The sequence below is a fragment of the Oceanospirillum beijerinckii DSM 7166 genome, assembly GCF_000422425.1.
GTDB classification, from domain to species: domain Bacteria; phylum Pseudomonadota; class Gammaproteobacteria; order Pseudomonadales; family Halomonadaceae; genus Oceanospirillum; species Oceanospirillum beijerinckii.
On the sequence record NZ_AULT01000049.1, the window covers coordinates 1 to 47,356 of the forward strand.

47 protein-coding genes and 2 tRNA genes are annotated in these 47,356 nt (G+C 48.0%); 26 read left to right on the forward strand and 23 right to left on the reverse strand.

The features are described from left to right. From tnpA to H579_RS25790, 5 genes are all read left to right on the forward strand, one after another. On the forward strand, window positions 1–213 hold a 213-nt coding region (gene tnpA, locus H579_RS28645), incomplete at its 5' end, for an IS200/IS605 family transposase (RefSeq protein WP_157834626.1). A 190-nt stretch (window positions 214–403) separates the two neighbouring features. Continuing rightward, entirely contained in the window at window positions 404–1,747 is a 1,344-nt protein-coding gene (locus tag H579_RS25785) for a hypothetical protein (protein WP_051227664.1), read from the forward strand. A 166-nt stretch (window positions 1,748–1,913) separates the two neighbouring features. Beyond that, a complete protein-coding gene (locus H579_RS0114585) occupies window positions 1,914–3,059 on the forward strand; it encodes a hypothetical protein (RefSeq protein ID WP_028301303.1) in 1,146 nt (381 codons plus the stop codon). Beyond that, window positions 3,043–4,125 carry a metal ABC transporter substrate-binding protein gene (locus H579_RS0114590; protein WP_211224725.1) on the forward strand — a complete coding sequence of 361 codons (1,083 nt, stop codon included), beginning with the start codon at window positions 3,043–3,045 and terminating at the stop codon, window positions 4,123–4,125. The genes H579_RS0114585 and H579_RS0114590 overlap by 17 nt, the downstream gene beginning before the upstream one ends. Continuing rightward, complete coding sequence (locus tag H579_RS25790; protein ID WP_051227665.1) at window positions 4,122–4,970, forward strand: metal ABC transporter permease; 849 nt, start codon at window positions 4,122–4,124, stop codon at window positions 4,968–4,970. The genes H579_RS0114590 and H579_RS25790 overlap by 4 nt, the downstream gene beginning before the upstream one ends. A 129-nt stretch (window positions 4,971–5,099) precedes the next feature. Here H579_RS25790 and H579_RS25795 read toward each other — a convergent pair whose 3' ends face one another. Next, a complete protein-coding gene (locus H579_RS25795) occupies window positions 5,100–6,206 on the reverse strand; it encodes an alkene reductase (RefSeq protein ID WP_051227666.1) in 1,107 nt (368 codons plus the stop codon). A 342-nt stretch (window positions 6,207–6,548) separates the two neighbouring features. On the opposite strand from H579_RS25795, the gene H579_RS0114605 reads away from it, so the two are divergent. Continuing rightward, entirely contained in the window at window positions 6,549–7,454 is a 906-nt protein-coding gene (locus H579_RS0114605) for a LysR family transcriptional regulator (RefSeq protein ID WP_028301305.1), read from the forward strand. A 303-nt stretch (window positions 7,455–7,757) separates the two neighbouring features. Here H579_RS0114605 and H579_RS0114610 read toward each other — a convergent pair whose 3' ends face one another. The 3 genes from H579_RS0114610 to H579_RS0114620 form a co-directional block, all read right to left on the reverse strand. Beyond that, window positions 7,758–8,282 carry a cytochrome b/b6 domain-containing protein gene (locus H579_RS0114610; protein ID WP_028301306.1) on the reverse strand — a complete coding sequence of 175 codons (525 nt, stop codon included), beginning with the start codon at window positions 8,280–8,282 and terminating at the stop codon, window positions 7,758–7,760. Between the two features lie 2 nt (window positions 8,283–8,284). After that, window positions 8,285–8,590: a PepSY domain-containing protein gene (locus H579_RS0114615; RefSeq protein ID WP_084624153.1), complete on the reverse strand. Its 306-nt coding sequence runs from the start codon at window positions 8,588–8,590 to the stop codon at window positions 8,285–8,287. Window positions 8,591–8,959: 369 nt separating this feature from the next. Next, complete coding sequence (locus H579_RS0114620) at window positions 8,960–10,894, reverse strand: FAD-dependent monooxygenase (protein WP_028301308.1); 1,935 nt, start codon at window positions 10,892–10,894, stop codon at window positions 8,960–8,962. Between the two features lie 463 nt (window positions 10,895–11,357). Between H579_RS0114620 and H579_RS0114625 the strand changes: the two genes are divergently transcribed. Both H579_RS0114625 and H579_RS0114630 read left to right on the forward strand, forming a co-directional pair. After that, window positions 11,358–12,332: a DUF1852 domain-containing protein gene (locus H579_RS0114625; RefSeq protein ID WP_028301309.1), complete on the forward strand. Its 975-nt coding sequence runs from the start codon at window positions 11,358–11,360 to the stop codon at window positions 12,330–12,332. A gap of 79 nt (window positions 12,333–12,411) precedes the next feature. Then, on the forward strand, window positions 12,412–13,449 hold the full coding sequence (locus H579_RS0114630; protein WP_028301310.1) for a methionine synthase: 1,038 nt from the start codon (window positions 12,412–12,414) through the stop codon (window positions 13,447–13,449). A gap of 296 nt (window positions 13,450–13,745) precedes the next feature. Here H579_RS0114630 and H579_RS0114635 read toward each other — a convergent pair whose 3' ends face one another. Then, window positions 13,746–14,459 (reverse strand): DUF4214 domain-containing protein, encoded by a 714-nt coding sequence (locus H579_RS0114635; RefSeq protein WP_028301311.1) that lies wholly within the window; start codon window positions 14,457–14,459, stop codon window positions 13,746–13,748. Window positions 14,460–15,518: 1,059 nt separating this feature from the next. On the opposite strand from H579_RS0114635, the gene H579_RS25800 reads away from it, so the two are divergent. Together H579_RS25800 and H579_RS0114645 are read left to right on the forward strand one after the other, a co-directional pair. Further along, complete coding sequence (locus tag H579_RS25800; protein WP_084624154.1) at window positions 15,519–17,771, forward strand: FAD-dependent oxidoreductase; 2,253 nt, start codon at window positions 15,519–15,521, stop codon at window positions 17,769–17,771. A 344-nt stretch (window positions 17,772–18,115) separates the two neighbouring features. Then, on the forward strand, window positions 18,116–18,958 hold the full coding sequence (locus tag H579_RS0114645; RefSeq protein ID WP_084624155.1) for a DUF547 domain-containing protein: 843 nt from the start codon (window positions 18,116–18,118) through the stop codon (window positions 18,956–18,958). A gap of 113 nt (window positions 18,959–19,071) precedes the next feature. Here the strand turns inward: H579_RS0114645 and H579_RS0114650 are convergent, their stop codons facing one another. Then, window positions 19,072–19,968 carry an AraC family transcriptional regulator gene (locus tag H579_RS0114650; RefSeq protein ID WP_028301313.1) on the reverse strand — a complete coding sequence of 299 codons (897 nt, stop codon included), beginning with the start codon at window positions 19,966–19,968 and terminating at the stop codon, window positions 19,072–19,074. A gap of 192 nt (window positions 19,969–20,160) precedes the next feature. Between H579_RS0114650 and H579_RS0114660 the strand changes: the two genes are divergently transcribed. Continuing rightward, on the forward strand, window positions 20,161–21,072 hold the full coding sequence (locus H579_RS0114660) for a DMT family transporter (RefSeq protein ID WP_211224726.1): 912 nt from the start codon (window positions 20,161–20,163) through the stop codon (window positions 21,070–21,072). 80 nt (window positions 21,073–21,152) lie between these two features. On the opposite strand, the gene H579_RS0114665 is transcribed toward H579_RS0114660, so the two are convergent. Together H579_RS0114665 and H579_RS25805 are read right to left on the reverse strand one after the other, a co-directional pair. Beyond that, on the reverse strand, window positions 21,153–21,695 hold the full coding sequence (locus H579_RS0114665; RefSeq protein WP_028301315.1) for a class I SAM-dependent methyltransferase: 543 nt from the start codon (window positions 21,693–21,695) through the stop codon (window positions 21,153–21,155). A 171-nt stretch (window positions 21,696–21,866) separates the two neighbouring features. Next, entirely contained in the window at window positions 21,867–22,496 is a 630-nt protein-coding gene (locus tag H579_RS25805) for a MarC family protein (protein WP_051227667.1), read from the reverse strand. 318 nt (window positions 22,497–22,814) lie between these two features. Between H579_RS25805 and H579_RS28650 the strand changes: the two genes are divergently transcribed. Together H579_RS28650 and H579_RS0114675 are read left to right on the forward strand one after the other, a co-directional pair. Further along, window positions 22,815–23,093 (forward strand): type II toxin-antitoxin system RelE/ParE family toxin, encoded by a 279-nt coding sequence (locus tag H579_RS28650; RefSeq protein ID WP_084624156.1) that lies wholly within the window; start codon window positions 22,815–22,817, stop codon window positions 23,091–23,093. Window positions 23,094–23,104: 11 nt separating this feature from the next. Next, window positions 23,105–23,410 (forward strand): HigA family addiction module antitoxin, encoded by a 306-nt coding sequence (locus tag H579_RS0114675; RefSeq protein ID WP_028301316.1) that lies wholly within the window; start codon window positions 23,105–23,107, stop codon window positions 23,408–23,410. Window positions 23,411–23,416: 6 nt separating this feature from the next. On the opposite strand, the gene mnmC1 is transcribed toward H579_RS0114675, so the two are convergent. From mnmC1 to H579_RS0114690, 3 genes are all read right to left on the reverse strand, one after another. After that, on the reverse strand, window positions 23,417–25,567 hold the full coding sequence (mnmC1, locus tag H579_RS0114680; protein WP_051227668.1) for an FAD-dependent 5-carboxymethylaminomethyl-2-thiouridine(34) oxidoreductase MnmC1: 2,151 nt from the start codon (window positions 25,565–25,567) through the stop codon (window positions 23,417–23,419). A gap of 302 nt (window positions 25,568–25,869) precedes the next feature. Then, complete coding sequence (locus H579_RS0114685; RefSeq protein WP_028301318.1) at window positions 25,870–26,169, reverse strand: YciI family protein; 300 nt, start codon at window positions 26,167–26,169, stop codon at window positions 25,870–25,872. A gap of 182 nt (window positions 26,170–26,351) precedes the next feature. Further along, complete coding sequence (locus H579_RS0114690) at window positions 26,352–26,900, reverse strand: septation protein A (RefSeq protein WP_028301319.1); 549 nt, start codon at window positions 26,898–26,900, stop codon at window positions 26,352–26,354. Window positions 26,901–27,118: 218 nt separating this feature from the next. Between H579_RS0114690 and H579_RS0114695 the strand changes: the two genes are divergently transcribed. The 8 genes from H579_RS0114695 (at window position 27,119) to nadA (ending at window position 33,703) form a co-directional block, all read left to right on the forward strand. Beyond that, window positions 27,119–27,988 carry a PHP domain-containing protein gene (locus H579_RS0114695; protein ID WP_036566355.1) on the forward strand — a complete coding sequence of 290 codons (870 nt, stop codon included), beginning with the start codon at window positions 27,119–27,121 and terminating at the stop codon, window positions 27,986–27,988. A 24-nt stretch (window positions 27,989–28,012) separates the two neighbouring features. Beyond that, on the forward strand, window positions 28,013–28,633 hold the full coding sequence (locus H579_RS0114700) for an L-threonylcarbamoyladenylate synthase (protein WP_028301321.1): 621 nt from the start codon (window positions 28,013–28,015) through the stop codon (window positions 28,631–28,633). Between the two features lie 524 nt (window positions 28,634–29,157). After that, window positions 29,158–30,045, forward strand: coding sequence for a segregation and condensation protein A (locus tag H579_RS0114705; protein WP_028301322.1), 888 nt, complete (start codon window positions 29,158–29,160; stop codon window positions 30,043–30,045). Beyond that, on the forward strand, window positions 30,035–30,997 hold the full coding sequence (scpB, locus tag H579_RS28655; RefSeq protein ID WP_036566356.1) for an SMC-Scp complex subunit ScpB: 963 nt from the start codon (window positions 30,035–30,037) through the stop codon (window positions 30,995–30,997). Before H579_RS0114705 ends, scpB begins: the two co-directional genes overlap by 11 nt. Before the next feature lie 63 nt (window positions 30,998–31,060). Then, complete coding sequence (gene rluB, locus H579_RS0114715; protein ID WP_245583282.1) at window positions 31,061–31,861, forward strand: 23S rRNA pseudouridine(2605) synthase RluB; 801 nt, start codon at window positions 31,061–31,063, stop codon at window positions 31,859–31,861. Between the two features lie 162 nt (window positions 31,862–32,023). Further along, window positions 32,024–32,099 (forward strand) — tRNA-Lys (locus H579_RS0114720). A 70-nt stretch (window positions 32,100–32,169) separates the two neighbouring features. Further along, window positions 32,170–32,245: transfer RNA gene (locus H579_RS0114725), tRNA-Lys, on the forward strand. Window positions 32,246–32,662: 417 nt separating this feature from the next. Continuing rightward, a complete protein-coding gene (nadA, locus tag H579_RS0114730; RefSeq protein WP_028301324.1) occupies window positions 32,663–33,703 on the forward strand; it encodes a quinolinate synthase NadA in 1,041 nt (346 codons plus the stop codon). 213 nt (window positions 33,704–33,916) lie between these two features. Here nadA and H579_RS0114735 read toward each other — a convergent pair whose 3' ends face one another. After that, window positions 33,917–35,470 (reverse strand): M48 family metalloprotease, encoded by a 1,554-nt coding sequence (locus tag H579_RS0114735; RefSeq protein ID WP_028301325.1) that lies wholly within the window; start codon window positions 35,468–35,470, stop codon window positions 33,917–33,919. Window positions 35,471–35,672: 202 nt separating this feature from the next. Here H579_RS0114735 and H579_RS0114740 point away from each other — a divergent pair, with 202 nt between their 5' ends. The 3 genes from H579_RS0114740 (at window position 35,673) to H579_RS0114750 (ending at window position 37,661) form a co-directional block, all read left to right on the forward strand. After that, window positions 35,673–35,909, forward strand: a complete 237-nt coding sequence (locus H579_RS0114740; protein WP_028301326.1) for a sulfurtransferase TusA family protein — start codon at window positions 35,673–35,675, stop codon at window positions 35,907–35,909. Between the two features lie 11 nt (window positions 35,910–35,920). Beyond that, window positions 35,921–37,006, forward strand: a complete 1,086-nt coding sequence (locus H579_RS0114745) for an AI-2E family transporter (protein ID WP_211224727.1) — start codon at window positions 35,921–35,923, stop codon at window positions 37,004–37,006. A gap of 292 nt (window positions 37,007–37,298) precedes the next feature. Further along, window positions 37,299–37,661, forward strand: a complete 363-nt coding sequence (locus H579_RS0114750; protein WP_028301328.1) for a RidA family protein — start codon at window positions 37,299–37,301, stop codon at window positions 37,659–37,661. An 80-nt stretch (window positions 37,662–37,741) separates the two neighbouring features. On the opposite strand, the gene H579_RS25815 is transcribed toward H579_RS0114750, so the two are convergent. The 4 genes from H579_RS25815 to H579_RS0114770 form a co-directional block, all read right to left on the reverse strand. Further along, window positions 37,742–38,641, reverse strand: coding sequence for a hypothetical protein (locus H579_RS25815; protein ID WP_051227669.1), 900 nt, complete (start codon window positions 38,639–38,641; stop codon window positions 37,742–37,744). Between the two features lie 241 nt (window positions 38,642–38,882). Then, window positions 38,883–39,521 carry a hypothetical protein gene (locus H579_RS0114760; protein ID WP_028301329.1) on the reverse strand — a complete coding sequence of 213 codons (639 nt, stop codon included), beginning with the start codon at window positions 39,519–39,521 and terminating at the stop codon, window positions 38,883–38,885. Between the two features lie 34 nt (window positions 39,522–39,555). Continuing rightward, window positions 39,556–40,611 carry a hypothetical protein gene (locus H579_RS25820; protein ID WP_051227670.1) on the reverse strand — a complete coding sequence of 352 codons (1,056 nt, stop codon included), beginning with the start codon at window positions 40,609–40,611 and terminating at the stop codon, window positions 39,556–39,558. Window positions 40,612–41,206: 595 nt separating this feature from the next. After that, a complete protein-coding gene (locus tag H579_RS0114770; RefSeq protein WP_036566358.1) occupies window positions 41,207–41,791 on the reverse strand; it encodes a hypothetical protein in 585 nt (194 codons plus the stop codon). Between the two features lie 231 nt (window positions 41,792–42,022). Here H579_RS0114770 and H579_RS27960 point away from each other — a divergent pair, with 231 nt between their 5' ends. Further along, on the forward strand, window positions 42,023–43,879 hold the full coding sequence (locus tag H579_RS27960) for a hypothetical protein (protein ID WP_051227671.1): 1,857 nt from the start codon (window positions 42,023–42,025) through the stop codon (window positions 43,877–43,879). Window positions 43,880–43,941: 62 nt separating this feature from the next. On the opposite strand, the gene H579_RS0114780 is transcribed toward H579_RS27960, so the two are convergent. The 4 genes from H579_RS0114780 to H579_RS0114795 form a co-directional block, all read right to left on the reverse strand. After that, on the reverse strand, window positions 43,942–44,262 hold the full coding sequence (locus tag H579_RS0114780) for a type II toxin-antitoxin system PemK/MazF family toxin (RefSeq protein WP_036566359.1): 321 nt from the start codon (window positions 44,260–44,262) through the stop codon (window positions 43,942–43,944). Further along, window positions 44,262–44,498, reverse strand: a complete 237-nt coding sequence (locus H579_RS0114785) for an AbrB/MazE/SpoVT family DNA-binding domain-containing protein (RefSeq protein ID WP_028301332.1) — start codon at window positions 44,496–44,498, stop codon at window positions 44,262–44,264. Before H579_RS0114785 ends, H579_RS0114780 begins: the two co-directional genes overlap by 1 nt. Window positions 44,499–44,689: 191 nt before the next feature. Further along, on the reverse strand, window positions 44,690–44,950 hold the full coding sequence (locus H579_RS0114790; protein ID WP_028301333.1) for a Txe/YoeB family addiction module toxin: 261 nt from the start codon (window positions 44,948–44,950) through the stop codon (window positions 44,690–44,692). Next, complete coding sequence (locus H579_RS0114795; RefSeq protein WP_028301334.1) at window positions 44,947–45,198, reverse strand: type II toxin-antitoxin system Phd/YefM family antitoxin; 252 nt, start codon at window positions 45,196–45,198, stop codon at window positions 44,947–44,949. The genes H579_RS0114790 and H579_RS0114795 overlap by 4 nt, the downstream gene beginning before the upstream one ends. A 193-nt stretch (window positions 45,199–45,391) precedes the next feature. Between H579_RS0114795 and nadS the strand changes: the two genes are divergently transcribed. Beyond that, a complete protein-coding gene (nadS, locus tag H579_RS0114800; RefSeq protein WP_028301335.1) occupies window positions 45,392–45,676 on the forward strand; it encodes a NadS family protein in 285 nt (94 codons plus the stop codon). A gap of 285 nt (window positions 45,677–45,961) precedes the next feature. On the opposite strand, the gene H579_RS0114805 is transcribed toward nadS, so the two are convergent. The 3 genes from H579_RS0114805 to H579_RS0114815 all read right to left on the reverse strand — a co-directional run. After that, complete coding sequence (locus tag H579_RS0114805) at window positions 45,962–46,450, reverse strand: hypothetical protein (RefSeq protein WP_028301336.1); 489 nt, start codon at window positions 46,448–46,450, stop codon at window positions 45,962–45,964. Window positions 46,451–46,518: 68 nt separating this feature from the next. Next, entirely contained in the window at window positions 46,519–46,860 is a 342-nt protein-coding gene (locus tag H579_RS0114810) for a hypothetical protein (protein WP_028301337.1), read from the reverse strand. A 260-nt stretch (window positions 46,861–47,120) separates the two neighbouring features. Then, window positions 47,121–47,356: transposase (locus H579_RS0114815; protein ID WP_028300998.1), on the reverse strand; the 236-nt coding region annotated here is incomplete at its 5' end.

Here is a 47,356-nt window from a genome sequence, read left to right on the forward strand (position 1 = left end):
GTCAATTTTCCTCCAAAAGTATCTGTATCAAAGCTAGTAAACAGCTTGAAAGGCGTGTCGAGCAGGCGATTAAAACAGATTCACCCTGAGTTGATTAAACCGGCGTATCTGAAAAACGCCTTGTGGAGTCCAAGTTACTATGCTGGAAGTGTAGGTGGCGCTCCGATCTCCGTTGTCCGTCAATATATCGAGCAACAAGCCAGACCTCATTAGAGAGGCTTGCGCCTCTACGCTCTGCATCCCTGCACTAAAAGTATGGGGTTTTCCGCGAAAGGTGATAATCGCTGTATGGGCTTTAATTTCTAGCAATACCGAAATCAAGTTACTGACTTGTTAATTATGAATGTTATGTTGTAACATAAATTTAAGGTTTATAACTCAATCCTACTCAATCGGTAAACCCATGCATTTAAATACTCCCAACAGCAGCGCTAGCGCTCTGTCTTTTAGCAAGCTGGCATTAGCTCTGGCCTTATCCTCTATTCTGGTCGGTTGCAATGGCCACAGTTCAGATAACGATAATGCGTCGGATGACGACCATACCGGTCACGATAATGACGATACTCATATCGAAAGTGCCGGTCGTCTTGCGATACTGAACAGTGCCGATAACAGCGTGAACTTTATCAGCCTGGATGATCAACAGAATCTGGGCAGTTTTACTCTGGGTTCTGCTGGTGCCCGTCTGCATGCCAGCCCGGAATACCGTTATGTATTGGCGGCAGAGCGTGATGCCAATCGGGTGTCTATTTTTGATAGCGGTCTGTATACAGAAGATCATGGTGACCATCTGCACGACTATGAAGTGGCACCCAGTGACACCGGCCTGCAACTGAATGGCGCAGGCCCTACTCACTTCTCTGTGCATGAAGAGTATGGTGTGGTGTTTAACGATGCCGGTGACGGTGTGATATCTTCTATCTCTGTGCTGAGCGATGAGCTGATCACTGCAAAAAGCACTTTCCCATCTCTGGAGCTGAGCAACAGCATGCACGGCGTGGCTAAGCTGATCGAAGATAAGCTGTTTGTTACCTACCGCGATACCTCGATTACTGACACCACTCTGCCTGCAGAAGTTGAGCGCTATAGCTTTGATGGCACCCACTTCACCCTAGATACCCGTTATAACACTCAGTGTCCATTGCTACACGGTGCGGCGTCTAACGAAGAGCACCTGATCTACGGTTGTGGTGATGGCATCCTGAGTATTGATCTGCACGATGCTGACTACACCGCGACCCATTACAGCAACCCAAGCTCCTTTGCCGAAGGCGACCGTATCGGCTCCGTTTATGCACACCACGAAGTAGGCGAGATGATTGGCACCGTGGGGTATCCACACCGCTCTCTGTTCCGTCTGTCCCCAGAAGCAGAACAGCCAATTCAAGCGCTGGAACTGCCGGACGGTGATCTGTCTGTAACGCAGGGCTTTAACCAGGATGGCGATAAGTTCTACTCCCTGTCTCCAGATGGTCAGCTTCACTTCTACAACACGGCAGATTGGACGCTGTCCAGCTCACTGCAGGTGATTGATGCGCTTACCGATGACAGCACTACACCTGTGATTGTTACGTCTCAGGCAGATGGTCATCTCTACCTGCTGGAACCAGACCGTCAGCGTGTACTGATTATCGACTCGGAAGCGGAAAGTCTGAAAGGTGCTATCGCTCTGGACTTCGCGGCCAGCACCCTGGTGTGGCTGGGTCTGAGTGCGGAACACGGCCATGACGAGCATGAGCATGAATAATCTCTGTCTGTTGGTCTGACGTTACGCTTTAGAGCGTTTTAACCAGACAGCACCTGATCTAGAGCCAAGCTAAGCCAGAGGCTGTCTCAAACCAATGGCTTAGTTTTTTCTTCATATCTCAGCACTGATCTCTCCGGTAAGTGCAAATAGTATTTAAGAACCCCTAATGAAAAAACAATCCCTCTCTCAAGTTATCGCTCTGGCCGGCACAATCGCCCTGGCAGGTCAGGCGTCTATCACCAACGCCGATGAGTTTAACCCGAATATCGGTTTGGTTTTGGATGGTATCTACAAAGCTGGTGATACCGCGTTGCAAGGTTCAGAAAAAGGTTTTGGCCTGGGTCATACCGAGATCACCATGGATGCCCCGGTTGATGATCTATTTTATGGTCGCCTGACAGCCGTATTAGAAGATCACGATGGCAGCACCGAGGTTTCACTGGAAGAAGCCTTTGTAGAAACCACCTCTCTGCCTTACGGTTTGCAGGCCAAAGCCGGTCGCTTCCTATCCAATGTGGGTTATTTGAATGGCCGTCATACCCATGAGGATAACTTTGCTGAGCGCCCAGCGGTGTATCGCGCTCTGTTAGGCAGTCACTACTACGATGATGGCTTGCAGCTGACGATGCTGATGCCGACAGATTTCTACTGGCAACTGAGCGCTGAAGGCTTTAATGGTCGCCAGTTAAGTGGTGAGAGCCATGATAAAACGTTAGGTGTTTACACGCTGGGTACCAAGTTTGGTGGCGATCTGGGTGATTCCAACAGCTGGCAAATCGGTGCGTCTTATCTGCACAACCGTCTGACTAACGTAGGTGCAGAAGAGGACGATGCTTATGACGACCACGACCATTCGGGTGACGATCACTCCGGTCACAGCCATAGTGCCCAATACGTCGGCAAACACCTTTATATCGCTGATGCAGTGTGGAAATGGGCGCCATCCGGTAATGCCAAATCCCAACAGCTGATGCTGTCCGGTGAGTGGCTGTATGCGGAAGAACCGAATCAACACGCGACTTCAGAAGACTTCCAGCGTGGTTGGTATCTGGCGGCCAGCTACCGCTTTACACCTCAGTGGACTGTTTCTGCCCGTACCGGTCAAGTAGAGCTGAGTGAAGCTCATGGTGATCACTTTCATGGTCAGGAGATGAAGGAAAGCAATCTGGCCCTGTCCTGGCGCCACTCTCACTTCTCGCTGATCCGTGCCATGTACACCCATCAGGACAGCGATCACTTTGATGAAGCGGACGACACTTTGACCCTGCAATATCAGATGATTTTAGGAGCGCACGGTGCCCATCAATTCTAATGGTTCCATATTGAGGAGCGGTCGCACTAAAGCTCTTGTTCTGCCTGTTAAATCTTTAGCGCGGCCATTTAAATCCCTGGTACTGCCGCTATTAACCACTGGAAGCCTGCTATTGCAGGCACTTCCAGCGCAGGCTCAGTTAGCTGCCCTGAGCCAAATCAGCCCTAAACCAGGCTCAGAACCGCTGCAGGTGTTTGCCTGTGAACCGGAATGGAAAGCCCTGGCACAGGATCTGGGCGGTGAGCAGGTCAAAGTGTTCACAGCGACCAATGCTTTTCAGGACCCACACTTTATTGAGGCCCGTCCATCGCTGATCGTAAAAATGCGCCGAGCGGATCTTGTAGCATGTACCGGTGCGGATCTTGAGATTGGTTGGTTGCCATTGCTACTGATGCGTTCAACTAACGCTCAGGTACAAACAGGTAAGCCGGGCCACTTTATGGCCGCAGACTTTGTACCCAAGCTGGAAATTCCTCATCAGCACGACCGCAGCATGGGCGATATTCATGCCGATGGTAACCCTCATATCCATCTGGATCCCAGACGTCTGATGATGATTGCTGAGCAACTGAGTCAGCGTTTGGTTCAGCTAGACCCGGATAATGCCGCTTATTATCAGCACCAGCATCAGGTGTTTTTTAAGCAGTGGCGTCAGCAGCTGAGTCAGTGGAAGCAGCAGACTCGTGCGCTAAAAGGTCAGGCTTATTTTGTCCAGCATCGTAACTGGAGCTATCTGTTTGACTGGCTCAAGTTGGAGGAGGTTGCTGATCTGGAACCCAAGCCGGGTATTCCACCCTCCAGCAGCCATCTGGCCAGCTTATTGGACAAAGTGGAAGGCAGTCAGGCTCAGGGCATTATGATCGCCAACTACCAGAACCCTCAGGGGGCTCGCTGGCTATCCCGACAAAGTGAGTCTCGTAAAAGTGAGTCCAGCGACCACCATGATCATGATAAAGCGCTACCTGTGATTGAGCTGCCATTTACTGTCGGTGGGTCCGACCAGGCCACTTCTCTGATCAGCCTGTATCAAGACATTATTGATCGTCTGCTGGCGGTGCGTTTATGAACGAGCTGAGCGTACTGGGCGAAGGTACGCTTGAGGGGGTGTTGGAGCAACTGATCGAGCAGCAGGATATCCTGCTGCCCGCCTTTTTGGCCGGTCTGATTATTCTGCTCAGCCATATTCCACTGGGCCAGCGAGTGCTGAACAAGGGCATTATCTTTTTTGATCTGGCCATTGCTCAGTTATCGGCCTTTGGTGTGGTGCTGTTCTCAGTGCTGTTTTCTTCGTTAACCCATCCCTTGCTGGTGCAACTGATGGCAGCAGGAACCGCGGTAGGCGGTGCCCTATTGCTCTACCGTATGCGCCACTTGGCAGTGAAACTGCAGGAAGCCCTGATCGGTATCCTGTTTATGCTCTCCGCTACCGGGATTATGTTGCTGCTGGCACAGGATCCTCATGCAGGAGAGAAATTTAATACCCTGCTGTTGGGGCAGATTCTGTGGATCAGCTATGAGGACCTGGATGATCTGCTGCTATTAACTCTGGGCATTGGTGGACTTTGGTGGGGGCTGAGTCGGGCGAATCGGGAACTGGCGTTTTATCCCTGCTTTGCTTTGGCGATTACCCTATCAACCCAATGGATTGGGGTTTATCTGGTTTTTGCCAGCCTGATCCTACCGGCATTAGTCAGTCAGAATAGTCGATCACCTAAAACCACCGCCTTTGTGCTGGGGTCCAGCAGTTATTTGCTCGGTCTGGTGATCTCTGCCTTGCTGGATCTGCCATCGGGTGCTGTTATCAGTTGGACGCTGGCGTTAACGGCACTGGGGTTTATTGTGTTGAAACACTCTCTGACAGATAAGCATCAGATTAAAAGCGGACAGAGCCCCGAGCCTGCTGCAAAGTGAGGCCTATCGCATTCCTTCCTCAGTAAATCACTACCTAAAAAAAGCGCCCGAAGTAATCAATCACTTCGGGCGCTCTTCTATCTGTATCAGATCACCAGAGCTATCTGATGATCTTACCCGCTTTGGAAGTTAAGCTGGTTCAGACGTTTGCTCTTGCTTAGCTTGTTGTTCGGCAAGCGTCGGATAATCCGTATAACCCTCAGCCGCCTGAGAGTAAAAAGTCGTTGGGTCCGCTTGATTCAGCTCCGCTTTCTGTTTCAGACGCTCCGGCAGATCCGGGTTAGCAATAAAGGGCACACCAAAGGCCACGGCATCGGCCTGACCATCCGTAATCACCTGCTCGGCTTCGTCACCGCTGTAACCCATATTCACAATCAGCTTACCTTTGAAGTGCTCACGGGCTGGAGTTACTACATCGCCTGTTTGCTCGCCCAGGAAGTCACTGCGCATCAGGTGTAGGTAGGCCAGATCAAAATCATTCAGGCGTTTTGCCAGCCAGGTGATCAGGCCGACAGGGTCGCTGTCCTGCATGCTGTTGAAGCTGTTCAGTGGTGACAGGCGTACACCAACACGGTCACTGCCCCAAACATTCACTACCGCTTCGATCACTTCCAGCAGCAGGCGGGCACGGTTCTCAATAGGACCACCATAAGCACCGGTACGTTTATTAGCACCGTCACGTAGGAACTGGTCCAGCAGATAACCGTTAGCGCCGTGTATTTCGACACCGTCAAAACCGGCGTGTTTGGCGTTTTCTGCCGCTTTAGCAAAGCCTTCGATAATCGCAGGAATCTCATCGTCTGCCAGTTCGCGTGGTACGGTATAATTCTGTTTGCCTTCCGGGGTATGCACCTGATCATTGGTAATTGCCAGAGCACTGGGAGCCACAGGCACACGACCGTCATTTAACGCCGGGTGACAGGCGCGACCACCGTGCCAGATCTGCAGTACAATACGGCCGCCTTTAGCGTGTACCGCATCAGTCACCTTTTTCCAGGCTTCAACCTGAGCATCAGAGTAGATGCCCGGCTCACGCCAGAATGCAGAATTGCCTTCCATCACCATGGTGGCTTCAGCGATCAGCAGACCGGCACTGGCTCGCTGAGCATAGTGCTCAGCAATCAGGTCAGTGGGCACATGGTTTTCGTCGGCACGACAACGGGTCAGTGGGGCCATCAGTACACGGTTATCAAGCTCTAAAGCACCCATTTGAATCGGTGAAAAAATATCTGTCATGGTCCAATACTCTCTTAATCTGGTTGCCCAAGCAGGCTAAAACCACGGGGGGCTAAAACCACAGCGGGCTAAAAACGGTTATTCCATCGCGGCTAATCCGTTACCCTATCAGGCTATTGGGATTGTGTGAGCCGGGACGGTTTGAATAGGTTTATTGGAACAGAAAACAGGTAGGCAGTTGTAGCGGGCAAATGCTTATCACAGTTTTAACTTTTGGTTTCAACCAAAAGCATTTCTTTACGCGTGTTGTTTAACAAGATGCCATAATCGCAGCTTTAACAGCGCTTTTTAAAAAGTATTTAACAGCCGTAGGGTAACAGGTAGGCCAGCGCAGGCGATTGTATGCTAAAAGATCTGAATCTAAAACATCTGTACTATTTCTGGGTGATTGCCGAAGCAGGCTCTATCGCACGGGCCAGCGATCAGCTGGACCTGTCGCCACAAACCTTAAGCGGTCAGCTATCTGCTTTTGAAGCTAAAACCGGCGCACTGTTCTTTCGTAAAGGCAGAGGATTAAAACTGACGCCTCTGGGTGAGCAGGCACGTCGCTATGCCAGTCAGATTTTTGCTTTAGCGGGTGAACTGGATCAGGTGTTAAAGCAGCCGGAAGTGGATTTACCACTGGATTTCTCCATCGGTTTTGCCGCTTCTGTACATAAGCTGATCGCCTATCATCTGATAACCCCTGCGATGGCGGGTAAGCGCCCTCTGCACCTGAAAGCCAACAGCGGGCATCTTAAAGATCTATTAAGAAGCTTGCAGCGCCAGCAGCTGGACCTGGTCATCAGTGATGAACCTCCATCAGAAGTGGATAAGGAGTTTTACTTCACCCCTTTATTCAGCTCATCTTTATCCTTGTTTGCCGCGCCTGATTTAGCTAAAAAACTCAGACCGAATTTCCCGCACTCACTGCATCAACAACCTCTGCTATCCAATGGCACCGACACCGTTTGGTTTACGGAGCTGACACACTGGTTGAAGAAGAACAAAGTGGAAATGCAGGTCTGCGCAGAGATTAGCGACAGTGCTTTAATCAAGGTCTTTGCCCGTGCAAGCATGGGGGTATTTGCAGCACCCACCAATATTAAAGATGAGGTCTGTCGCCAGTATCTGGTGGAAGAGATTGGTGAGATCAGAGAGGTCTTTGCCCAGCATTACGCCATCACACGCACCCCAGATCCAATCCACCCCGCCATTCATGCAATTTTGGTTGCAGCGCGGCAAGGTAAATTCATCGATAAAAATTGACAATTAAAACGAAAAAATCTGTTTTTCTGGACTATCGTTTCGTTCATCCTGTGCGGGAAGTCTGAAACAAGCGCGAATAACTGTGGCAGCGTGCAGCACTACTCACAGTTTGAAGCTCTATGACATAAGACTTCGTTCCGGTTTGTAAGGTACAGCTCTCCTCTCGCCTATAGGGGGCTGTACCTTACCTTAAGCTTTTTCTGCTTCTTGCTGATACCTTGGTTTTCCCCGTTTATTACTGATTCTCTATCAGTTGACCGCTACACTACAAGATATCTCGATTTTCAATACTGATATGGCTTACTAATCTTTCTTACGATAACCGTGAAACATAGCGGCAATTAAGTTATCTTTTTTAAGAATACTATCTTTGACTGCTCCTAATATATGTAGAGGAACCAGTATAAGAATCATATTGGCCATTATTTCATGCACCTCTTCTAACCAGCCCTCACCCCAGAAGTAGTCAATTTCCTCCATCATATACCCTGTAATGCCTAACCCTAATATCAATAGCATTAGTATTATCATCATCACTGCCCCTACCGGGTTATGTGTGATAATAGAAGGCGTATATGTGCCCTTCCAGTATGAGATCAGTCGACCAGGACTAGGCCAGAAGCTTGACCAGCGAGCAGGTAAGGGACCTATAAAGCCCCAAACCAGTCGACCTGATAATAGAACCACTGCCGCATAGCCTAACCACTGATGCCAATCATCGCCCTCTTCATTTAAAGCAAAGTTGGCAAAAAAGATAACAACCAGTGACCAATGGAAAATGCGTACAAACAGATCCCACACGCGTATACGCTGATGCGGCTCAACCATGATTAATCCTCTACTTCCTGCTTCATGATCTTACCTGTAACCGGGTGGAAATAGACCTCTACCTTCTGACCGGCCTGATTCCAGCCATAAATTTCATAACAATGGCCGCGAGATTCTTTGAATTTCTTAATCTTATAGCCCATATCAACAATGCGCTGTTGCATCTCATCAGCATTGATCCAATCAGCCGTGCGTCCTTCAGTACACTTTGGGCCAGCCAACGCTGTGCCACTGATGGCCAAAGTCAGAGTAAACGCGGTGCCTAATGCTACTTTTTTGATTTTGGATACTTGTGTTATTGGGTTCATAGTTTTGCCTTATCTTGGTTATTAACTTACTGCGATAGGGCTAGTATCTGCGCCAAAGCTTAAGGAAAACTTAAATTATCATACGTATTTTCTATCCGATTACTTGGCATTGTAGTGGCCGGATAATCCGGGGTGCCATTTTATGAGAATAAAAGGCATCGCATCTTCAGCTATAAACAACAGCATTAAAATTAAAAGTCCTGAAAACACGGTTGTTACCAAACTGTTCTCTTACCATATAAAAAGCCAGCGACTCTTCTAAAGAGTGCTGGCTTTTATCGTTTCGCTTTTTTCTTAGGGCTCAGAGGATTCGATACATACAGATACTCTGCCTCACCTGTGGGAAAGCGTCTATGTTTACCTGATAGGCTAATTTTGCTTAATCATAAAATGATCAAAGAACCTCGCCAGCTCTGCATGGGCATCTAAAGGTAGGATAGTAGCAATATGCTGATCAGGGCGAACGACAACAACACAGCCTTTAGTACGATCTACGCCACGTAGCTCATAGATATCGTTGCCAAGCTGAGACTGGAACACCTTTTCATAATCGTGCAGGCCGTATTTGCCTTTGGCAGGCCACAGATACTTATGTAGATCATGCATGGACAGATCTTGCTGCTGAAAGATTGCATAAGTATCAATCACAGAATCGATATCTGCGCCTTTTGGTGTGTATTTCACCACGGGAGAGCTGTCATCATTAGCCAGGAAGTCGATCAGCTTATAGGCATCTGACGAGGTATCGGTTGGAGTTTGCTCGCCACCAAAGATAAATAAGCGCCAGCGGCCATCCGCTTTAACCAGATGCCCCAGGTGTTGAATACGTCCATCTGCGGTGCGCTGAGCTTCGGCTGAATGGAAACGTTGGCCAATTTTAAAGCCTGAAGCCAATTCCTGGTTTTCCTGACCGGTACAGATATAGGACGGGAAGTACTCAATAGAGGTACCGGATACAAAACCGCTCTGACGCTTCATAAAGGCTTCGATTTTAGCCGTATCAACCTGAGCCTGATCAGACTCATCGCCTGCTGCCGGGCGTGTTGCAACCAGTTTAGACAGCTCACGGTCCGCATCGATCAGCTGTTGCGCCACTTTGCGGCGTTCAGTTTCGTAGGTGTGCAGCAGCTTTGGATCACATTTGCCTTGCAGTACCGACGCCAGCTTCCAACCCAGGTTAAAAGTATCCGGCAGCGATGTGTTCAGGCCCCAACCACCTTTTGGACTATGAGTATGGCAGGCATCACCGGCTACAAAAGCACGGGGAACAAGGTTCTCAGGGCTACCCGCAGGGCGATTATCAAAACGCTCTGCGATACGTTGGCCCACTTCATAGATCGACCACCAAGCCACTTCTTTCACATCCAGTGTATACGGGTGGAAAATCTTCTGTGCCTTGGCGATCAGATCTTTTTCGGTCAGTTTTACGTCACTGGCGCGTTTATCCTTACCCAGCAGATCAAGTTCAACGTAGAAACGACACAGATAACCGCCTTCACGGGGAATAGTCATCACCGCACCGTGATCTTTCGATTGGATAAAACTTTTCACTCGGATATCAGGGAAGTCGGTATTCAGAAGAATATCCATCACACCCCAGGCTTTGTTGGCCGAATCACCCTGCAGTTCAATACCCATGCTTTTACGTACACGACTACGGCCACCGTCACAGCCTACGACATAGCGTGCTTTAACGGTTTCGATCTTGCCATTGCCCTCTTCATCCGTCCGTTTAAACGTTGCTGTAATCGGGTAAGCATCCAGATCCTGTGTCAGGCTATCGTCAATTTCCATTTCTACCAGCTCGCGGCTGTAGTGTGGTTCCAGGTGAGTGATTGAGTTACGCATACCGTCAATCAGTAATTCATGCAGACGGGCCTGGTTGACAATACCGTGGGTGAACTCAGATAGCCCTGCCCGGGCGTCAGCAATTTTCTCGGTGCGCTTGATGTTTTGCGGATTGTTTGCGTCCGGTTCCCAGAAGGTGTTTTGTTTCAGCTGATAGGTCTCTTTTACGACCATTTCGCTGCTATTAAATGCTTCCATGATCTCCATAGTGCGGCACGAAATACCATCGGCACGCCCAAACAGCAGTGGGCCAGGAGCCATATCAACGATACAGGTTGAGATCTCTTCAAACTCGGACATTTGTCGTGCCATGGTCAACCCTGCAGGGCCAGTACCGACAACCAGGACATCAACCTGGGTTGGCAAATCCACAACAGGAGGGTTGGGATAAGGCTTACGAGCGGCGTCAGGAACCTGATAGTTACCAGGCTTAAAACCGTTTAGGTGATATTGCACGACATGCTCCTTGGTAGGCAGTGAATCAATATTGTTTCGTCTATTTATAGTTAATATGTTAATGGATTAATAGTTAACATCTTAATAGATTTTGAGTCAATACAAACCGAAGTGGTCCTTAGGATATTCAGGATAGATTACTCACAATCGCTACAGGCCAGATAACACGAGTAACGCTCAGTTAGAGCGAATATATCCAGATCAAATCATAAGAAATATTCATGTACAGATAAAATAAAAGCATTTTTATTCATAAATAGATCCCGGTATAAATTACACATTGCTCGCCTTAAGAGATGATTTGGGGTGGTTTCAGTCTGAATCAGTAAGCATACGGCCAAAAAGCTGTGGCAGCGGCTGCCAGAAAATAAGGGCCAGACTGTTCAGCAGACAAGCTGACATTCCATAAAAGAGTACCCGACGAATTTAGGTTTTATCTCAGAATATTGGACACCGGATCGCCATGAAAAAAGGTTTCACATACCGCATCAAGCGCATCAGTTTCGATGAAAACTATCGGCCATCAGACAGCACACGTCTGACCACTAACTTTGCCAATCTGGCTCGCGGCGAAAAACGCCAGCAGAACCTGAGTCGGGCGATCAAGATGATCAATAACCGCTTCAATACCTTGGCGTACTGGGATAATCCTGACAGTGATCGTTATAGGGTTGAGCTGGAAATTATCCATGTGGGTATTGATGTGGAAGGCAAGGGAGAACATTTCCCAACCATCGAAATGTTAAAAACCTATATCCTGGATCATAAAACAGGTCAGCGTATTGAAGGCATTGTTGGCAACAATTTCTCTTCCTATGTGCGCGATTATGATTTTAGTGTTCTGCTGCTGAATCATAACAAAGGCAAAGATCAGTTCAGTGTGCCGGATAACTATGGCGAGCTGCATGGCAATATGTTCAAAGACTTTGTTCATTCTGAGGCTTACCAGCAAAATTTCAACAAGCTGCCGGTTATCTGCCTCAGTGTCTCGGATAACAAAACCTACTACCGTACGGCGAATCAGCATCCGGTTTTAGGTATGGAGTATCAGCCGAATGAGCCGTCATTAACGGAACAGTATTTCAAAAAGATGGGCCTGGAGGTGCGTTACTTTATGCCGCCCAATAGCGTGGCACCCTATGCGTTCTATTTCTATGGCGACCTGTTGAACGATTACACCAGCCTGGAGCTGATCAGCACCATCAGCACCATGGAGACGTTCCAAAAGATCTATCGTCCTGAGATCTATAACGCCAATGCGTTTGCAGGGGATATCTTTAAACCCAGCCTGAAACATCAGGATTATTCATTGACACAGGTGGAGTACGACCGGGTAGAGCGCAATCGTTTAGCAGTTGAACAGGGCAAATGGACGGAAGAGCATTTTATCAAGCCCTATGAAGCCATTCTGCAACAGTGGTCTGCAAACTTCGCCTGATTTTTAGCCCCGACAGCATTGCCTTTACTGCATTGCCTTTACTGCACTCTCTACACTGCACTTACAGAAGAATAGAACGATGAAAAAGCTACTCCCTACCTCCACTGCTGGAAGTTTACCTAAACCGTCATGGTTGGCAGAGCCCGAAAAGCTTTGGTCGCCCTGGAAACTGCAGGATGAAGCACTGATTGACGGTAAACAGGATGCGTTACGCCTGTCACTGCAGGAGCAACAACACGCAGGCGTTGATATAGTCAGTGATGGTGAACAAACCCGCCAGCACTTTGTCACCACCTTTATTGAGCATCTGGACGGCGTTGATTTTGAGAACCGCAAGACCGTCAAAATTCGTGACCGTTATGATGCCAGCGTACCCACGGTTGTTGGTCCTGTCAGTCGTCAAAAGCCGGTGTTTGTTGAGGATGCCAGGTTCCTGCGTCAGCAAACACAGCAGCCGATTAAATGGGCGCTGCCCGGCCCGATGACAATGGTCGATACCCTATACGATGATCATTATAAAAGCCGTGAAAAACTGGCCTGGGAATTTGCCAAAATTCTGAATCAGGAAGCGAAAGAATTAGAGGCAGCCGGTGTGGATATCATCCAGTTTGATGAGCCCGCTTTTAATGTCTTTTTTGATGAGGTCAATGCCTGGGGTATCGCCTGTTTAGAGCGCGCGATTGAGGGGCTGAAGTGCGAAACGGCTGTTCATATCTGCTATGGCTATGGCATCAAAGCCAATACGGATTGGAAAAAGACCTTGGGTTCCGAGTGGCGACAATACGAAGAGGTGTTCCCCAAACTGCAGCAATCCAATATCAATATTATCTCGCTGGAATGTCATAACTCCCGTGTACCCATTGAGCTATTGGAACTGGTACGAGGCAAGAAGGTGATGGTCGGTGCCATTGATGTGGCCACCGATAACATAGAAACACCGGAAGAAGTGGCCGACACCTTACGCAAAGCACTGCAGTATGTGGATGCCGATAAGCTCTACCCGTGCACCAACTGCGGTATGGCACCGCTATCCCGTGAAGTCGCCAGAGGTAAACTTAATGCCTTGAGTTCTGGTGCAGAGATTGTGCGTAAAGAGCTGGCACGCTGCCAAGATTGATCCCCGTTTTTTGGGATATCTATTAAAAGGTGGGTGTATCTATTTATTGGCAATAGGTTTGATAAACAAAGCAAAAAGCCAGCATCTCGGTTAATTAAAGCGGTTAATTAAAGCCGGTTAATTAAAGAGTGCTGGCCTTTATTATCTCCAGCAAAATTACATCGTGTCTGTGTTTTGCCTTGATCGAAATCTGAACCTACGTCTAGGTCAGACCCGTGCATGGCTTAGCCGGAATCAGCAGACACGCATAAAGTCTGTAGGAGCTATTCTACTTCGCATGCTGAGACAAATAAGATTTAAGCAATCAGAAAGTCCCAGGCTTCAGGAGCCAGAGTCTGCTCTGCTAACTCTTCTGAATCAACAAAGGCTTGTGCAATTTCCTGCATGGTCAGGCCATGCTGTTCAGTTTGCTCGATCCAGTAATCTTTACCTGCCTGATCTGAATCACGGCCCAGAATAGTTTGATACAGGCTTTCAATTTGATCGCCTGTGCTCTGAGCCCAGAATTCCAGGTTGTTATTGGCAACAAACTCTTCAGACTCAAGCAGACTAATCGCAATACCTCCTAATGAGATATCACCGGCAACTTCTTTGCCTGACCACCACTGGAAGCCTTCCGCATCAGCCTGGCGATCCAGGACATTAGCGTATAACGTAGCAATAACGCCCTGATCCTGAGTATAAGCCTCAACTTCGGGGTGGCTGGTGACTTCTGGCTGGCTAGTAACCTCTATTGCAACATGGTCCTCAATCTCATAACCCTGATCAATCACAGTAGTTGTGATCGCAGGCAGGGTCACAGCAACCGCTTCATCAAGAGTTACAGCAACCGCTTCATCAATGGCTGGCAGAAACATAATCGGATCAACAGTGATCGCATCTTCGACTCCCGGCTTCAGCTCCAGAGTTACAGGCTCTACTGTCAGACTGAGAGTAACGGGAGCTGCTTTCAGGTCAAGAGTAGCGGGCTCAATAGACTGCGTCTGAACGTCATTGGTGTGAATAAACATTATTATCCTGATTCTTCAGTTATTATCTGTTGTTAGCCAACCGTTTAATGACGGGTTGGCAAATAATCCACGCAGCTTGCTGCGATATTTGACTAAACACTTGTTTGCAAGTGCAGGATTATTGTTACAAAAATGATTGAATCAGATGTTTTTGCTTTGTTTATGGAATGTAGCCGGTTGACTCAGCCACATGACTTTCATTTACCTGTTGATACAAAATGATCTGCCAATGTTGATTTCTTGGAGTATCTTTCCTTAGCTGCATCGCTTGCTTCCCATTTCTGTGGCAGCGTCACCCGCTTGTATCAGCAGGGTCTATTGAGCATATTTCTCATACGCTTCCCGACACTTTTCAGCATCCACATCGCATGTTCGGGGTGATGCATAAGGTGGTTAAGGAAGGCTGTTTTAGGTAGGGACATGACTCTCAGATTCGATCGGGCAATTCATAACCGTCGCATCATCAGGCAAAAAAAGCCCGAAATACTCTCCGGTAAAGGAAAGTATTTCGGGCTACATTGCCTCGAGCGGTACTTCGAGCAATTAAGGTAAGGACCATAACCGCGTGGAACTCAATAATCCCGTCTTTGGGGTTATTTTTTTCTACGCTATGGATAAAGCATAAGGGATGCCAGGATTGTTAATTTTTATTTAATCTTTTGATTTAAAAGAAATTTTATTTTTTTGAGGCCGGGTTTGTAGATTCGGAGCAGCTGATAGTGCACTGTATTGGGGCGGATTTTATAGGTGTGCTTTAAATTGGTTGGGAGAGATAGCTTCAACATCCATGTCATTAACTTACACAAGCCATTAACTTACACAAGCTTCACTTTGAATAGGGTGTGAAGTTTGCTATCTGTTTCATTGAGGGTCTGTACCTGCCTGAAAAATAATCCTCAATAATGGAACAGAGCTGAATCCTGATCTCTTTTATGCGCGTATATCGATACATGCTAGTGTTAAATGATCAGGTAGTGGCTGAGCATGCCGCACGAAAACTGAAAAAAGTTTGGAATCAGCCTGATAGACACGGACTTATCGGCTTTTAGTGAGACCGCTATGAAAAAGATTATTTTACTCAGTGTATTAGTGGCGGTGGTGGCTGCTTTTTTCGCTCTTGATCTGAATCAGTACTTCACGCTGGAAGGCCTGAAAGCCAGCCAGCAGCAGCTGGAAAGCTGGCAAACCGAATCCCCTTTGATGACCACGCTGGTCTTTTTCCTGGTCTATGTTGCGGTCACGGCTCTGTCTCTGCCCGGTGCTACCATTATGACCTTGGCCATAGGTGCCGTGTTTGGCCTGTTCTGGGGTCTGGTTCTGGTCTCTTTTGCCTCCACTGTTGGGGCAACGTTAGCCTTCCTGGTGGCGCGCTTTGTGCTGAAAGACAGCGTACAGGCGAAGTTTGGTGATCGACTGGCAGCTATTAACCAAGGTGTTGAGCGGGAAGGGGCATTCTACCTGCTTACCCTGCGTCTGGTGCCTGTAGTACCGTTTTTCCTGATCAACTTACTGATGGGTCTGACTCCTATTAAAACCCGTACCTTCTACTGGGTGAGTCAGCTGGGCATGTTGCCAGGTACACTGGTCTATGTGAATGCGGGTACGCAATTGGGTCAGCTGGATAGTCTGGCCGGTATTCTGTCGCCGGGTATTATCTTCTCCTTTGTCCTGCTAGGTATCTTCCCAATTCTGGCGAAAAAGCTGCTGGATCAGATCAAAAAGCGTCGTGTTTATCAGGGGTATGAAAAACCAACTCACTTTGACCGTAACTTAGTCGTGATTGGCGGTGGTGCGGCAGGTCTGGTGAGTGCCTATATCGCTGCGGCTGTTAAAGCTAAGGTCACACTGATTGAAGCCCATAAAATGGGTGGTGATTGCTTGAACTACGGCTGTGTGCCCAGTAAAGCGCTGATTAAAAGTGCCAAGGTCGCACAGCAGATGAAAGACGCTGAGCATTATGGTCTGGAGTCTGTGCAGCCTAAATTCAGCTTTCGAAAAGTGATGCAGCGTATTCATGATGTGATTGCCAAAGTAGAACCACATGATAGCGTCGAGCGTTATACCAGCCTGGGCGTGGAAGTACTGCAGGGTTACGGCAAGGTGATTGATCCCTGGACTGTTGAGATTCAACTCAATGATGGCGGGGTGCAGCGTTTAACCACGCGCTCGATTATTATCGCAGCGGGTGCGCAACCTTTTGTGCCGCCTATTCCGGGTATTGAAGACACCGGTTATCTAACCAGCGACACCCTGTGGGCAGAGCTGGCGAAGGAAGAAGATATTCCTGAGCGTATGGTGTTGCTGGGCGGTGGTCCTATCGGTTGTGAGCTGGCGCAGAGCTTTGGTCGCCTGGGTGCGAATGTGATTCAGGTGGAGCGTAACCCTCGGGTGATGATGAAGGAAGATCCTGAAGTCTCCGAGCTGGCACAGCAAGCGCTGGAAAAAAGCGGTGTCACAGTGCTGACCAATCATGATGCCGTGCGCTGTGAACTGCGTGGTGACGATAAGGTGCTGATCCTGAGTTATGACGACAATGGTGTACAAAAAGAGAAAGAGGTGATCTTTGACCGTCTGATCTGTGCGGTGGGTCGTACCGCCCGTCTGACCGGTTATGGTCTGGAAGATCTGGGCATTGAAACCGAGCGCACCGTAGTGACCAATGATTATCTGGAAACCCTGTTCCCGAATATCTATGCGGCAGGTGATGTTGCTGGTCCGTATCAGTTTACTCATACCGCCGCCCATCAGGCGTGGTATGCCTCGGTGAATGCCCTGTTTGGTGAGTGGAAGAAGTTTAAAGCAGACTACTCTGTGATTCCGTGGACCACCTTTATCGATCCAGAAGTAGCCCGTGTTGGTCTGTCGGAATCGGAAGCGAAAGAGAAGGGGATCGCTTATGAGGTGACGCGCTACGGTATTGATGATCTGGATCGTGCCATTGCCGATAGCAGTGCCGAAGGTTTTGTGAAGGTACTGACGGTACCGGGTAAAGATAAGATTCTGGGTGTGACTATTGTGGGTACTCATGCCGGTGATCTGTTGGCTGAGTTTGTCTTAGCCATGAAGCAGGGCTTAGGTCTGAATAAGATTCTGGGTACGATTCACACCTATCCAACTCTGGCTGAAGCCAATAAGTATGCCGCAGGTGAATGGAAAAAAGCCCATGCCCCGGAAAAACTGCTGACCTGGGTGGAGAAATACCACAGCTGGAAACGGGGACAAAAGCCTGAAACCGGTGCTGTGGCAGCTGAAAGACAAGCGGCAGAACAGACAGAAAAACAGACAGAAAATCAGGCCGAAAAGCAGGTTTAGAGGCTCTCAAATAGTGACCTGATAAGACTGGCTGGCGCGCTCGGATAATTATATCAATCCAGATAAGTTGTTGTAGGTCGGAAAAGCCGCAAGGCGCCTTCCGACGATAATCGGATACCGGAGTCAATGTCGGATGGCGCTTCGCTTATCCAACCTACTTTGATATCAAGAAACTTATCGGGAGCAGTATTACTTTATCGAGAGCCTCAGCCAGATAGAGAGCTTCAGCTAGGTAGACAGCATCAGCCGGTCTTTTTACTGCCAGCCTTTCTACTGTCAGCCCAGACCCTGCCCATTTTTTTCACCGTTATTGATCCTTGACCTATTGGATAGGGAGAAACCCTATGTCGCACCTGATCCGTTCTTTGTCTCTGCTGTGTCTTTTACTTATCGCACCATTTTCCTGGGCCAATGAAGCTGTGGTTAATGGAACGGGAGCCAGTCGATCTTCATTTGATCATCAGATATGGCAGCAACTGCTACAAAACCATGTTTATGAACTCAGAGGTGGGCAAGCCACTGAAGTCGATTATGCGGGTTTTAAGCAGGCGCAACAGTCGCCACAAGCCTACCTGAAAAAACTGGAGCAGGTTGCTCAAAGTGAGTTTGATCGCTGGTCAAAAGCTGAACAGTTGGCGTTTCTGATCAATGCCTATAACGCCTGGACAGTGGAATTGATTCTGACGAAGTATCCAAAGCTGACTTCGATTAAGGATCTGGGGTCTTTGTTTAGCTCACCGTGGAAAAAAGCGTTTATTCCCTTTCTGGGTAAAACCCGCTCTCTGGATGATATCGAACACGGTCTGATTCGTGGTTCGGGACGTTATAACGAGCCCAGAATTCACTTTGCGGTGAACTGTGCCAGCATTGGCTGTCCGGCGCTGGCTCGTGAGGCTTATACCGGTGATAAGTTGGAGCAACAGTTAGAGCAGGCTACCGTGTTGTTTCTACAGGATCGAAGCCGTAATCGTTTAAAAAATGATGAACTGGAGGTGTCCAGTATTTTTAAATGGTATCGGGACGACTTTAAACAGGGCTGGCGTGGGGCTCACTCACTGGAAGCTTTTTTGGCCGGTTATGCACAAGCGCTCTATCTAACACCTGAGCAGAAAGCAGATCTGTTAGCAGAAAAGATCGATATCGACTTTCTCTCGTATGATTGGGATCTTAATGATCGTCAACGCTAAGATGATGTTCCAGGTGAGATATCAAGCAAGCTATTCGTAAAGCAAGATCCAAAGCGGCTGGCTTACCGCTGTTTTAGAACCGTTGCAGCGTTTTAGGGCTATCTCAGAGGCAATCAATGAGCCTTGCGATACCCCGCCGGTGTCACACCATAAAACGCCTTAAAACGGTTACTGAAATGGCTTTGACTGGAGAAACCACAGCGTAAGGCGATCTCTGCCAGAGTCAGTTCAGGGTTGAGCAACAGACGAGACGCCAGATTCAGACGGCGCTGAGTGACATATTGATGGGGTGCCATACCCACCGAGCGTTTGAACATGCGGGCAAAGTGGTATTCACTCAGGTGAGCTACCTCGGCTAATTGCAGTAAGGTCAGCGCCTGATCCAGATGATGCTCGATATAATCCAGTACCTGTCTTTGTGTATAGGGTGATAGGCCACCCGGTACATCCGGCAGGGTGTGGTAGTCGCTGCAGTAATGCTTTAACAGGTGGGCCATCAACATGTCACTGGCACTGCTTAAGGCCAGCTGGTCTGCTCTGTCCTGCCAGTTCAATGGCATAATCAATCGCTGACACAGGGTGCTGATCCAGGGATCATCAATAAAGGTCAGATCCTGCAATTGCAGAATATCGCTCCCCTTATCCTGAATACGCCCCGCCAAAGCTTTGAGATGTTCCTCTGAAAAGTAGAGGTGCATAAAGCGGATCGGGCCATTCACATCCCAGTCCGATTCATGATCACCTGGCATCAGGCAGATACGCCCCGGTCCACCGCCACTGATGGTGCGCTGCTGATACAGACGACGAATATCATAACCGCCATCCAGATAGCAGCTCAGGGTGTGATGGCCAGGGTGCTGATAGCGGGTCAGATCGGTCACTTCCCGCTGCCATATCGCTGCGCTGGCACCGTTACTGAGCTCGGTATGATTTTCCAGGTTGGCATTAGCCGCCGATAAGCAATGGTATACCGGTAGGGAAAGTGGGCACTGAGAAGTTTCTTTGGACACGTTAAGCCTTCACTGAAGCGCAGCTGCTTGGTCGTTTATGCTACTGCTGTCCTGCGCTTCAGGCAAGATTCGACAGAAAAAAGCGCAAGAATCTGCAAAAGTCGCAATATCCTGTAAGCCAGCTCATTTTGACTTTGGCATGATCATCACGGTGTCCTTGAACCGTCTTAAGGGCTTTTTGGAGTGAGTGTTATGGTGAATATCGGGCTTTATTTAGCTACTGTGCTGATCTGGGGCACGACCTGGATCGCGATTAAATTGCAGTTGGGTGATGTCATGGTTCAGGCCTCTATCATTTACCGCTTTGTACTGGCCGGTTGTGTGATGTTTGCGGTACTGCTGATGGCGCGTCGTCTGCAAAAGCTGGATCGTCAGGACCATCTGTTTTGTCTGTTACAGGGTTGTTGCCTGTTCAGTTTTAACTTCTACTGTTTTTATACCGCGACAGGTTATATCAGCAGTGGTCTGGCATCTGTAATTTTCTCTATGGCCACGGTGATGAACGTGATTAATAACCGCATCTGGTTTGGTAAAAAGCCGACAGTGCGGACCTTGGCCGGTTCTGCTGTTGGTTTAACGGGGATTACGCTGTTGTTCTGGCCTGAGATTACGGCTGATGGTTTTGATCAGGGCGTATTGATCGGTATGGGCTTGGCTCTGTTGGGCGTATGGCTGTTCTCCAGCGGTAATATGGTGTCGGTCCGTCACCAGCAAAAAGGCCTGAAAACACCCTCAACCAATGCCTGGAGTATTTTCTACGGTGTGCTGGTTCTGTCTGCGGTGTCTCTGTTTCAGGGTGTTGAGTTCACCTTTAACACAGAGCCTCAGTATCTCTATTCTCTGTTTTATCTGGCGATACCGGGTACTGTGATTGCGTTTACAACGTATCTGATGTTGGTTGGTCGCATTGGTGCCGATAAAGCAGCCTACAGCACGGTGATGTTTCCGGCTGTGGCTTTAACTGTTTCAACTTTTTACGAAGGCTATCAATGGACACCGATGGCGGCGGCGGGCTTCTGTCTGGTAATGGTTGGCAACCTACTGATCTTTGCCAAACTACCAAGTTGGTTTAACCGTAGCAAAACTGCAGAGCTTGCCAGTTGAGGTGCAGATAACAATATACTGACATAAGGAACGTGATCGGACGTTTAAAAGCAATGATAAAACCGCTACAGAAATAAGGATTATTTCTGTAGCGGATAGATATACACAGGTGTCTGATAAAGATCTCTCAAACGCATTACCTGCTCAGCCTGGACGTTAGGCAGGGCAAAAAAGACACTGATCAGTTCGCGGCAGGATTGCAGCTCCAGGTGAGAGGCTAGCTTTTTCATTCCCTTGGGATGGAGAAAGCTCAATAAGATACTGTTTTCGGGCAGAGTCTGGCGCAGAAAGTTCTTTCGATGCAGGCTAAGATTATCCAATCTTAGCAGATACTTAACTGCCAGACAGAACAGCCAGGGCAGAACAGACAATTCATAGCCCACCACCTGATGCTGAGGGAAGCGTCGAGCCAGGGGGATAATCAGATGACCCCAGCCGCTGCCCAGATCCACAAGTACTCCTCCCTGCTTATCGCCGTAATGCTGCTCCAAATAGCCCATGATCTCTCGACGGGCCTTACCTGAGCTGGGCATGGGTGAAATACCGGTTTTCAGGGTGTAAAACACGATGCTGATCACAGCAGAGAGAAGTACAGCTAATAGGCTTATTTCGGTCCAGGGCATTACAGGCAATATCTTGTTGGCTAGGTCTTGAGAGACAAACCAGTGGTACTGGAAAAAGGAGCGCTACTCTACATGCTAAGGTGAGCAAGGTAAAGAAAGGCTAAAAAGCCTTTCTGTATCAAAGTGTTACATATGTTGGGTATAGTGCTGGATCGTCACTATATAGCCTCTCTACATCGGTGCAGGGCCTAAAGCGATAGAAGCGTTGGCAACCATCTGCACCACACCATCGTAAACAAACTGAATGGCCAGCGCGGCCAGAATCACACCGAGGAAGCGACGTAAAATCTCATCACCGGTACGACCAATCAGTATCTTCACAAAGCCCGATAACAGCATCAGCACCAGAGTCAGCCCGGTAATGGTGACAATTGCCAGTACGATAGAGATATCTTCTGAGAGGGTTTTAGCATCAGAGAACATCAGAATCGCTAAGGTTAAAGAACCCGGACCGGCGGTCAATGGAATCGACATCGGAAAGACTGAGATATCTTTTTTCTCAGTGGTGACTGAGTACTCCTGATCCTGGGTGATCATATTAAATGCGGTGTAAAACAGCAGCAGGCCACCGGAAATTCTCAGGGCTTCGATACTGATGCCCAGCTCTGCGAGCAAAGATTCCCCATAGATACCAAAGATAATCAGCAGTACGGTTGTGATCAGCATGGATTTCATCGCCATTAAACGACGATGACGAGCCTCACCAGCCGGTACCAGAGAGTGAAAAATAATGGCGGCACCAATCGGGTCGATAATCACAAACAGACCGGTCAGCGCGTGCAAATAAACAAGCAAGTCCATGACAGTTCTCGGAATAGGTAAAGAGTCTTAGGATAGTCCATCGAAACGATGGCTGCGTTTTACGGTAAAGCGTCAAGGTAAAACGATCAGGGTAAAGCAATCTGGGCAGAGCAGCCCACCGCCTATGAACAGGATAGGTCAAAAGCGGTGCGCCACTATATCAGCTTGTATATACAATTCAAGTTTCTTTTTTAGCGTGGTTTGAATTAGAGAAAGCCAGCTTATTGATCTGCAGCTATTCTATTCCCAATGCTGTGTACTTAAGGTGATGAAACCTTTCAATTCTTGCTTTAGTCACGCGGGGCGTTACTATTAGTTATGATTGTCTCATTTAAGTGTAAGGACACACAGGCACTGGCCAATCGGGAAAGAGTGCGCCGATTTGTTAATATCGAGCGGGTTGCTCTTCGCAAGCTACGCCAGTTGCAACTAAGTCAGTGTCTGGAAGATTTAAGAATACCTCCTGGAAACCGATTAGAGGCTTTGAAGGGAGGGAGAGCCGGGCAATTCAGTATCAGAATTAATGATCAGTTCAGGATCTGTTTCCGTTGGACTGCTTCCGGTGCTGAAGATGTAGAAATTGTCGATTATCACTGAGGTAAGCCATTATGACTTTTTTAGATGCCGTAACCCCAGGTGAATTACTTTTGGAAGAATTTCTTCAACCAATGGGAATTAGCCAGTATCGTTTAGCAAAAGAGATAGGTGTACCGGCGCAGAGAATCAGTGAAATAGTATCAGGTAAGCGTTCTATCACAGCGGATACAGATCTGCGTTTGTGTCGTTTTTTTGGTCTGTCTAAGGGGTATTGGTTACGGGCCCAGATTGAGTACGATACTGAGATTGCCGAGCAGGAAATGGCTGATGTGCTGGCGCAGATTCAGCCATGGCAGCAAACAAGCAGTCAGTTATAAGGGCGGTTAAAGCCGCCCTCTGATCATCCCGCGAATAATAAATCGGCTGGGTTGTAGTGCATTTAACAGCTCTCGTTCCAGCGGTTGGGGATTATTGCCGATATAACCGGTCAGTACTTCTGCACACAGTGGTGCACTGGCTAAACCGCGGGAGCCATGACCGATATTCAGATACAGGTTTGGATAGTATTCCGGCTCAGCATCTGGAATCCTAGTGGCATCATGACGTAGTCGTTCATAGCGTTCTAAGAAACTATCATAAACCGGAGCGGGGCCTGCCAGTGGTGCGTAGTCCGGGCTGGCACAGCGGAAGCCTACCTTGCCATTTAATGTTTCCAGATCTGTGTCACTGGCTTGCAGGGCCTGATGATAATCCGGCATGGCATCGGCCAGCAGATCCAGATTATGTTGCTGGTCGCTGTCTCTTAGCTCGGTCTCTTCATCTCTAAGATTAAAGCTGGCACCCAGGCAGAGCTGATCATCAATGGCTGGGGCGATATAACCTTCATGGCATACAACCGTATTCAGTTTCGGCGTCTGCTCATTGGTTTGCAGATAGGTGGTTTGGCCGCGAATCGACTTAGTCGGGAGCCATTGGGTTTGCTCAAAATGTTTGGCACTGGCGGCGCAGGCGATAACCACTTGATCAGCCTGAGTGATGATTTCGCCTTGTTTATCCAGTAGCTTCCAGCCCTGCTCGTTATGTTCCAGCTTATCCACAAAGGTATCGGTTAACAGCTGGATATTGTCGTGTTGGCTGAACTGCTGACATAGCAGAGCAGGTCGTGCCCAACCTGCGTTAGGGAAGTACAGGCCGCTATGTTCCAGCTTGGTGCCGGATAGTTCAGAGGCTTGCTCTGCGCTCACGCCTTGTAATAACTGTTCCGGGAATTGGTTGCGCTCCAGAAAGCTCTGTTGGCGTTTATGTTCTTTCTCACTGGTCGCCAGTTGCAGTACGCCGCTGGCTTGCCACAACTCATCGGATACATTCTGCTGCAGATAGTGGCGGGAGAACTCAAAGCCTGCCAGATAGAAGCGGCTATGGGGCGAAGGCTCTGTCCCCAGCTTGATATAAAGCACACCCTGGCGATTCCCCGAGCCTGCTTGTCCCGGTTGGCTGTTTTGCTCAATCAGGGTGACGTTGATCCCCTGTCGAGCCAGTGCCTGAGCTGTTGTGCTTCCGGCAATACCGGCTCCAATTATCGCACAGCTTTTAGCTGCTTTTGTTGCTATTTGGGCTACTGTTTTTGTCAGATCGGTCTCGCCATCAATCTGATGATTTGCTGCTGTGGATAACTGATTCGGCGGCTTAAACCATGGGATATCTTGCCAAGGTGTTGCCAGTGCTAACGGTTCAATAATAGGCGCATCTGGCGCAGGAGGTGCCTGTACCGGCTGACCGTCTTGCAGAATCAGCTCCCCACACACCATATGACGCTTACGACCAAAACCCTTGGTCTTTTTAATATCAAAGCCTGCAGCTTTCAGGCCGTTACGTACAATACCGGCCGCAGTAAAAGTCGCAACGGTAGTGCCATGATCGCTTAAACGACGAATAGCTTGGAATAGCTCCGGGGTCCACATCTCTGGATTTTTAGCTGGGGCAAAACCGTCCAGAAACCAGGCATCGACCTTGGCCTCCAGCTGGGAAAATAGCTCGCTGGCATCACCCTGTAGCAGAGTGAGTTGGATTCGACCGGCGCTACCAGATGCACAAGCAAAATGACGACGGTGCACACCGGGAATCGGCAGTGGGTAAACCTCTATCAGTTGATCGGCCAGTGCTTTAAGCTCAGGCCAAATACTGAGGGACTTTTTCAAATCCTCTTGCGTGAGAGGAAACTTTTCCACAGAGATAAAGTGCAGTCGGGCATCGGCAGGCGCATGTTGTAAAAACGCCTGCCAGGCGCAAAGAAAGTTCAGCCCGGTACCAAAGCCGGTTTCTGCAATAACAAAGGGTGTGCCCTGGCTGAAATCAAAGCTTTCCCAGCGCTCCGGTAGCCGGTTGTGCTGTAAAAACACATAGCGGGTTTCATCCAGGCCACTGGCCTTGGAGAAGTACACATCATCAAATTCGCTGGAGATGGGCAGGCTGTTTTCATCCCAATTCAGGGCGGCATGTTCAAGCTGACGATAGGTGTTTTTACCGGCGTTCACTAGGGGTAATTCCAGAGAAAAGTGGTTAAAAAATAAACAATCTGAGGTATGGCGGCACAGTATAGGCCTTGAGGCAGCTTGTCCTGTTGAGATCCACAAAGTTATCCACAGAATCTGTTGGAAAAGTGAAAAAATCTAAATTTTTCAGCTGCTTATAGATTAGGGTTGACCAGATTTTCTATCTGGCCTATGTGGCGCTTTAATTATCGTCTATTGGATATCAAGTGCTTAACACAGGCCAAATTATAGCCGCTATCTCAACTGCTTTGGAGCTGTCGCTATGTTTATCCCAGTGCTGGCGCTTATGGCAGTACTTTACGGAATGGCTTCACAGTAACACTTTCATAGACGCCTGCTGCGTTATAAGGGTCGGCATCGGCCCAGGCTTGTGCGGCTTCCAGAGAGTCAAACTCAGCAACAACTAAGCTACCGGTAAAACCTGCGGTACCTGGATCTTCACTGTCGATGGCAGGGTGCGGACCGGCCAGAATCAGACGACCCTGATCTTTTAACTCATTCAGGCGCTCAAGGTGAGCCGGACGGGCTTCCATACGTTGCTCCAGAGTGCCTTCTTTGTCCTGACAGATAAATGCGTACAGCATAGGGTGCTCCTAAAAATGAGAGTGCATCAAGCAGATCGGCTTATCCCCATCTGCTCCGGTAAAGCTTTTTCGACTTGTTCGAATCAGCGCTGAATCAATAAAAGAGGGCTAATACAAAGCGCTAATAAAACAGCTAGCCAAGGTGCGCTATAAACAGGTTTAGATGCCAATAGAGGCAGGGATCAATCCTGTTCCAGTTGATCGGTTTTGATATGGCGTGTCAGCCAGATCCCCTGCGCGATAATAAATACCAGGGTCAGGCCCAGCATGCCAAACAGCTTAAAGTTAACCCAGGCTTCCTCACTGAAGTAGCTGAAGACAAAGATATTGACCGCACCCATGGCGATAAAGAAGATACTCCAATAGGCGTTCAGCTTATTCCACAGCGGTTGTGTCAGTTCGATCTGACCACCGAGCATGCGTTGAATCAGTGGCTTGCTGCCGATAAAGTAACTACCCAGGAAGGCGGCGGCAAACAGCCAGTTCACCACAGTGGGTTTCCATTGGATAAAGGTTTTGTCCTGCAGGAGTACGGTGGCACCACCCATCACGATAATCAGCACCAGAGTGACGACGTGCATCTTTTCGATCTTTCGGGTTTTAAACCAGATAATCCCCACTTGCACCAGAGTAGCGGGGATCAGAATGGCTGTCGCCAAAATCATATCTTTGGTGTAGTGGTAAACCGCAAAAAAAATCGCAACGGGGAAAAAATCTAAAAGTAATTTCATGGTGTTATAGACACTTGTCTTTCATACTTAAGCTGTTGACGGGCAATCTTCGCATGTCAGGCTGTATTTTTACAGTAAGCACGGCAAAATAGTCGGCCTGATTTTTGCGTTAGACCGGGTTTAAGCCTGGTAGTTCGCAGGCTGTTGGAGCTTGGTTAAGCAACATAAGTAACGCATCTAATTGAATCACCACGATAAAAAGAGAGATTAACGCTATCATGAATGCATTCTGGGCCGGTTTTGATCTGCACAGTCACTCCACCTGTTCCGACGGTAAGCTATCACCCACGGAGCTGGTGCAACTGGCGGCAGAGCAGGGACTGCATACCCTGTCGTTAACCGACCATGATACCGTTAAGGGTATTCGTGAGGCGAAACAAGCCGCTGAGCAGTGTGGCCTGCAGTTGATTCCGGGTGTTGAGATATCCACAACCTGGAGCAAAGCCTCGGTGCATATTGTGGGTTTAAACCTAGATCCGGAAAATCCTGAGCTGTTGGAAGGGCTTGCCAGTCAGCAGGCGGCCCGCAGACAAAGAGCCGAGTTGATTGCACAGAAACTCTCAGGGTTAGGTATTGATGACTTCCTGGCTAAGGTAGAGCAGCAGGCCAACGGAGCCGAGATAGGTCGCCCTCATTTTGCTCAGGTGATGGTCGATGAAGGCGTTGTAGAGACAATGGCCGAAGCCTTTAAAAAGCATCTGGGGGCGGGTAAAAAAGGCGATGTGAAAAATCTTTGGCCAGAGATTGATCAAGCGGTGCAGTGGATTCATGCCGCTGGCGGTGTCGCGGTGTTGGCCCATCCTCTGCATTATAAAATGACCAATATGAAACGCCGGGCGCTTTTAAAAGCCTTTAAGGCCTGTGGCGGCGATGCCATGGAAGTGGTGTCCGGTATGCAAACCCCTGATCAAAGCCGTTATATGGCTCAGCTGGCCAAGGAGTATGAGCTAAAAGCCAGTGTGGGCAGTGATTTTCATTTTGTGACTCAATGGCAGAAACCGGGCAAATATAGTGCCCTGCCAGAGAGCATCGATCCGGTATGGATGACCTGGGCTGACTCATTGCCTGAATGTCAGCCATCTGCCTGATCAGAACAATATTAAGGAAGCGATATGAGCCAGTTTTTTCAGATTCACCCGGACAATCCTCAGGAACGTCTGATTCGTCAGGCGGTTGATATTATCCGTAAGGGCGGTGTAGTCGCCTACCCGACTGATTCCGGTTACGCCTTGGGTTGCCACCTGGGCGATAAAAAAGCCGTTGAGCGCATTAAGCGTATTCGTCGTTTAGATAATAAGCACAACTTCACTCTGGTGTGCAGTGATCTGTCTGATATCTCCACCTATGCCAAGGTGGATAACGAAGTGTATCGTCTGCTGAAGACTTATACCCCAGGGGCGTATACTTTTATTCTGGAAGCCACTACCGAGGTGCCGCGTTTATTGCTGCATCCAAAACGTCGCTCCATTGGTGTGCGCATTCCTGATCATAATATCACGCTGGCGCTATTGGCTGAGCTGGGTGAGCCGCTGATGAGTACCACTTTGATTATGCCGGAGTCAGAGTACCCGGAAACCGATCCTTATGATATCCGCCAGTTTCTGGAGCATGAACTGGATCTGATTATCGATGGTGGCGCCTGTACCATGGAAGTGACCTCAGTGCTGGATGTCAGAGAGATGCCACCGACTGTGGTTCGTGCCGGTAAAGGTGATGTGAGTGCTTTTGAGTAATACCATTCCCGATAAGTTTCTGGATATCAGAGTAGGTTGGATAAGCGAAGCGCCATCCGACATTGGCACCGGTATCTGATGATTGTCGGAAGGTGCCTGCGGCTTTTCCGACCTACAACAGCTTATCTTGTTTGGTATAAGTTTCTCTATTTCTTGATCCCTTGGTCCTAAGCACATAGCTCTTTTTAGTCTCTTTGTTAAGTCTTAAAAAACAGCTTGTAAAGCCTCTCAAATAGAGGCTTTGCTTGTTTCTGAGACAAAGCATTTTGAATTCAATAAGTTAACCTTTGCCTGCTTTTAGGTAGGTAGGCTCGGTTTTTCTTAGCCAGTGAACGTATTGAGGAAAAGTCAAAAATTCACTGGTCAAAGTGGCGCGTCATGGTAAAATTTTGTCGTTTCTCACTCTTCAGGAGACAGACGGCCGTGACGGTTGACTGCAAGTTCACATGTTTCCCTCTTAAGATGCCCATGATCGGCGCGCCGCTTTTCTATAAACGGCCTGCTTGTCTTATGGCGTGGTGTGTATGAGCGTCGCTGTGCAGCCTGAACAGCTGGAGTTCTGGGCCCGTATCGGTGATGAGACCGTTACCGAACCGCCCCAAGATCTCTATATCCCCCCTGAAGCCCTACGTGTCTTTTTGGAAGCCTTTGAAGGCCCGCTGGACCTGTTGCTGTATCTGATCCGCCGCCAGAATCTGGATATCCTCAGCGTTAATGTCGCCGAAATTACCCGACAGTATATAGAGTATGTCGATCTGATGCGTGAGCTGCAGATCGAACTGGCCGGTGAATATCTGGTGATGGCGGCGTTATTAGCGGAGATTAAATCCCGCAGCCTGCTGCCAAGACACCAGGAATCTGATGAAGACGATGAGGAAGACCCCAGAGCGCAGCTGATTCGTCGACTGCAGGAGTATGAGCAGCTGAAAGAAGCTTCTGAGAAGCTGGACGAGCTGCCACGCTGGCAACGGGATATCTATCCCAGCCAGGTGCAAACGCCGGATTACGAGGTGTATCGACCACCACCAGAGGTGGATTTGCATGAAGTTCTGGTGGCTATGGCTCATGTTCTGCAGCGCACGGATATGCAGGCGCACCACCAGATTGAGATGGAGCCGCTGTCGACCCGTGAGCGTATGAGTCAGATTCTTGAGCGGTTGCAAGGACCTGATTTTTATCCTTTTGAAAGCCTGTTTGCCCCGGAAGAAGGTCGGGCCGGTGTTGTCGTTACTTTTCTTGCAACGCTGGAGTTGGTGAAAAGCAAGCTGGTTGAGCTGGTACAGAACGAACCCTTTAGCCCAATTCACGTTCGTCGCCGTCTGGTGCCGGTTGAAGAAGGTGAACTTATCGAAGATGAAGACTTGTTAGACGATACGGATCAAGTGGGAGAAGAGCTGAACGATGAAGCTTGATCAGTTAAAACCTATGGTGGAAGCCCTGTTGATGGTCGCGGATCAACCGCTGACCATTGAGCAACTGGCGGAACTGTTTGAAGAGTATGAGCGTCCGGGACGCCCCCTGTTCCGTGACGTTCTGCAGCAGCTGCAAGCAGATTATGAAGGTCGGGGTATCGAACTGATCGAGGTAGCCAGTGGCTGGCGTATTCAGGCCCGAACCGAGTATGCCAATCGTATCGCCCGTTTATGGCAGGAACGACCACAGAGATACTCCCGTGCCTTGCTGGAAACCCTGGCACTGATTGCGTATCGCCAACCCGTTACCCGGGGGGATATTGAAGAGATTCGGGGTGTCAGTGTCAGCAGCTCCATTATGAAAACTCTGCTGGAGCGGGAATGGGTGCGTATTGTCGGTTACCGGGATGTACCGGGACGTCCGGCGATGTACGCCACTACACGACAATTTCTGGATTATTTTAATCTGAAAAGTCTGGACCAGATGCCGACGCTGACTGAGATTCGGGATCTGGGTGAGGAGATTAAGGCTCAGCAGCAAGCGGAGATTGCTGAAGAAGAGGCCCGTATGTTGGCGGCCCAGGAAGAAAAACGTCGTCAGATGATGGCGCAAGCCCTTGCCGAAGGTGAGTTGGATGATACTGAAGAAGATCCTTCTGATTACGGCGACGAGCAAGGCAATAGCGAATCAGGTACTGGCTATTCAGAAAACAGCGACTCAGTAAGCCGTGATTCAAAAAACAGCGATTCCGGGCAGGCGGATAACGTCACGGCAGCGGAATCAGCAGCAGATGATGAGGATACTCTCTCATTTGCCGATTTAAGTCAGCGTCTGGATGAACGCCTTAATGCGTTGGATCAGGCCGAAGCGTCTCATAATGATGAGGCAGAAAATGATAAACCACAGGTTTTGGTGCAGGATCTGCCACCGACGCCTGATGATGAATACTAGATAGGCATTTGTGTGAACGAAATTAAAACTGAAAAACTGCAGAAAGTACTGGCCCGCAGTGGTATGGGCTCCCGTCGTGAGATGGAGCGTCTGATCGAATCCGGTGAGGTGGCCATTAATGATGTCAAAGCCAAGCTGGGTGATCGTGTTGCTGTCAGTGATAAAGTGACAGTGCATGGTCGTGTTGTAAAACTGACTGCTGAAGAAGATGTGCCCCGCCGTGTGATTATGTACAACAAGCCGGAAGGTGAGCTGTGTACCCGTCACGATCCGCAGGGCCGTCGCACCGTATTTGACCGTCTGCCAAAACTGAAAGGTGAGCGCTGGATCTCCATTGGTCGTCTGGATATCAACACCAGTGGTCTGCTGTTGTTCACCACTGATGGTGAACTGGCGAACCGCCTGATGCACCCGTCTCAACAGATTGAGCGTGAGTATGCGGTACGTGTGATGGGTGAAGTAAAACCTGAGCACGTGAAAAGCATGGTAGAAGGTGTGATGCTGGAAGACGGCATGGCAAACTTTACCGATGTGCAGGAGTTTGGTGGTGAAGGTATTAACACCTGGTTCCACGTGGTGATCATGGAAGGCCGTAACCGTGAAGTACGTCGTCTGTGGGAGCCCCAGGGCCTGACCGTAAGCCGTCTGAAGCGTGTACGTTATGGTAAGGTTTTCTTGGATAAGCGTGCCCGTGCCGGTGAATGGATTGAGCTGACTCAGCAAGAGATCGATCAGCTGTCTCAACAGGCGGGTCTGGAACGTCGTCGCGTACGCGACTCTCTGGAAAAACGTGATAAGATCGAGCGTCAACGTAAGAAGACCCGTGCGATCCGTAGCGTAAATAAGCAGCACAAGTCCCGTTAAGCGACTAGGCTGTGATAGGTGATGATAATCTAGAGTGTGCCGGGCGATAGCAGAGTGGAAAAGCCGCCAGTAAATGACGGATAAAAAGACCTACGCAAAAAGTTTAAAAAAACTGTTGCGTAGGTAGAAAAAATCCGTATACTTTGCGCCCACAAGTTGAGCGGGTCGTTAGCTCAGTTGGTAGAGCAGTTGGCTTTTAACCAATTGGTCATAGGTTCGAATCCTATACGACCCACCAATTTCTCAACTTGGTTAATGATTAAGATTTAGGCCGTTTGCCAAGATCGTGAAATCATTGTTTTGATTAAGGGTCGTTAGCTCAGTTGGTAGAGCAGTTGGCTTTTAACCAATTGGTCATAGGTTCGAATCCTATACGACCCACCAGATAATAAAAAAACCCGCTTCCATGCGGGCTTTTTTTTCAGCTTTTTTTGTTAAGCCGTTTTGACCTGTCGTAACGCGATACTCTTATGAGCATACTGTCTTAGCCGCTATGTTCTAACGGACGCTTTTTAGTCGTTTCAAAACTCTTTCCCTCTTTCAGAATGCCGTTTTTTCGCAGCCGTTTGAAAGGGATGCTTCCAGCAAGACGTCCAGTCGATATAGCAAAAATGTGTTACTATCGTGGGTCAGAATTTTTCAGTAATAACACGGGTTATGCTGTCTGTACCTAAGCACCTGAACAAAAGTTTCTCTACAAAACCCGCCATAGTCTGAGCACTTGCCAGAAGAGCGCGAAGCACTTTTATTTAGGTATGCATAACATAACTGTCCGTAGCTTGAGTGAGTCGAAGTCAGCCCATGAATACTGCAGATAAGGATCTGGTTCGGGAACACCTGTCCCACCTTGGTGAGCCTGAAACCCTGGATGCCGAAAAACAGGCCGAGTTAAAAGAACGTATTAAAGCCGAGCTGAAGGCGCAGGATGCGGTCCTGGTCGCCCACTACTACTGCGATGATATCATTCAGGAGCTGGCCGAAGAGACCGGCGGTTGTGTAGCGGATTCCCTGGAGATGGCACGTTTTGGTGCCAATCACCCTGCATCGACACTGGTTGTGGCCGGTGTGAAGTTTATGGGTGAGACTGCCAAAATCCTGAGCCAGGAAAAGCGTGTCCTGATGCCAACACTGGAAGCGACCTGTTCTCTGGACCTAGGTTGTCCGGTGGATGAATTCAGCGCCTTCTGTGATCAGCACCCTGATCGTACTGTGGTGGTTTATGCCAATACCTCTGCGGCAGTAAAAGCCCGTGCGGATTGGGTGGTGACTTCCAGTATTGCGGTAGAAGTGGTTGAACACCTGCACAGCAAGGGCGAAAAACTGATCTGGGCGCCGGATAAGCACCTGGGCGGCTACGTGCAGAAGAAAACCGGTGCGGATGTGCTCCTGTGGGACAGTGCCTGTATCGTACACGAAGAGTTTAAAGCCAAGGGTGTACTGGATCTGAAGAAAGTGTATCCCGATGCTGCTGTGCTGGTACACCCGGAGTCACCTGAGTCTGTGGTAGATATCGCCGATGTGGTCGGTTCTACTTCTCAGTTGATTAAAGCCGCTCAGGAGATGGATAACGAAACCTTTATCGTGGCTACAGATCGCGGCATCTTCTACAAGATGCAGCAGCTGTGTCCAGACAAACGTTTCCTGGAAGCGCCAACTGCGGGTAATGGCGCGACTTGTCGTAGTTGTGCACACTGTCCCTGGATGGCGATGAATGCTCTGGAATCCATGCTGCATGTACTGCAAACCGGTGATCAGGAAGTGTTTGTGGATCAGGCGCTGGGCGAAAAAGCCATGCTGCCACTGACTCGCATGCTGGACTTTGGCGCGCAGATGAAAAAATAACATCAGGGTCACAGTATCGCTGGCGTTGATAGGCTAAGGCACAGGTTTTAGTTATTAATGCTTAGCAATAAAAGCCTCTAATGCTTAACAACAAAAGCCTCAAATCGTTCGGTTTGAGGCTTTTGTTTTTTTAGTGGCGATACTTTGAGTGTCATGGCACAGATCACGTTGTTATTTTATTGGTCTTGAGCGTTTATCTCGGTCTTTGAGCGTTTAGCTACCAAAATCCATATATTTAAAGGCATCCCTAAGTTCCTGAATACGGTGGCTGATACGTGAAAATTCAAGAGTATCACCACGGGCGTACTCCTGTGCTAACTTCAGCTCAGCCAATGCCTGCGAGATATCTCCCGTGAGTTGATGTTCCTCGGCTTTGGCTTGATAGACTGTCAGCAGGTCCTTTTGCTTGCGGGCTGATTCTGCCAGCTGCTGCCATAACCAGGGATCTTCGGGGCGTTGCTGCAACATCTTGCGATAGAGGTTCATTGCCAATGGATATTGCTGATTCTGCTGATACAATGATGCCAGCAAGCTATTGCTGGGATAGTTATCGGGTGTTTGTAACAGTTGAGCCTGTACCAGTTGGATTGCCGCTTCAATCTGGCCGCTGGCCGCTAATACACGGGCCTTTATCAGACGAAAATAGAGATGGTCAGGCTGCAGCGCCAGTTGCTCAGTACTTTTTTGTGCTTGCTCGATCTGCTCCTGATTGAGCTGTAGCAGAATATCTGTGTATAAGCTAACGGCTTGCTTTAAGCCCTCGGGCACAGACTCTTGCAGGCTTCGCAGCGCTGATGGCCGTTTATCTTCTGGTGTTTGATGCAGTAGCGCGTGTACCCGCACTAACTGGAACTCCAGGTTGGCGTATTGACGTTTTGGGTCGGCTGTCTTTTCTCTATCGCGGGCAAAAGCGATCCGGCTTTGAGTCAGTGGATGGGTAAGGAGAAATTCCGGGGCACTGGCACCTTGAGTACGGGCTTGAGCCTGTAATAGCTCAAACATACGCGCCATACCGGAAGTATCGTAACCGGCGTTATTCAGCACTTCGAAGCCCACGGCATCCGCTTCCTGCTCGTGCAGACGACTAAAACTCAGTTGGCTCTGAATCACGGCTGCCTGAGTGCCAATAATCGCGGCAGTGCCTGCCTGGGTTTGGCCATTAGCGCTTAGAACCAAGCCAGCTAATAGAGTAGCAAACACCGATAGCCGTTGTTCCTCTGCGCCTTCTTTACGGCGGGCATAATGGCGTTGGCTCAGGTGGGCTAACTCGTGAGCCATCACAGAGGCAACCATATCTTCATCATGTGCCTGGGTCAGCAGAGCGCTATGGACACCAATCACCCCGCCAGGAACTGCAAAGGCGTTGATACTATTGGCGTTAACGGCAACCAGGTTTAAGCGTCTTTCATAGAGATTGCTCTCTACTGCCAACTTCTGGGTCATATTCTCCAGATAGCTCTGTACAATCGGATCATAGATCACCGAAGTATTGGCTCTGAACTGGCGCAGCCAGGCACGGCCCAGCTGATACTCCTGATTGACTGTCAGTTTATCGGGTTGATCACTGCCAATACTGGGCAGGTCAGTACTCGCCAGCGTATCGCTTGCTGGTGTTACGGTGCCTGCCAGCAGTAAAGTGGTTAAAGAAAGCACCTTAAGGCTACTTCTAACAAAGCGTCTATTGGCAAAATGAGCCAGATCCGGGAGAACGTCCAGATGACGACGATCAAACGACTTTGAGAGAAAAGTAAAAGAGGACAACGGCATCTTCCATTCACACTTTGCGGGCAATATTAGACTACAGGATAAGAGATCTGTTTCCTGGTACAAGGCCACAATGGTATTTTTACTTCACTTTTACACTTGTATGACCGGCAAGTATTGCACTTTAACCGCACATACCCTTTAATCAGTCGGCTACACCGTCAGGTTAGCTTGGCGTTAAGTGATTCATTTATTGGAAAAAGTCATGAGTTTTACCATAGATAATGAGCTGGACACCCGAGGTCTGCATTGCCCGATGCCGTTGTTAAAAGCTAAGTTGGCATTGAACCAAATGCAAGCGGGTGAGGTATTAAGGGTTGTTGCAACCGATGCTGGCTCCTGGGACGACTTTGAAGCTTTTATCCGGCAAAGTCCTCATGAGCTGCTGGAACGGACTCAAGAGAGTACGGAATATATCTATTGTATTAAAAAGGGCTGTTAGGAGCCGGAGATATGGCCATGAAGGATGTCGTTCGCTATTGGATACAGCGTTACTTTTCTGATGAAGAAGCCGTAATCTTCTTTCTATTGCTGGTGGGGGGCTTCAGTGTTGTCATCTTCTGGGGCAAGATGCTGGCACCCTTTTTGGCAAGTGTGGTGTTAGCCTATTTACTTGAAGGCCTGGTCAGTAAGCTGGAACATCGGAAAGTACCGTTTAAACTGGCAGTCTGGACTGTTTTTACGCTGTTTGTCAGCTTGCTGAGTGCTTTTATTTTTATTGTATTGCCTTTGGTATGGCGTCAATTTATCAATCTGGTCGAAGCGTTACCCGGTATGCTGGAAAAGGTGCAGCAGCTGGTGCTGTTATTGCCTCAGCAATACCCGGGGTTGGTCAGTGAAGAGCAGATTCAGGAATTAGTCAGCATTGTCGCGGTTGAGATCGGCCAGTTTGGTCAAACCCTGCTGTCACTGTCGATTGCCACCATTCCCAATGTCTTTGCCATCATTATCTACCTGGTGCTGGTGCCGATTCTGGTGTTTTTCCTGTTAAAAGACCGGGACCTGCTGGTGAATTGGTTCCTGAGTTATCTACCTGAGAAACGGGTGATGATGACAGGCATCTGGAAAGAGATGGATCAGCAACTGGCAAACTATATCCGTGGTAAAGCCATTGAGATTGTGATTGTTGGCATTGCGACGTATCTTGGTCTGATGGTATTTGGTCTGCAGTATGCGGCGCTGTTGGGTTTACTGGTGGGCTTGTCAGTACTGGTTCCTTATATCGGTGCGGCTGTGGTAACCGTACCTGTTGTGTTAATCGGTATGTTCCAGTTTGGTACTTCGGATACGTTTCTTTATCTTATGGTCGTTTATGGTGTTATTCAGGCTCTGGATGGTAACGTTCTGGTGCCGCTGCTGTTCTCTGAAGCGGTTAATTTGCACCCTGTTGCGATTATTCTGGCAGTGCTCTTCTTTGGTGGTATCTGGGGCTTTTGGGGCATCTTCTTTGCGATCCCATTGGCGACTTTACTGAAAGCCGTATTGTTTGCCTGGCCGAAGGCGATGGATGCTCAGATAGAGAAGAAGCTGGAGAGCTAAGCTCTAGCCAAAAGAACTCTCTAGCCAAAAGAACTCTCTAGCCAAAAGAGCTATCTAGCCAAAAGAGCTATCTAGCCAAAAGAGCTATCTAGCCAAAAGAACTCCATGATTAGAATACCCTTATCGTTGAGCAATCAACCTTGAGGGTATTTTTGTTTGGAAAGGTAGACGTGTTCAGCTTTAGCGATATGCGATTCAGCAAGCTGAAAGCGATGCAGGTCGTCGATAACAGGAGTACACTAACCGGCTTTTAGTTTAGTGATTCTGTTTAGTTTGAAAAAGGCCATCTGCTATGAAAATTCATCGTATTAACCCAAGTAAACGCTGGTCTGATGCCACGGTATTTAACGGTATCGCTCATTTTGTTGAAGTGGCTGAGTCTGACGATCAAGCCGATATCACAGGTCAGGTTGAACAGATTTTTGAGCAGGCGGAAGCTTCCCTTGCAACAGTGGACAGCAATAAGTCCCGTATTTTGTCCGTGACGATCTATCTGACCGATTTCTCTAACATGGAAGCCTTGAATGAAGCTTGGGATGCCTGGTTCCCGGAAGACTGCGCCCCAAGTCGTGCTTGTGTAAAAGCGGAGCTGGCTAACCCCAATCTGTTGGTTGAGATGGCTTTTGTGGTTGCAGCAGGTGAGAAGTTTCTTTAAGTCTTAATCGAATGACCGGAGCTGATCGCTTACCGGTCATTTGTCTCTTTTCTAAAATATATTGACTGTTGACACAGAGATCAGATATTAAACTCAGCCGCTTCAGTATGACAACGAGGCTCTCTGACTTCTGCCACAGACAATGGCTCTAATGTGGTGATGGACTTAAACCAGGAATACATGGCTGGTGTACCTTCATTATCCACATTGGGAGCAAAACGCTCTGCTTCAAGATCCGTCTGACAAATAGTGCGCATCTCAACGCTAAAACGAGTGCGTTGAGTGGTATTGATGGCACTGGCATGCAGATGAGCGCTGGCAAAATTCAGCACATCACCGGGATTAAGCATAAGCTGTACAGCATTGCGCTCATCTACTGCTTCACTGGGACTGGGTGCAGATGGATAAGCGACACTGCGTTCCGGTGGACTTTGCTTGCGTGATGCCAAGTAATCTGTAAAACGCCATTGTGCGGTGTTATTGGCCAGCGGCTGGCTCCAGTAGTCTGGGTAGAAGGTGATACTGCGTTGAGGCTCTAAGCTATAGAGCGGTGCCCACCAGTTTTGCTGGCAATGAATATTACTGCCCCAGCTATCTCTGTGATGGCCGATTGCGGCTCTTTGTGCGCCATCATGACTATTGGCAAAGGGCACAATGCGCATAGGGAAGTGATCGTAATAACTGTGTTGGATATCCACACCACACTGCTTCAGCACCTCAAAAAAGAGTTGGCGCATCTTAGGGTCTTTGCGAAATGAGGTTTGCACTGTTCCTGTGCGCTTAAGAAACTCATCACGTTCAAAATGATGCTGAGCTTGATCAGGATCGAGCCCATCTAACGCGGATTTCAGCTGACTGTCTGCTTGTTCAATCAGCGCCAACATCGCCGGAATCTGACGGTAGACCAGTAACTCACCGGTAAACAAACGCTCGGAGCGTTCCTGATCGCTAATCGCTTGAGTTAAATATGAGAGTTTCATAGCAACGGACAACCACTCAGTTAAGGCATTTGTACTTATCGTTAGAAGATCAGTGTGCTTCGACTCTGATCATATTAAGGAGCCACTGTATCCTATCTGACGCTAAATAACCTGATTGAGTGCGACAACTATCTGGCCTTATTTGATATTCAAAGGGTCGTGATATTAAGTGAGCTAGTGTGATATTGAAGGTCTGGCCAGTGATATTAAGTGGTCTTAAATTGACTGTGCTCTATTGGTTTTAACGGTCATTGCTGTTGGGCGGTATAAAAAGAAAACGTTCTTCCTGAATATCCAGTTCCACCGTTTTACCACGAAAAATACGGCTAAAAAGGCTTTGTGTTTTATGCAGAGAGTCTAGGTCAAAGCTATAGATATAGATTTGACTGCTGGTATGTCCTTCTTTATAGCGACATTTAAGCAATGCAACTGTCAACTTGGTCTTTCCAGAGGCAGAGAGTTTTAACGCCCGTGTGGTTAGGGTCATCAATAGCCTTTGGGCTTTATCCAAATGGGCGGGATTATCGCTGTTCTCATAGAGCACCTGAGCGAGGTACTTCGTGATCTCTTTCTGTTTTACTTTTTCGTGAAAATGAGTGGGTGTCCCGGTGACCTTAAACCAGGGACAGGCGCTTAAATAGCCCGTAACCGGCCGATAATGATTGGCATAGGGACCAAGTAGCTTAAGGGCTAACGCAAAATGCCCAAACGCAGACCGCCACAGCTTGGGATCTAATGCGTTTGGGTCAGTATCTGGCGCAACCTGCAAAACCACATTGCCGGTCTCATTGACGATGGAAATATAATTCTGGCGCTCTTCCCGTTTGTCGCCGTGGAAAAACTCAACGCAGGTGCGCAGAAAGTGGCTAAACCAGCTCACAAAATAATATTACCGGGTGATAAACATCCGTTTATTATTTGCTTGCTGCAGCAATAGTAAAGCCTTGTGTTGAAGAAGTGATCTTCTTACCCGTACTATCCTTGATCAGGATTGGACTGGTCGTGGTAACCGCTGTTGTTGGTGTAAATTCAATGGTGTTGTCACCCCAGCTATCAACCTGCAGCTCGGTACCATCAATTTCCAGAGAGCCTTTTGTTTCTCCCAGGAACTGACCATCGATGGTGTACTTGGTACCTATGGTCAGCTTGTTATCCGTCACTTCTGTGGCCGAAGAGGTCACCATGACCATAGTTACGGAAGGTACTTGGTTGACCAGGTTGCTCAGCCAGCCAATCATCTGCAGGTAGTTAGGATCGGATTGGATCGAATCCAAGTCACCGGCGTAATCATGGATAAATTTAGGCGTCACAAACAGATAGGTATCTTTGTGCATTGTCAGGGAGGTGGAGACAGAAGACTCACTGAAACAAGGACCTAGCTTAAAGGTCTGTTTGTTCTCTTCAAAATCAGCGTATACCACAATAGCGCTGATAATTGGCATGCCCAGCAGGTATTCACAAACAAAAACGATATTACCGACTTTGCTGGAGGTGCTGTCTTTGCTGCCACTGATTTCCAGGCCAGCTTTACCGATCGAAGAAACCATCGCCGACGCAAACGCCATCTCACCCGCACCTGTCGCCAGACCCAGCAGATTTTCCAGCAGCTCTTTACTGAAATCTGCACCAAAGCTGGAAGATTTAGAAACCACATCTTCTTCCGTTACATGCACAAACAGACCGGAACCGGCAATTACACGCTCTAACGCTTCATAGTTATACAGAGAGTAAGGTTTGCCCGTACCAGGGTTCTTAGTTGTCGTGATCGCTCGGGTCATTCCGGCAAAAAACACGGCAACTTCATTAAAGACGTCTTGCACGCTTTGTTGAATGGGTTCGCTGGCGTTAGCAGTGGTCGCCATCATGATATTACCGGTTTCGTTAAACACGTAATATTTAGTGGCTTCTACGTTGTGTGGGTTTTTAACGGCGGCTTGTAGTTGGGTTGGCTTAGTCGTGCTATCTGACATTGTCTGAACCTTTTTCAGAGGGTTAACCCTTTGTTTCGATTAACCAAATAGGAAAATGAAAAGATTGTTTCTTCGCTTTTTCCCGACAGTAAATTGCAATGGATTGTTTCTGTCTGAAGCAAAGAAAGCGGCAAGCACTCGCTATAGTCCTGAAAATAGGTAAAGGGGGATATTACGGAGTATTACAGATGATTTCAGTTTATTACGTTATGTAAGTGGTTGATATGAAAAGATAAAATAGTGCTCAGGTTGAGTTGTTACAGCTGTATTGTCTGACAGACTCACCTTGTTGACCGATTTGATGAGTTAATCACTTTTGTCCTTTATGTGGGTGGTAGGCTTGATCTTATGATGTGGTAAAGGTTGAGAAGACGATCTTATATGTCTTTGTTTTCTATGGCGGAATGATCGTGTTCTGTTTTATTGCCTTTAGTTCAAATTAAGCTGTAGCCATCGTCAAACAGAGTGACGCTGGAGCTAGGATGCAGTTGAGAGAAACACAGAAAAGCTTATAGCGTTTTTCAGGCTTTGCTTCTCTGTGCAGTGCTTTCCTTAACATGGCTTCTCTCAACTCAGATGTTCTCAAAATATCCTGTTAATCCAAGATAGAGTTTTCATCCAGATCATCCACAGGGAAGCTAAAGAAAGGCGTTGTGAAGCGATCCGTCCGTGCTCTGTTCAGAATACGATCATAAGGGGTGACAACCCCGGTCTCTTTATCCTTCGAAAAGTAATACATTTCGCTCACGCCGTGATACATGCGCACGGCCAGAATATCAAATGAGGGCTGATCCGTATTGGCCCAAAAGATAGGGATAGTCAAACCAAAGACATCGTTGTCAGTACCCAGTGAGGTAAAGAAGAAATCCAGCTCATATCGGGCCTTTTCCGGTGAATCGACCAGATTCATCTGCCAGCGACTGGTCAGCTCCATATACAAACGCTGAGTCGTATAGTTGAGTGTTTGAGAGGCCTCAATAAAGTGACTTCTAACGTAAACCGGTTGGCCGGTAAAGGGCATAAAGTCTTCTTCTGGAAGCTGTGACATCAGATTGTTAATACTGTAAGTAAGCAGGCGTTGACTGGTAGAGCCGCGAAATTGCTCTGAGGCCTCACGAGTGGAACAGGCACTCAGAATAGTCCCCAGCAGGATCACAGACAGAATCCGTTTAAATGGCATAGCTAGCCTCTTGCGCTAAATAATGACGAAAGCAGAGATGATATAGAACAGCTCAAAAATAAGGGCACCATTATTTTAGAAAACCCCCATCAACGCAATCACCCTCATTAATACCTTTGCCCAATGCGGGCGGGGAGCGGTCATGTGAAAGAGCTTGTGATTAATTTTTCAGGTAGGACTTTATGGCTTCCTGCCGATAGGTAATAGAGAAAATTAACACAGGAGGTTGTTATGCGTATTGAAAATGGACAGATCAATCTTTCTTCCTCTCATGACCTGAAATCCTCTTCAGAAGTCAAAATAGAGACCCGTATCCACAATAAAACCGAAACTCACGATGGTAATGTGTTTGAAAGTGAGCGCGTGATCCAGGGTGAGTTTATCGATAGGGTGAGCCTTTCCTCCCGAGAAATGAATACTGAGGAGCTGAGGGCCCGAGCAGAACAAGGGATTCGTTTGAGTGGTCAGGGAATCTCTATATCAACCAATGCATCCTTCCGCTCCGGGCCATCTGATATCGATGGTAATAGCCAAATCTCGGCGACACTGCAAAAACACTACTCGCGTATGAACATAGAGTCCTCTGAGTTTAGTAGGGTCGAGATCAGTAAGGCCTCGCTGAACCGTTCAACCGGAGCCTCAACGGTACGTGATCTACAGGCAGAGTTTCTGATTAAGATTATGGAGCTGGGTTTGGGCCGCTCGCTTAAAGAGATGTCGCCGGAAGAACTAGGCAAAATGGGATTGTCGGAAGACAACATTATGCGAATTCGCGGTTATTTTAATGAGCAGGATGCCCAGCGCGCTCAACAGCAAGCGGATATCAACAAGCAGAAGGGCCGCCAGTTTGAACTCGAAATACCTCCTGTTCGGGATAGAGCACCAACGCCTTCAGGCTCGGTTAATGTCGCTCAGACTACCAAAGAGCCATCAAATACTGACGGCCATACGAATACACAAGCCAATACACAAGCCAATACACAGAGCGATACCGCACCAACCTCATCTGCCAACGGGGCGACGGGCAATGCTGATTCAGCAAAGTCTGTGTCTGATAACCCACAGCAGGCAAATACTGTAGCCTCTAATCAGGCAAATACTGTAGCCTCTGATAATGCAGCAGTTTCAGTAACAGGGGCAGCTCAGGAGCAAAGTGGCTCTGATGATCAAGGCTCTGATGATCAAGGCTCTGATGATCAAGTGACGGTGGAGCAACGAGCGGCATCTGCCCTACAGAACATGTCAGGTTCACAAGGCAATATGAGTGATGAGGCATCATCATTAGAGCCAGGAGCATCAGCGCCGGGTCAGCCTGTCGCCGCTGATTCAGCGCCTGTAACGTCAGCTGCTACAAATATTGCGCCAGATCAGCCGGAAGGCTCCGAAGATGAAGAGCCCATTCCACCGGGTATGGTGCGCCGTACCACAACCCTTACCGAATCCAGAGAAAGCATATTCCGGGAAGAGGAACATACCCGCTTTAGCGCTCAGGGTAAGGTGCTCACCAGTGATGGCCGAGAGATTGATATCGAGCTCGATGTGGGTATGAGTCGCAAGTTTGAATCCACCGAACTGGCTCAGTCCATCAAAGTACTCAAAGATCCATTGGTGGTGAACTTTGATGGCCCAGCCGTTGCCTTGGATGATCACCGCACCTTTATGTTTGATATCGATATGGATGGTGAAGAGGATCAACTGGCACAGCTGAAATCGGGTTCAGGCTTTCTGGCATTAGATAAAAACGGTGATGGCATTATCAATGATGGCTCCGAGCTGTTTGGTGCTCAATCCGGCAATGGCTTCGCGGATCTGGCCGAGTACGACGAAGATGGCGACGGCTTTATTGATGAAGATGACTCCGTGTTCAACCAACTCAGAATCTGGGTGCCTGGTGATGACGGGGAGAGCGAACTTTTTGCCCTGTTAGATAAGGATGTGGGGGCTATTCACCTGAATCATGTTGAGACAGAGTTTGCCCTGAATCGTATGGCTGATAATGAGAATATGGGCTACGTGAGAAGCTCAGGCGTCTTTCTAAAAGAGTCCGGTGGCGTGGGATCGGTACAGCAGATTGATCTTTCGATCTAGCTTTAACCGACGTATCCAACACTACCAGCGCAGATGCTTCCTGTTTATAGGTGGCATCTGTGTTAGCTCAGCATTTCCATAAGGCAGGAATGCCAGATCGCAGTATCGATATGTCCTATCCGGCTGATAAGCCGTCGCTTATCGACTGTTCTTATCTGATCCAAAAGAATACGGCTTTTCTTTTCCTGACAGATTAATTCAGGGCGGCACCCAAGAGGTTGGCCTTTACTGGTCAATGGCGCAATGATTACCCGTGGCAAGGCTGCGTTCATATCGTCTGGGGATACAATTAAAGCTGGACGAGTTTTTTTGATTTCGGTGCCAACAGTGGGATCAAGGTTGACCCAGTAGACATCACCTCGTAAATAATCCGTTTTACTCATTACCACTCCCAGTCATCACTATCTGACTCGGGGGAAACCGACTTCCAGACGTCATCATCCTGATCTTCTTTGTAATTTTCAAACCAGCCTTCTCGTTTGGTCTGAACTGGCTTCAAGACCAAGTACCCATCTTCAAGGCTTAAGTCCAGCTCTCCTTCAATGCCACATTCCTTCAGAAGCGAAGCAGGGATTATCACTCCTTTCGAGTTACCGATTTTTCTGAGCTGTGTTCGCATTATGGTGCCCAAATTATTGCAGGTTGTTAGTACAAAGTTATAACCTGGGTTGAATGAATGCAAATTAGATTTTCTGTTGAGAATGCTGCTTTAACATGGGGGAAGGGAACTTTGGGTTGCTATCTTGAGGGATTTTCCATTTAAATCAGTTAGATAAATATGGATGTCCGATTGTCTGTTTCGATTGTCTGTTAATATTCATAGTGATAACGAAGCTGAGCAATCAATAGATCATTATCTGTCACCTTGTAGATCATACGATGTTCATCGTTGATTCGTCTTGACCAGTACCCTGATAGACCGTGCCTTAATGACTCAGGTTTACCGATACCAGAGAAAGGTTCTCTCTGAGTATCTTCAATCAAGGTATTGATGCGTTTTAGCATCGCTTTGTCATGTTTCTGCCAGTAAAGATATTCCTCCCAAGCTTTTGTTGAAAATATCAGTCTCACTCCATCAATTCCCTTTCTTTACCCTTTCCCGCTTCCAGCTCTGCAATGGACTCCAGTAGATGGCGAGCATTCGCAGGTGAGCGCAGTAGGTAGGCGGTTTCTTCCATGGCGCGATAATCCTCCAATGACAGCATCACCACAGGATCTTCACTCTTGCGGGTAATAATCACAGGGGAGTGATCTTCACAGACCTGTTTCATTGTTTTTGCCAGATTAGCACGAGCTGCAGTGTAGCTGATTGCATCCATAGTTTATCTCTCAGTGGTACGGAAAACTGTACAGGAGTTTAGTCCTGCGTTGGCTAAGGGTCAACTGAGATCTAAGTTTGATCCGAATGCTGACGCTATTCGGCAAAAATGAAAAAGCTAATTTGTCCAAGGCTGAATGTAATATGTTAGGAGCATTAACCAAAATACTGGTAAATACCTATAGGAGGCCATTATGAGCAGTGCATTTGAGAGTATCCAGCAGGGATTGATGGAAGCCATTGAATTTGCGGAAGGTAATACTAAAGCTGCGACAGTACATCAATTTGAGCCAGTGGATGTTAAAAACATACGTCATAAAATAGATATGACTCAGGCAGAGTTTGCATCAACATTTGGCATCAGTTTAGGAACCTTACGCCATTGGGAACGAGGTGATCGGACTCCTATGGGCCCTGCATTAGTACTGCTTAATGTACTGGCAAAAGACCCTCAAGCCGTTATTAGGGCTTTGTCCTAATCGCTATTCAGTTCGTTTATCTTCCCCGCAGCAAGCCCTATCTGATTGTCAGATTCCAGGTGATCTGTATAGTCAAAAGAGATCGTTTTACCGCCGTCGTGAGTACTTTTCTTTGTAAATCAAGAGGGAAACTTTGGGTAACCCAGGTTGCTAAGATTGTGGAGTGTTGTTGGCAGAGGCCTCTAAACAGATGTTCTGGACAGAAGCATCTGTTTTCGAGGTTTGGTTAACACTTTACAGAGAAGTGTTAACCAATTTACAGGAAACGGGCAAGGTTATTTGCTGTTAACCATTTTGCTGTCCGAGTGCCAACTTAACAGATTTAAGTAACTCAACAGCCCTGTTTGCCTCAGATTGCGCATTAAATATTGTCTTTTGAAATTTTGACTGGTGTGCCTTTTCATGGATTAGTTGCCGACGAACGGTGTAATAATCGCTCATGCTATCTAGCAATGACTTTTCAGTTAAACCAATGCTCTCAAATTTTGAAGGGACTGATTTACACTCTCTGTCGGCTTTTTCGGCAAAAGTTTTACTCTTGAGCTCAACAGCTTTTTGATGCCATATAGATTCCAATGCGGCCCCAACAAAAACCAGAACTTTTAAGGCTTCTTTGAAGCTGGTATGGTTTGGATCATACTTTAAAATGAAGCCTCCGCCTTCCTTTGGAGTTCGTCCTTTTTCAAGGGATCTATTCATAAGCGCTTGAGACTCAAAGATAATTTGTTCAATAGCACCTAAGCTTGTAAAAATAAGTCTTGAATCATTATTCATGACATCAGTCCTTGCTGATGGTTAGCGCAAAGTTTTGATCAGTCTGAAAAAACGCATAGTCATTCCTGCTAAGGCTGCACTTTGCTGGTGTAGGTAATGGCAACTTGAGCTATTCCGACTAAAACCAAAGCAGCAGTCAGTAAGTTAAGCGCAAAAGCAACTTTTCCAGACGATCTTGAAGATTCTTCAAATGTGTTCTCTAAGCTTTCCATTCTGGGGTTTAGCTGCTCAAGAGCATTGTTAACTTTAAGGGTTGCACTAGTTTGCTTCTCAAGTGCGATTTGAATATCTTCCGTACTACGTACAATTATTCCCGCTTTTTGCTGCTCATGGATTTGGGAGCCAGGTTGGGCTGTACCAGCCATCTCATCCAATATCTCGGATTTTGTTTTTCCTTGGACATAACTCATTAGCTTTAACGTCCCTTGCAAACATATCTTTTATTCATCCCACTCTGTGAGCTTCTAAAGCATACAAGGTAAGACCCACTAATGAGCCTATCACACTTATCTAATTTATTGAGCTAAAGACATTTGTACCCTGCATAACGCTGGTTAACAAAATTCTAGCAGCCTGTCGGACTTAAGCTGTCAATAGGCTTAAAAATCAGAAAAAATTGCGATTTATGCAGGGATATTCCTATTTTTTGAGAATATCCCTGTTCAATACCTTATTTTAGGCGCAACTTGGCTATTCGTTTTAGATTCCAGGCCATACACACCAAGCTCCATTCTCCTGTCACTCCCTTCAGTCCTCGTAGCGAGAACTGACGGAAGCCCAAGACCGATTTGATAATACCGAAGACCGGCTCAACCGTTTGTTTACGTAAGGCATAGATCGCTCGTCCTGCCTTGGTCCTTAACTTATGTGCCATCTTCTCTGCTGGAGATGCCCTTGTACCTAAAG

Excerpts from the sequence above, each read along its gene's own strand:
- rluB (WP_245583282.1), top strand. The coding sequence starts at position 31,061 with ATGGGCTCCCGTCGTGAGATGGAGCGTCTGATCGAATCCGGTGAGGTG.
- H579_RS0114745 (WP_211224727.1), top strand. The coding sequence starts at position 35,921 with ATGGCCATGAAGGATGTCGTTCGCTATTGGATACAGCGTTACTTTTCT.
- H579_RS0114625 (WP_028301309.1), top strand. The coding sequence starts at position 11,358 with ATGAAAAAAGGTTTCACATACCGCATCAAGCGCATCAGTTTCGATGAA.
- H579_RS0114675 (WP_028301316.1), top strand. The coding sequence starts at position 23,105 with ATGACTTTTTTAGATGCCGTAACCCCAGGTGAATTACTTTTGGAAGAA.
- H579_RS0114770 (WP_036566358.1), bottom strand. The coding sequence starts at position 41,791 with ATGCCATTTAAACGGATTCTGTCTGTGATCCTGCTGGGGACTATTCTG.
- H579_RS0114635 (WP_028301311.1), bottom strand. The coding sequence starts at position 14,459 with ATGTTTATTCACACCAATGACGTTCAGACGCAGTCTATTGAGCCCGCT.
- H579_RS27960 (WP_051227671.1), top strand. The coding sequence starts at position 42,023 with ATGCGTATTGAAAATGGACAGATCAATCTTTCTTCCTCTCATGACCTG.
- nadS (WP_028301335.1), top strand. The coding sequence starts at position 45,392 with ATGAGCAGTGCATTTGAGAGTATCCAGCAGGGATTGATGGAAGCCATT.
- H579_RS0114685 (WP_028301318.1), bottom strand. The coding sequence starts at position 26,169 with ATGCTGTACGCATTTATCTGTCAGGACAAAGAAGGCACTCTGGAGCAA.
- H579_RS0114660 (WP_211224726.1), top strand. The coding sequence starts at position 20,161 with ATGGTGAATATCGGGCTTTATTTAGCTACTGTGCTGATCTGGGGCACG.
- H579_RS0114605 (WP_028301305.1), top strand. The coding sequence starts at position 6,549 with ATGCTAAAAGATCTGAATCTAAAACATCTGTACTATTTCTGGGTGATT.
- scpB (WP_036566356.1), top strand. The coding sequence starts at position 30,035 with ATGAAGCTTGATCAGTTAAAACCTATGGTGGAAGCCCTGTTGATGGTC.
- H579_RS25795 (WP_051227666.1), bottom strand. The coding sequence starts at position 6,206 with ATGACAGATATTTTTTCACCGATTCAAATGGGTGCTTTAGAGCTTGAT.
- H579_RS0114750 (WP_028301328.1), top strand. The coding sequence starts at position 37,299 with ATGAAAATTCATCGTATTAACCCAAGTAAACGCTGGTCTGATGCCACG.
- H579_RS25790 (WP_051227665.1), top strand. The coding sequence starts at position 4,122 with ATGAACGAGCTGAGCGTACTGGGCGAAGGTACGCTTGAGGGGGTGTTG.
- H579_RS0114615 (WP_084624153.1), bottom strand. The coding sequence starts at position 8,590 with ATGAACCCAATAACACAAGTATCCAAAATCAAAAAAGTAGCATTAGGC.
- H579_RS0114690 (WP_028301319.1), bottom strand. The coding sequence starts at position 26,900 with ATGAAATTACTTTTAGATTTTTTCCCCGTTGCGATTTTTTTTGCGGTT.
- H579_RS25820 (WP_051227670.1), bottom strand. The coding sequence starts at position 40,611 with ATGTCAGATAGCACGACTAAGCCAACCCAACTACAAGCCGCCGTTAAA.
- H579_RS0114795 (WP_028301334.1), bottom strand. The coding sequence starts at position 45,198 with ATGGATGCAATCAGCTACACTGCAGCTCGTGCTAATCTGGCAAAAACA.
- H579_RS25815 (WP_051227669.1), bottom strand. The coding sequence starts at position 38,641 with ATGAAACTCTCATATTTAACTCAAGCGATTAGCGATCAGGAACGCTCC.
- H579_RS0114780 (WP_036566359.1), bottom strand. The coding sequence starts at position 44,262 with ATGAGTAAAACGGATTATTTACGAGGTGATGTCTACTGGGTCAACCTT.
- H579_RS28650 (WP_084624156.1), top strand. The coding sequence starts at position 22,815 with ATGATTGTCTCATTTAAGTGTAAGGACACACAGGCACTGGCCAATCGG.
- H579_RS25785 (WP_051227664.1), top strand. The coding sequence starts at position 404 with ATGCATTTAAATACTCCCAACAGCAGCGCTAGCGCTCTGTCTTTTAGC.
- H579_RS0114665 (WP_028301315.1), bottom strand. The coding sequence starts at position 21,695 with ATGCCCTGGACCGAAATAAGCCTATTAGCTGTACTTCTCTCTGCTGTG.
- H579_RS0114805 (WP_028301336.1), bottom strand. The coding sequence starts at position 46,450 with ATGAATAATGATTCAAGACTTATTTTTACAAGCTTAGGTGCTATTGAA.
- H579_RS0114705 (WP_028301322.1), top strand. The coding sequence starts at position 29,158 with ATGAGCGTCGCTGTGCAGCCTGAACAGCTGGAGTTCTGGGCCCGTATC.
- H579_RS25805 (WP_051227667.1), bottom strand. The coding sequence starts at position 22,496 with ATGGACTTGCTTGTTTATTTGCACGCGCTGACCGGTCTGTTTGTGATT.
- H579_RS0114695 (WP_036566355.1), top strand. The coding sequence starts at position 27,119 with ATGAATGCATTCTGGGCCGGTTTTGATCTGCACAGTCACTCCACCTGT.
- H579_RS0114610 (WP_028301306.1), bottom strand. The coding sequence starts at position 8,282 with ATGGTTGAGCCGCATCAGCGTATACGCGTGTGGGATCTGTTTGTACGC.
- H579_RS0114700 (WP_028301321.1), top strand. The coding sequence starts at position 28,013 with ATGAGCCAGTTTTTTCAGATTCACCCGGACAATCCTCAGGAACGTCTG.
- H579_RS0114585 (WP_028301303.1), top strand. The coding sequence starts at position 1,914 with ATGAAAAAACAATCCCTCTCTCAAGTTATCGCTCTGGCCGGCACAATC.
- H579_RS0114740 (WP_028301326.1), top strand. The coding sequence starts at position 35,673 with ATGAGTTTTACCATAGATAATGAGCTGGACACCCGAGGTCTGCATTGC.
- nadA (WP_028301324.1), top strand. The coding sequence starts at position 32,663 with ATGAATACTGCAGATAAGGATCTGGTTCGGGAACACCTGTCCCACCTT.
- H579_RS0114810 (WP_028301337.1), bottom strand. The coding sequence starts at position 46,860 with ATGAGTTATGTCCAAGGAAAAACAAAATCCGAGATATTGGATGAGATG.
- H579_RS0114630 (WP_028301310.1), top strand. The coding sequence starts at position 12,412 with ATGAAAAAGCTACTCCCTACCTCCACTGCTGGAAGTTTACCTAAACCG.
- H579_RS0114735 (WP_028301325.1), bottom strand. The coding sequence starts at position 35,470 with ATGCCGTTGTCCTCTTTTACTTTTCTCTCAAAGTCGTTTGATCGTCGT.
- H579_RS25800 (WP_084624154.1), top strand. The coding sequence starts at position 15,519 with ATGAAAAAGATTATTTTACTCAGTGTATTAGTGGCGGTGGTGGCTGCT.
- H579_RS0114645 (WP_084624155.1), top strand. The coding sequence starts at position 18,116 with ATGTCGCACCTGATCCGTTCTTTGTCTCTGCTGTGTCTTTTACTTATC.
- H579_RS0114785 (WP_028301332.1), bottom strand. The coding sequence starts at position 44,498 with ATGCGAACACAGCTCAGAAAAATCGGTAACTCGAAAGGAGTGATAATC.